Genomic DNA, 56,687 nt, shown 5'->3' with positions numbered 1-56,687 from the left:
CGATGGTGCGGCGCACAATGCAATCAACCATGTGCTCCAGGTATGAGGTGCGTGCTTACGGTTGTTCGGCTGCTGGTCACGAGAGGGATTGCCACCTCAGTCGCACATGTGCCGCACATCTTTGTTCCGGAACTGGCGTCCGCCGTGGGGCATACGCACAGCCGCTGACGGTCGTCCGACGCTGACGCGCTTGACGCCAGAGCCCCCGCAGCGGTCAGTCGCGGGGAACCTCGTCAGGAAATCGAATGTCGGGAAAACCTTCGTAACCGGACACTCCGGATATTGGCCGCGAGGGGCCGCTTCGGGTCAGAAGTTTGCGCTCGGCTGGTTCGGCTATGCGCCACGAGAAGTCAGTTCTGCGTGCTCACCGAGGGCCGAGCGGGGCAGCACGATCCATGCTCACCACGACCTTGCCGTTCGAGGCACCCGTCGCGACCGCGCGGTACGCCGCGTCGATCATGTCAAATTCGAAGACATGGGCGTCGAGACGAGGGGAAATCCGGCCGGCCTCGACGAACTGTGTCACCGCGCGCAAGATCTCACCGTGCTGCGCTCGGCCCTCCCCCGTGAGCAGCGGCAGAAGCGTGAAAACCCCCGAGTAGGTGCCGGCTTTGAAGGAAAGGGGCGCCAGGGCGTGTTTGCCCCAGCCCAGCGCGCTGACCACGTGGCCGAAGCGCCGGACCGCCTCGAAGGATGCGTCGAGCGTCGCGCCACCCACGGTGTCGTAAACCAGATCGAACCCTCTTCCGGCCGTGTGTCGTTCGACGTAGTCGGCAACGGTCTCGCTTCGGTAATCGATGAAGGTCGCGCCCAGCCGCGTGATCACGGACCGATTCACGCCGGATCCGGTCGCGAACACCTCCGCCCCGAACGCCCGCGCGATCTGCACGGCGGCCTGCCCGACCCCGCCGGCACCCCCGTGCACCAAGACAAGCTGACCGGAGCCGACACGGGCCCGATCGACGAGACCTTCCCAGGCCGTGATCGCGACGAGCGGCAGGGACGCGGCCTCGCGCATGCTCAGGTTCGCGGGCTTTGGGGCGAGAAGGTTCGCATCCGCCACCTGGTACTCGGCCAGCGAGCCCTGGTGGCCACCGACGCCGCCCGTCATGCCGTAGACCTCGTCCCCGACCCGCATGCCGGACACACCCGGCCCGACCGCCTCGACCGTCCCCGCCATGTCGAGGCCGAGGATGGCCGGCAGGGGATGACGCGCATGCGCGGCCGTCCCCGCGTGGATCTTGAGGTCCAGCGGGTTCACGCCACTGGCCGCGACACGCACCAGGACTTGGCCCGGGCCGGGCTCGGGCCGGCTGATCGTGGCGATGCGGAACGGCGCCCCGTGGCTCTCGACCACGGCTGCTCTCATGGTGGCGGGTGAGCTCATGGCGATCTCCTGTGATGAGTCGACGATCGAGCATTCACAGGCGAATGGGAACGAACGATACTGCACGCTGCTCAGACGCAATTGTATGGCTGATCGCGACCGTGATCGAGTGGAGCGACTTGCGGATCTTCCTCGCGATCGCCCGGGCCGGCACGCTCGGTGCGGGCGCCCGCGCGGTCGGGAGCACTCAGCCCACCATGGGCCGGCGCCTTCGCGCGCTCGAAGCCGCGATCGGTCATGCCTTGTTCCAGCGCACGGCGGACGGGTTCGTGCTGACCGACGAGGGCGAGGTTCTGCTCGCCCATGCCGAGCGCATGGAGGAGGAGGCGCTCGCCATCGAGCGGCAACTCGCCGGTCGGCCCGGGACGCTCGCGGGTTCGCTTCGCTTGTCATCGTCGGATTGGTTCGGCAGAACCTTGCTGGCACCGGCCCTGGCCACGTTCGGGCACCACCACCCGGACGTGGAGATCGAGTTGCTGACGGATGCGCGGCTCTACAGCCTCCCGCGGCGGGAAGCTGACCTCGTGTTCCGAATCACCCGGTTCGACGAGCCCGAGGTGATCTCGCGCCGCCTGCTGACGGTCCGCTACGGGGTCTACGGAGCACGCGGCACGACACTGCCGGTTGCGGGGGACGGCTCCGGCACGCGGACCATCACGATGGACGCGGCGTTCGCTGAGATGCCCGACGCGGTGTGGCTCCGGCGAATGCTGCCGAATGCGCGAGTCGCGTTCCGCAGCAACAACCGCGAGGTCCAGGCGCAGCTGTGCCGAGAAGGAGCGGGCGTCGCTGTCCTGCCGCGCCCGCTCGGTGACGCCACTCCCGGTCTCGTCGCGCTCGACTTGGGCGAGGCGCCGCCGTGCCGCGACACGTTCGTGGGCTACCACCGCGATCTGAGGCGGCTCGGGCGCCTGCGAGCGCTGCTCGATCACCTGCTCGACCGGCTGGCGGGCTGACCGCTCGTACGGCCAGGACATCGACGAGGCACCCGCGCATCCTCTCCGCAACGCGCCACGATCTTCCGGGTAGAGGCGATGCGGTCACGCAGCGCCGTGGGACGCACGTGATGTCGACACTCATCGGCGAGAGTGCATCGGGGATGGGCGCACCAAGAGGCGGGCGTGCGCACCGCGGCCGCGAGACCTCCTCGCACCCTGGAACCGCGCGCCCTGAGAGGGCCGCCTCCGGTGCAGGCACGGCGCTCGGTGCGGTTCACCGCCCTCTCGTCGCGCCTGATGCCGCTCCAGTCGGGAAGACCTCCCAGGCGAGACCGGAAGCGCGTGACGGCCCTTCAATCGCATGTGGTCGACGTCGCGATCTCCTCCAGCGCGCTCGACATCGCGCCAACGACCGCGTCCACGGAAGCGCCAAGCCCGTGGCGGCGGGCCAAGTACGCAGGTTCATTGTACGTGAGGAACGTCGTCCCGGTCTCGTCCTGCCAGACCAGAGCCTTGAGCGGAAGGTCTATCCCGATCGTCTGCACGGACTGCATCAGCGGCGTGCCTCCCTTGGCCGCGCCGAAGATCAACAGATCGGTGGGACGAAGAGCCATGCCAGCGCCGGTCGCGGCGGCCGCGTGGTCGATATGGGCGAAGACGATCATCCCCCTGGCCTTCACCGCTGCCTCAAGTCGGGCCATCGTCTCGGCCGGTCCGAAGGCACTCCTCAGCGTGACAAGTCCATCCTCGGCCATTGCGCGCGCTCCAGTCAGGAAGGATATGAAGGTCACCGCGACGGCAGTGCTCCGCATTGACATAGCCATCATCCCCCTCCCGGACAGCCGTCCCAAACCGCCTCGCGATCCCGGTTCGCCAATGATGCGACGGCGGAGTGTAGACGCAGGGCGCTCTGCTCCGTGCATCGCAGGTGCCGACCGATGCCTGACCGCTATTTCGGCGCTGCGATCCCGTTCAGGAAAAGAAGCACCTTGGTGAAAGGAAAGCGGAACGGAAGAGCGAGGTCGAAGCGCTGGCCGTCCGGCAGCACGGCGCCAATGGGCCCGGGGGAGTCAAGACACGTGAGATCGCCATCCGCGTACGCTAAGCCGCAGCCAGCATTCCCGAGGGTGCCACCCGCCGGAATTGCGACGCGGTCCCGATCGATCGCATCAAGCTCTGGACCAGGCGCGCGGTTGTAGGCGTTGAAACGCATCAGGTGCCAGAAGTGCCGATCGGGCCGTCCTTCAACCGCAAAGCACTTGGCGAAAATGGACTGACCATCGCGCGTCCACACGTCTTGTCCGGCACAGGACGGGTCGTCGTAGTCCGCCTGCCGGCATGCGCGAGGGCCGTTCGCTCCGCACCCGATGAATTCGACCAGATTGTTGTAGCTCGTGATCGGCGGCCCCGGGCTCCCGCGGAAGAGGGGACTTCTGGTTCTCACGCTGTTGTTGAAGAAGAAGAGGCGGTCCAGGACGGGTCCGTCCGGCAGATCGTCATACGTCCCCATCTTGATGACGGTACCCAGCATGTGCGTCGAGCAGCTCGCATCGTCACCTTCGGCCATGTCGGCACTCCAGCGCCCCCGTGCCCCCAGGATGGGCCGGAACTGCCTGCTGCCCACCCAACCATCGTTCGTGCATTTTGATCCAGGCGCATCATCAAGGGCGAAGACGTTTCCAAAGACAAAGACATCGTGGCCTGCAACCCCGTCCGTCGAGATCGGGGCGTAATTGTTTATGATGGTGTTGTGCTTGACGATCCAATACGTAGCTTGGCTCTCCGGCTCGACGGCATTGTCCCTGATGTTCTCGAACCTGTTGCCGGTGATCTCGAAACCGGCATTCGCGATTTCCCGGCAGTTCGGGTTCTCGAGGCACACCTCACTGAGCCTGACGCGAACGCCATTATAGGCGTCGGTCACCCGGTTGTCGGCGATTCGCACATTGCCCAGGATGTCCTTGGCGACGAAGAGTGCTCCGTTCAGCGGGCTCCAGAAGTAGTGGTGAACCACGGCCCAGGGTATGTCGGACCAGGCGCTGACCGGACAGGACCAATCGTTGCGGATGTCGCAGGCGCGTTTGGACGGACGATAGCTCGCCGGACTCTGCCGCCATACGTTCCCAGTGATCTCGAAAGTGTGTGCGGTCTCCGGGTGGCCTTTCCTTGCGATGGCAGCAAAGGCGTAGGACCCTCCATCAATCAGCGATCCATGTAGGCCGATATTCGATGAGGCATAGGCAGCGACGGCCGCGAGCCAGCATTCGCGGAACCCGAGGTCCCGGAGGTCGACGAAGGCGGCCTCCCAGAGGAGAACGCAGTCCAGCCGAAGGCGGATGTCAGGCATCGTTACTCCGGCCTCCGGCTCCAGCTCCCGAGACAGGTATTCGAGGAGGTCCTGCCGCTTCCCTGTCGGCCCGTCCGGCTTCGGACCATCCGGCGGTGGGCCGGAGCACAGGTCGACATCGTGCGGCTTGCAGAGAATCTCTCGGAGCGAGCGCTGCCCGACGATTGTTGTGAGCGCGCGGGGAGTGCCTCCTGACCTATCGACCTGACCTCGAATGGTAAGTCTGTTGGCTTCGGTGCCGCGCCACCGGATAGCCAAGCCTGTTTTTCCAAGATTGAGCGAGTATTGCGTCTCTTCGAGGCCGGAGCGGCGAAGGAGACGGATCTCGAGCGGCCGAGAACCTGCCGCTGCCCTTGCCGCGGCGACGGCGTCCTGTAGGGGAACACTGTCCGTAATAATCTCGCCCGCCCAGAGATATCCGGAGGTGGACTGATCTCCGTCAGGACGCGCGTAGAGGATCTCGGACCCAGCGGGGCCTAACATGAATACCAGCCAGAGCAGAACGGAGCTGAGAAGCCACATTGAGTGTCCCTCCGCGATTTCTCCTATTCCCACACCGACATCATGAACACGAGCACGGACCCCTAGGCGGTTGGGAGCGTCTGCCGTCCGCACCCGTGAGACGGCTTGAGGGCCTTCACGAGTGAAGATGGCGGCGACACTGTATCCGCCAGAGGCGAAGATGAAATACATCCGGACCAGCGCGGAAGCCGGCAGGGACGGTGATCAAGGACATCCGCCGCGCCACGCGCCGGCAGTTCTCGGCCGAGCAGAAGGTCCGCCTCGTGCTGGAGGGCCTGCGCGGTACACGGGGGGGTACTCCGGATTTGAGGCCGGGGTCGGAGCATCCTCAAGGGCAGCGTGACAGGGCCCGAGACCGGCGGCGTTGAGATGGATCAAGGTGCCCCCAGGCCGGCCCGGCAGGATGCTTCACTCGTCCAAGACTGTGGCACCTATTGATGCGGCAGCGCCTATCCAGACGAAGCGTGGGCCCTTCAAGAAGCGGGACGGAGGGCAACAAGAATGGTGTTTTTGCTAAAAATCGCTCTCTCAGTAGCTTCGTTTGCCGCGTCCGGAATGATGATAGATTTTTTCGCGCCGGGAGTGATGAAAGAACTTAGCTCAAACACCGTGTTTTTTTTATCTGTTCCCCTGCTTATCGCAATATGGCGCAGGAGCGGCCTTCTGTTAACGAAATTGGCGTCCGGTCTCGCGGGTATAATTATCGGGTTGATCTTCGTGGTGGCCCGGCGTGACATTCCGATAGCGCTTTATCGATCTGGCGTATCAAGATCGGTCGTAGTGGCTTCGGACGCGGCTTTGCAGCTTGGAGGCTACCTCGTTCCTGGTTTCGTCGCGTTGTTAGCTTTATCGGTCGCGCGCCGTCACGAGCCGCGCAAAAGTTTAAACTGAGACGCTGTTCAGCAAGCATTGCCTCCCTACCCCGCCTCGACGAGCACCGAGGCGGTCACACCATCGCCAATCGCCTCTCCCAAGCAACGGGCCTGGATCATGGTGCAACCGGTTGCCACGCTGCCGCCTCGCGCTACGGCCGACCTCGCCCGCATCCGGCAGGATGTTGAAGCCGCACGGGTCGCCGATCTGGCGCAGCAGTTTACGTTGCTGGTGCGCGCCTGCGGTCTTGGCAACGACCGGCCAGCGGATGCCGCCGGCGAACTCGACAGATGGTTGCTGGAAACGCGCAACTGCGGCGTCGCTGCGCTAGAGCATTTTCCGACGAAGTGGATGCCGGTTCGTCGCAGAACATGCGGCAAGATCAAAGATCGAGAGCGGCACCCGGTTGCAACGTGATCGGGTGCCGCTCTAGAGACCTTCGCGGCTGGTTTGGCGCAGGATGGGGCGGCCGTTCGAGCGGCGCTGATGGCGTCATGGAGTAACGCCCAGGCGGAAGGGCAGATCAGTCGGCTGAAGATGCTCAAGCGCACCATGTACGGTCGCGCCAGCTTCGCACTCCTCCGTCGCCGCACCCTCATCGCTGCTTGATCCACGCAAAGCGCGGAAGAACCACCGAAACGGTGGAGGATCAACTTCCGCTTCCTGCGTTGAAGCGGATGTTTGATGCGGCAGAGGCGAGGGTCCGCAAGGGGTCACTCGGAGCCCGTCATGGTTCAGACCACTCAAGCCTTTTCCATGGTGAAGCCGACCTTCAGCGTGACCTGGTAGTGCTGCACCTTACCGCCTTCGATCTGGCCACGGGTCTCCAGCACTTCAAACCATCGCAAGTTGCGCACCGTCTGGCTTGCGCGCTCGATGGCCTGCTGGATCGCGTCTTCAATCGATACCTTGGACGACCCCACGAGCTCGATGACCTTGTAGATGTGCTCAGACATCACGGCCTCCTCATCGCCATCGTTCAAAGATTGTGGAGGCGAAAGGGTTAGGATCAAGGGGTCAGTAGGGCTGGAGCACGACAAGGCCCAACTTGGCCATACGAGCGCATCAAATCAGCCGTCCTGCCATTGAACCTCGCGCTTTCATTGAATTGTGAGCAGTGAAGCTGAAGCCCAGGCAGGAAGGCTCCCGAGTGGGCGGTTTAGCCAACAACGTAGTTGCGCCATTTGCCGACATCCAGCGGGTGCGGCTTGAACCGCCGCTTCCGACCCGGCCGGACGCGCAACCATCCTGGACCGCGGCTCCCCGCGACGGGCCGCCAAGCCCTGCCGCGAGACCCCGCCGACCGGCGACGGCGACGTTCGGGGCCCGGCGAGGCGCCCCGGGGGGCGGCCGCTCAGGCCGCCCGGACGGTCGCGAGGAAGCCGGCGACCTCGGTCCGGAGATGCTCGGACTGGCGCGACAGCTCGGAGGCCGAGGCGAGAACCTGGGCGGCGGCGGCGCCCGTCTCCTCGGAGGCCTGGGCCACGCCCGCGATGGTGCGCGTCACCTCGGCCGTGCCGGTCGAGGCCTGGGCCACGTTGCGCACGATCTCCTGCGTGGCCGCACCCTGCTGCTCGACCGCCGCCGCGATGCTCGCCGAGACCGCGTTCACCTCCCGGATCCGGCCGGTGATCGACCCGATGGCGCCGACCGCCTGCCCGGTCACGCCCTGCACCTCGCCGATCTGACGCGCAATCTCCTCCGTCACCTTGGCGGTCTGCTCGGCCAGCGCCTTCACCTCGGCGGCGACCACCGCGAAGCCGCGGCCCGCCGCGCCGGCCCGCGCCGCCTCGATCGTCGCGTTGAGCGCCAGCAGGTTGGTCTGGCCGGCGATGCCCGAGATCAGGCCCACCATGTCGCCGATCCTGCCCGAGGTGGCTTGCAGCGCCTGGACGAGCGCGGTGGTCTTGTCCGCCTCCGCCACCGCGTGCTGCGCCAGGGTGGCCGAGCCGCTGACCCGGCGGCCGATCTCCTGCACGGAGGCGCCGAGCTCCTCGGCCGCGCTCGCCACCGTGCCGACGTTGGAGGCGGCCTCCTCCGCCGCGGCCGCCACCGTGCTGGACTGGCTCGCCGTCTCCGTCGCGGTGGCCGTCATCTGCTGAGCGGTCGCCTGCAGCTCGGTCGCCGAGGACGAGACCAGGCCCACGATGCCGCCCACCGCCCGCTCGAAGCGGTCGGCCAGCTCGATCATCGTGCGCCGGCGTTCGGCCGCCGCAGCCGCGTCGGCGCGCCGCTTGACCTCGGCCTCCTCGGCGGCCTTGCGGGCGACCATGGCCCTGATGCCCTCGACCGCCCTGCCGACCGCGCCGATCTCGTCGCCGCGGCCGGCCTCCGGGATCGCCGCGTTCACCTCACCCGCGGCGATCCGCTGCAGCACCGCGACGAGGCGGCCCAGCGGACGCGTGATGCCGAACACCGCCATCAGCATCGCCGCCACGATGCCGACCACCACGCCGAGCGCGCTGAACGCCATCAGGCTGTGGCGCGTGGCGTTGGTCTGCGCGGTGAGGTCGTTCGAGCCCCTCTCCATGTAATCGGCGATGTCCTGCCTCAGCTTGACGGCATCCCGCACCACGCCGGAGAAGGTCGGGTCGATGGCGCTGTGCACCATGCCCAGGGCATCCGCGTTCCGATTATGCGCGCCGAGGCGGCGCACCTCCTCGACGGCCGTCACGAACGTCTCGACGCGGGCAGCCTGCGCCTGGACGCGCTCGGCGAAGCTCGGCGCCTCCTCACGCAGATCCGCGAGGGCCTTCCGCAGCCGGGGCAGCACGGCGTCGAAGCCCCGGTCGGCGGCCTTGATCTGCGGCTCCTCGGTCTCCGCGATGAGGCGATAGACCCAGTAATTGAGTTCGAACAACTGTTGGTTGATAAGTCGCGCCGTCGCCGCCGCGCGCGCCTCGCGCACGATGAACAGGCTGTAGGCGTCATCGATCCGGGTCATGCGCGATTGCGCGTACCAGACGCAGCCACCGACGATCAGACCGATGAGCGCGATGACGCTGGAGAGCTTGGGCAGGATCTTGATGTCGGATAGGTGCGGCATAGGAAATCAATCCAAATCGTGTTTCCCATGCCCCCCTTATCCCAGGGGAATGCTTAACAAATACGTCAGGTTTTGTCTGAACATACAGTCGCGATGCGCGCGACGCCGACCATGGCGGCGCTCGGGACGAGGCCGGCGCGGCCGATCCAGCCAGAGCTGCGCGCGATCAGCCCGCGCCGCGGCCGCGCCGCGACACCCCGTCCGGCCGCCCTCGGGCCCTGCGACCGCGACGGGGCGGCCGTGCCGACCCGCTCGCCCGGGCCGGCGGAACGGTGCGGGTCGAGCGGCCGCGCGGGGGCGCGCCGCCGCGCCCCTCATTCCGGCAGCCGCGGGAGGGGCGTCCCATCCGGCGGCAGGCCGTAGCGGGCGGCGTTCAGCTCCATGGCCAGGAAGGTGTAGTAGCCGCTGATCGCCGCGAGATCGACCACGCCCGCCTTGCCGAAGCGGCTCTCCGCCCGCGCGAAGGTCGCGTCCGACACCCGCTTGTTCTGCTGGAGCTCGGTGGTGAAGTCGTAGACGATCGCCTCGTCGGCGCTCAGGCCCTCCGGGCGGCGCCCGTCGCGGATCGCCTCGATGATCTCCGGCGCGATGCCGACCTTCCGGGCGATCGGGGCGTGGACGTACCACTCGTAGTCCTGCGACCAGTGCCGCGCGTTGATCAGGATCACCAGTTCGGACAGCGTGGTCCCGATCTTCGGCTTGTAGCGCAGGTAGTCGCCCATCTGGCGCGCGAGCGTCATCACCTCGGGCGAGTGCATGAGCGGCTCGAAGGGACCGAAGACCTTGACCTTGCGGGCCGCCTCGAACTCCTCGGCGGCCTTCCTCTGCTCGGGCGTGTACTGGTCGGGCGGGATGGTCGGCAGGCGGTCCGCCGCGAAGGCCAGGGCCGGGGCGAGGGCGAGAGCGAGGGCGGGGAGACGGCGGATCATCGGCGAGGCTCCGGAACGGACGCGGCGAGGCCCGGCCCGGATGCGATGCCCCGCGGCGGGCCCCCGATCAGGGTGCGCCGCACGGGAACGCGTCGGGCCGTCCGGGCGACACTGCCCCGCGCGGCGCCGCGCCGATAGGGGGCGCCGCGCGACACCGCGCCGGCCCGCCGCGCGGGCCGGCGGCGCGGATCCCGCCCCTCCGCCCGGCCCTATCCGGGCCTGGGCGCGCGCGACCGCTCCCAGGCCTCCGCGACGGCCTGCGCGAGGGCCAGGGAGGTCGGGGCGCCGTCCGCCTCGCCCTTCTCGAAGTCGCCCGCCTGGCCCATCCGGTTGGTCACGTGCGCGAAGCAGAGCACGGCGCGGCGGCGCGCCGCGGCGAAGGCGTAGAGCGCGGCCGCCTCCATCTCGACCGCCAGGAGGCCCGCCGCCCGGGCCGCCGCGATGGCCTCGGCGGTCTCGCGGTAGGGCGCATCGGTCGTCCAGGTGGCGCCGCGCTCGATCGGCTCGCCCACCTCCGCCAGCCCCGCCCCGACCGACGCCACCAGGGCCGGGTCGGCCTGCGCGAAGTCGCCGGCCGGCAGGTAGTGGTAGCTCGTGCCCTCGTCGCGCAGCGCGCGCTCGATCAGGATGAAGTACGGCGGCGGCCGCAGCGCCGTGATCTGACCCGACGAGGTGATGCTGATGAGCAGGCGGCAGCCGGAGGCGAACATCTGCTCGGCCACCAGCACGGCGTAGGGCGCGCCCACCGCGCAGCCGACGATGCCGAACGCGCGACCGCCCTGCTCGAAGCGGTCCATCGCCGAGTGGTAGCAGGCCCAGCCCTCGACGGGCCGGGCCCTGCCGGCGGCGCGCAGGTGGCGGACGACGTCGCCGTCCGGGTCCAGGATGCAGACCTCCGGCACGGGCGCGTCGGGGATGCGCCGCTGCCGGCGCGCCTCGCGCAGCAGGCTCTGCGGCGTGAACGCGGACGCCGCCTCCGGGTGCTTGTCGCGCAGGATCGGCGGCAGGGGGCGAGGGGGCGGAGCACTCATGCGGCCACTCTCGGCGCGCGGCACGGTCGCGGCAACCGGGCCGGCGACGGGCGTGGCGAGGGGGCGTCGCGCGCCAGGCGGCGCGCGGGCGGGCGGCTCCCGCGCGGCCTAACCCACATGGCTCGGTTGTCGAAGCTGAGCCCGCTATTTACTGGCGCCCGCCGAGCACGCAGCGAAATGGGGCCGCAGGCCCGGGCGTGCAATCCAGGATGGTAGGATTCACGCCCATGGTCATCGCCCTCGTGGGGTCCGCCATCCTCGGCGGGACGATCACGCTCGCCTCGCTCGCGCCCGTCCTGGGATTGAAGGCCCTCCTGGTGGCGCCGTTCGGCGGCAGCCTCGCGGCCGGGCTGGTGGTCGCGGTCTCCTGCGCGAGAGCGGCGAAGCGCGTCGCCGCGCCGACCACCCTGAGCGAGGTCTGATCCGGGAACCGGTTGATCACAGCGGAGCCCGGATCCCGAGCCCGCGCGGCGCCTGAGCGCGGCGCCTGAGCGAAGCCCACATCCGCATGGGCGAAACGGGAGATGGCGAAGCCATCGACCGGATGTCGGATGACGCCTCCCGGCCGCCCTCGCCCGTTCGTCCCGCGGTGGGATCGGGGCCGCGCCTTGCGCGCCGCGGCGGCCCCGCGCGTCCACGGGCCGCGCCCTTTCGGCTTGCCTCAAGCCGCGCCGCGTGGCCCAGGGAGCGCTCACCGCGGTGAGCCGGGATGCCCCGTCCGGGGCCGCTCGCGCCGCCCATCGCAGCCCGCCGCGAGCGAGAGCCCCCGCCCCGACGCGATGTCAGCCGATCCCCCTCCCCTGTTCGTGCCCCGCCCGCACCAGCGCGAGGGGCGCGACGCGATCCTGGCCCACCGCGCCGCGGGCCGCCCGGGCTTCCTCCTCGGCGACATGACCGGCCTCGGCAAGACGCTGACCGCGTGGTCCGCCCTGGCCGCCATGCCCGAGCGCGAGATCCTGATCGTCTGCCCCAAGGGCGGCCTGCCGCAATGGCGCCGCACCATCGCGGGCAGCGGCCTGCCCGCCAAGAGCGTGACGCTGATCAACTACGAGCGCACCAAGTCGCTGTTCCTGCCGCCGCCGGACAGCACCCGGCGCTCGACCCGCGCCCGCAACAACGAACTCGCCCGCGAGGGGCGCCCCAAGCGGGCCTGGCCGCTGGTGGTGTTCGACGAGGCCCACCGGCTGCGCAACCCCTACGCCCAGCAGAGCATGGCCTGCCGCCAGCTCGCCGACCAGGCGGCGTTCGCGATCTACATGAGCGCCACGGCCGGGCAGGCGCCGCACGAGCTGTTCTATCTCGGGCGCCTGCTCGGGCGGGCGGCGGGCCGGGAGGTGGCGTCCCTGGCCGATTTCCGCGCCCTGATGCGCGCGCTCGGGATCGGGCGCGCCAGGGGGCGCTGGACGAACTGGAGCTGGACGCCGAACCCGCGCGACCGCGCCGTGATGGCCGACCTGCTCTACCGGGGCCGCGACGCGATCGGCCTGCGCCGCCGCCCGGCGGACATCGCGGGCTGGCCGGAGGCGCAGCGCGAACTCGCCCCGACTGCGCTCGGCCCGGAGGAGCGCCGCCTCTACGACGCGTCCTGGCGCGAGTTCCGGCGCGCGTTCGGGCTGCTCGGCGGCGCGACGCGGCGCCCGGCGGGCTGGGCGGCGGACCTGCGCTTCCGCCAGAAGGCGAGCCTGCTGCGGGTCGCGGGCACCGCCGCCTTCGCGGGCGACCTGCTGGAGGCCGGCGAGCAGGTCGCCCTCTCGGTCGCCTTCCTGGAGACGTCGGCCCTGCTCGCCGAGACCCTGCGCGGGCAGCGCTGGCGGGTCGGCGAGATCAACGGGGAGCGCCCGGCCGAGGCGAACGAGGCGACCCGGCTCGACTTCCAGCGCGGCCTGCTCGACGCTCTCGTGTTCACGGTCACGGAATCGATCTCGCTGCACCGGCACGAACTGCCCAGCGGCGAGCGCCCGCGCGCGCTCGTGGTGCACGACATGCGCCACAGCGCGATCCAGCTGCAGCAGATCGAGGGACGCTGCCACCGCGACGGCCAGCACGCGGTGATCTACTACGCCTACGCCGAGGACACGGTCGAGGAGCGGATCGCCGCGACGGCGGTCGCCCGCATGGCGGCGATGGACGGGATGGCCGGCGACGACACCGCCATGGCGGACGCGCTCGCGGCGGTCCTGGCGGAGGCGGCCGCGCGCGCGGAGCGCTGACCCCGGCCGGCTCCCCCGACGGCCGCGGCCGCCTCAGGGCCGCGGCGCCTCCGCCCCGAACAGGATGTCGTGCGTCATCGGGTCGTAGAACCGCATCAAGGACCGCACGAAGTGCCGGACGTCGACCTCCAGCGCCTCGGCCCAGGCCCGGTAGCGGTCCGGGGGGATGCGGCCCCGGCCGGTCTCCAGCTGGGAGATGAAGGTGTAGTACTCGGCACCGACCAGCGCCGCGAGCTGCCGCTGCGAGAGGCCGCGCGCCTCCCTCAGCTCCTTGAGGTAGCGGCCGCCTTCCCGGCGCAGTTCCTGGACCTCCTCGGAGTCCAGACGCTGATGGTGAGCATACACGGTGGATGCCTTCCTGCGGGCCTCACCTGCGAGCGCCCCGCCTGTACAGTGACATTCATATACCCCTGTCCGGCCGGCGGTGTCCAGGGCGATCCCGCCCGGGCGCCTTGACGGTCCTTGCGGCGGTCCGTCCGGCGGTCCTCCGGGCGGCGCCGCGCCGGCCCGGAGGGGTACCCGCGTCCCGCGCACTTGGAATAAATACAACTTGCCCTATCATCGCGTGATCGGGGCGCGACGCACGCCGTCGGCCAGCGACCTGGGGGGGGCGCCACGAGACCTGGACACGAGACCTGGACAAGAGACCCGGACGCGAGACCTGCACGCGAGACCCGGACCCGAAACAAACCCCCCGGCCGATCGTTGGCTCCCGAGTCCCGGGTCGGCTGCCGCGGACCGGGTCGGACCGACCGCGGCCGCTCCGCTGATGCCCATCGTTCCGCGCCTCGGCGCCTCCTTGGCGGGATTTCGGTATGACGAGTGACCGGGCGACGTCCGTCCTGCAGAGCGGCCTGCGCTCCCTGCGTCCGGTCCTGGCGACCGCGTTCGTCTTCAGTTTCTTCATCAACATCCTGCTGTTCGTCACACCCCTGTACATGCTGCAGATCTACGACAGGGTGTTGTCGAGCCGCAGCGAGGCGACGCTGGTCGGCGTCAGCCTGATCGCCGCCTTCGCGCTCGCGGTCTATTCGTGCCTCGAGATGCTCCGCGCGCGCATCCTGGTGCGCGGCGGGGTGATCTTCGATCAGGCGATCGCGACCCCGATCTACGACGCGGTGCATCGCAGCATCCTGCGCAGGCCCGGGAGCGGGCAGGACGCGGCCCTGCGCGACCTCGACGTCCTGCGCGAATTCCTCACCGGCAGCGGCCTCCTGGCGTTCTGCGACGCGCCCTGGACCCCGATCTTCCTGCTCGCCTGCTTCGCCCTGCATCCCTGGTTCGGATGGATGGCCCTGGCGGGCGGCTCGGCGATCCTGGCTCTGACGCTCGTCAACGAGGTCGCCACCCGCCGGCTGCTCGACGCGGCGAACCGGGCCTCGCACGCGGCCGCGCAGCAGGCCCGCGCCAGCGCCCGCAACGCCGAGGTGCTGCACGCCATGGGCATGGTCGCGGCCGTGCGCGAACTCTGGCGCGCGCCCCACCAGGACGTGCTGATGCTGCAGGCCCGCGCCAGCGACCGGGCCGGCCTCATCGTCGCCGCGACGAAGTACGTCCGCATGCTGCTGCAGACGATGGTGCTCGGCCTCGGCGCCTACCTCGCCATCCGCCGGGAGATCTCGGCCGGGTCGATGATCGCCGCCTCGATCATCATCGGCCGCGCCCTGGCCCCGATCGAGGCGATCGTCGCCCACTGGAAGGGCGTCACCGCGGCCCGGGCGAGCTACCGCCGGCTGGCGGACCTGGTCTCGGCGGCCGGGGCGGAGCCGCGGCGGATGAGCCTGCCGCGGCCCCGCGGCGAGGTCGAGATCGAGAACGCCTCGGTGGCGGCGCCCGGCGGGGCGGCGCCGATCCTGCGCGGCGTCAGCGTGCGGATCGAGGCCGGGAGCGTCGTCGGGATCGTCGGACCCAGCGCCTCGGGGAAATCGACGCTCGCCCGCGCCCTGACCGGGGTGTGGCCGCTTCTCGGCGGCACGGTGCGGATCGATGGCGCCGAGATCGGGCACTGGGACCCGCAGGCCCTCGGCCGCTACCTCGGCTACCTGCCCCAGGACGTCGAGCTCCTCGACGGCACCGTGGCCGAGACCATCGCGCGCTTCGCCGTCGAGGACGAGGGGGCGATCGTCGAGGTGGCGCGCAGGGCCGGCTGCCACGCGCTGATCCAGGCGCTCCCGGACGGCTACAACACCCGGATCGGCCCGGGAGGGCACGGGCTGTCGGGCGGGCAGCGCCAGCGCATCGCCCTCGCCCGGGCCATGTACGGCGCGCCCAGCCTCGTCGTGCTCGACGAGCCGAATGCGAGCCTCGATCAGGCCGGCGAGGCGGCCCTGATCCAGGCCGTGGCGGACCTCAAGCGCCACGGCGCCACGGTGATCCTGATCACCCACAAGCTCGGCATCCTGGCCGGTGCCGATCAGGTGCTGGTGATGAACGAGGGCCGCGTCCAGGCCTTCGGCGCGGCGGAGCCGATCCTGGCGCAGCTCACGGGCGGGCGGCCGCTTCCCGCCTCCGCGCCGGCGGCGATCGGGGACGGCGTCGTCGACCGCCGGTTGCAGGAGCGGCCCCGCGCCGCGACGGGCTGAGCGATGACCACCGGGACCGCCCGCTTCCTGCCCGTCCCCGGATCGCCCCGGCCCGTCGCCCCGCGCCCCGAGGCGGGGGCCGGGCCGGCGCGGCCGGCCGAGATGACGAATTGGCGGCTCTACGCCGTCGCGGGCTACGCCCTGATCGCGCTGACCTTCGGGGTCGTCGGCGGCTGGGCCGCGCGGGTCCGGCTGGACCGCGCGGTCATCAGCCCGGGCGTCGTCGTGGCGGAGACGAGCCGCAAGGTGGTCCAGCATTTCGAGGGCGGCATGGTCCTCGACGTGCTGGTGAAGGACGGCCAGAGCGTGCGGGAGGGCGACGTCCTCCTGCGCCTCGACCCGCTGCAGTCGCGGGCGAGCGCCGACTTGTTCCGCACCCAGCTCGACGCCGCCCTGATCCTCGAGGCCCGCCTGCGGGCCGAGCAGGACGCGGCGGCCGACCTCGACCTGCCGCCCGACATCGTCGCGCGGCGCGACGAGGCGCCGATCGCCCGGGCGATCGGCGACCAGCGCAACCAGCTCGCGGAGCGCCGCAAGTCGATGCGCGCCCAGCTCGACCTCATCGCGGCGCGCGTGCGGCAGCTGAGGGTCGAGATGGAGGGGCTGGCGGCCGAGAGGGCCTCGGTCGAGGCGCAGGTCCGCTACATCGACGAGGAGCTCGGCGGCCTGCGCAGCCTGCGCGACAAGAACCTCATCCCGCTCTCGCGGCTCCTGATGATGGAGCGGGAACGCACCCGGCTCCAGGGCGTGATCGGGCGCTCGGTGGCGGAGACGGCCAAGGCCGAGAACGCCATCGGCGAGGCCGGCATGCAGGTCACCCAGATCGAGCAGAGGCGCCAGGAATCCGTCACCGCCCAGCTCCTGGAGACCCGCCAGAAGATCTCCGAACTGCGCGAGAAGCTGCTCGTCGCCCAGGACGTGCTGCGGCGGCACGAGGTGCGCGCCCCGCACGGCGGCGTCATCCAGGGCCTCAAGGTCTACACGATCGGGCAGGTCGTCCGCCCCGGCGAGCCGCTGATGGAGATCGTCCCGACGCGCGACCGGCTGGTGATCAGCGTGCAGTTCTCGCCGCAGGATCTGGAGGCCGTCCATGCCGGGATGCGGGCCGAGGTCAAGCTGCCCACCTTCCAGACGCGCCGGACCCCGGCGATCTTCGGGACGCTCAGGACGGTGTCGCGCGACCGGCTGATCGACGAGGCGACCAAGCAGCCCTACTTCGCCGGGATCGTCGAGATCGACGAGCACGACGTGCCGGGCGACGTCAGGGACCGCCTCCTGGCCGGACTTCCCGCGGAGATCGTCCTCTCGGCCGGGGAGCGGACGGCCCTCGACTACATGGTCTCACCCCTCTTCGACGCGATGGGACGTGCCTTCCATGAGCGCTGAGCATCACTCGCCGAGACGGTCGCCGGTGCGGTGGCGGACCATGATGCGGGAACGAGAGAGTCGGCAGGATCGCGCGGGCCATGCTGCGTAGGTCCGGACGGGACGGGTGCGCGCGCCGGGGGCCTCGGGGATGCCCCGCTCCGGCCCCGCGCTTCTGTGCGGAGTGAGGGCGAAATGGGTGCTGTCATCTCCTTCTTCCGGCCCGCGCCGACGACGCGCGGGGATTGGTCCCAGCAGGAGCTGGCCGAGTTCTACCGGGTCGAGGCCGCCCTGGTCCGGGCCGGGATGCGGATCACCAGCGATCAGGGCCTGAGCGACGAGGCCGACCCGTGGTTCGTCTTCTGCCGGGCGGACGGCGACGTGATCATGCACTTCGCCCGCATCGACGGGCGCTACGTGGTCGGAAGCGCGGTGCTGGACCAGCCGATGCAGGGTCCCGACTTCCGCGCCCTGCTCAACCAGATCGCGGTCCGCTACCCGGCGCTGCTGCCCATCCCGCAGGGCCAGGGCGGCACGACGCTCGTGGTTCACCCGGCCGCCCTGCTGGCGGCCATCGTCGCGGCCGCGGCCTTCCTGCTGTCCGAGGACGACGCCGCCGCCTCCGAACTCGCCCCGGTCGAGCCGCTGCCCGGGCCGGCGGCCGCCGGCCGGCCGGGACCGGTCGCGCCGCCCCGCTCGGCGGAGGCGGGAGGCGCGGGCGAGGCCCAATCGCAGCACGACGATCACCGCCGGCACGTCGCCGCGATCGTGACCACCGCGATGCTGTTCGCCGTGGACGCCGCGCCCGACGAGGCCGGCCCGCGGCCGGAGACGGACCTCGCGCCGACGAGCGCCGCGAGCGCGGCGGACGGCGCCTCCTGGCACGGGGACGCGGCGCTGCCGGCGGTTCCCTCCTCGGGCAGCCCGCGCGCCACGGACGCCTCCGCGCCGGCCGCGCCCCCGCTCTCCCGCGGCGGCAATGCTCAGGACCTCGACGGGGCCGGGCGCGGCGGGGCGGCGCCGGCCGGCCCGGTCCATCCGGCCCGGCCCGATCCCGGCGAGGGACCCGACCTCTCGCGGACGCCGCTCACCGAGAAGGCGGCCGGCGCCCGGCCCAACGAGGCGGGGCAGCAGGCGGGCGCCCAGGCGGCCGGCTCTCCCGCCACGGCCGAATCCGCGTCCGGCGGCCACCCGTCCGGGACGGCGCCGGGCGCCGCGGACCACGCGAGCGAGACGGTGCAGGCCGACGCCTCGGCCGCCACCTCGGCTGCTCCTGGCGCCGATCCGGGCGCCAAGGCCGCTCACGCCGCGGCGCCCGTCCCGGCCGCGACCGAGGCCGCCCCGGAGGCGGGCCGGGGCGAAACCGGCGCCGCGAGGGCGCTCGCGCCGCCGTCGCGCCAGGAGGGCGCCGCCGAGGCCGGCCCGGCCGCGAGCCGCGCGGGGGCGGACCATGCCGCGCCGGGCGAGAGCGAGGGCCGGGGCGCCGCACACGGCGCGGGCGAGGGCGGCGCCACCGGCAGCCGGGCCTCGGAGGCGTCCGGCCCGAAGGCGGATGACGCGCCGGGCGACGGGGCGGGCCACGGCGCCGCCGAGCGCGCCGGCGCCCACGCCGGCCCCGTCCGCGAGGCGGCGAGCGACGCCGCCCGCGGCCCGGGCCGGGGCGATGATGCGCAGGCCGAGCGCGCGGAGGTCCGGCCCGACCGGTCCGGCCCGGATGCGGCCGGCACCGACCGGGCTCCCGGGGCCGACGCGCCGCACGGCGCGCGCGCCGACGCCCCGGCCGCGCAGGATTCGGATCACGGGAGCGGTCACGCGGCCCGGGTGCCGGTCACGGCGGGAGAAGGACTCGGGGCCGGCCCCGCCTCGGCGGCCGGTGCGATCGCGGGCACGGCCATCGACCCGGACCACCCGGGGACGCCGCGCGGGCCGGGCGCGGCGGCCGCGTCCCCGGAGATCGGCGCGGCCCGGGCCGAGCCCTCGGGACACGGCGACGGCGCGGTGGCCGCGGTGCCGGGAGGCAGCAGCGACGCTTCCCGCATCGTCCCGGCGGTTCCGACGGCGGCAGGTTACGCGCCGACGGACGATGCCGCCTCCGGGCAGGATCGGGATGGGATCCGCCCCGATCACGCGGGCCCGGCCGGTCCCGGCACCGCTCCGGTCACCGCGCCGGCCGTGCCGCCCGCGGCGAGCGGCGAGATCTGGGCGGCGGGCGCGAGCGACGCGGCCGGCCCCGCTGTCCCGGCCGCCGAGCCGACCGAGAGCGCCGGCCAGGGCGGCGGGCTTCCGGGCGGTCACCCCGCGGCGCCGGATGCGCCCCCGGTCCCGGCGGGAACCGGGCCCGCGGGCGCCGAGGCGCATCCCGCGCCGGGGGCGACCGTCGCTCCCGGCCATCCGGGCCCGCAGGCGCGCGATCCGGGGGCCGCCCCGGGCGGGGCGGGCGCCGAGGCCGGGTCGACGGCGGCGAGCCATTCGGGCGCGGAGAATGCCGTCTCGGATCGTGGCCACGCCGAGGGCGCACCGGAGCAGGTCATCGATCCGCTCGGCCACGGCCGGGCCGCTCCCGGGACCGGCGCGGAGACCCCGTCGGCCCCGAGCGCCGCGAGACCCGACGCCGCGACGCCGCTGGCGGGCCACGAAGCGGCCGGCAGCGCCGCGTCGGATCGGAGCCCGGTCGACGGCGCCGCGGGAGGAGAGGCCCCCGCCGCGGACCGCCACGCCGCGCACGCCCCCGGGGCCGATGCGGCCTCGCCCCCCGCCGGTGCGGCGCAGGCCGCGCCGGATCCCGGGCATCCCGCCGTCGCGCCCGAACCCGCGGGCTCGCCCCCGCCGCCGGCTGCCGGCGCGGCGAGCCCGGCGGTGGGGTCCGCGGCCGCGCAGGCGGGGCATGCCCCGGCGCCGAGCGCGCCCTCCGGCCCCGTGCAGGCCGAGATCGGGGCGGATGGCACCCTCGTCTTCGCTCCGGGCAATCCGCACCCGGTCCCGGCGGCGCCGGCCGGGCCGGCCCACGACGGGGCCGCGCACGCGGAGGTCGGGCTCGTGGGCATCGCTCATCACGACGCGGTGCCGGTCCACCCGAATTTCCACTGACGCGGCCGCGGGAGCCCGGGGCCGGCCGCGACGGGTTGACCCTCCGGGCCCCGGGGTTGTACAGTGAAATTGTAACTTTCCTTCGCTGTATGCTCCCGGCGGGCGGGGTCGTCCGCCGGGGAGGCGGCGCGGGGACGGGCGCGGGCGCCGAGGGGCGGCCATGGTTGCAGGCGGATCCCCGCGCGTTCGGGGCTCTGCCCCGCCCGGGAGGCCCGCGCGGCGTTCGTCCGGCCGTGTTCCGAGACCGCGGGCAAGACCGTGAATGAACTCTCGAAGGCGGGTGTCGCAGCGTGTTGCACAGAACATCGAGACTGGTCCGAACCACGGCGAGCGCGCGGCACGCGCCGACGCCCGTCCTCGCGTGCGCGCCGCTCTCGCATCGGGAGCCGGCGGCCCGGGAGCCCGCGGCGGCCGATCGCCGGCCGCAGCTCGCGCCCTTCCTGCGCGACCATCTCGGCCGGCAGCTGCGAACCGCCTACGCGGCCTTCGTCAGCGCGCCGCACCCCTCGGAGGTGCGCGAGGCGATCGCGCGCCTGGAGGCGGCCCTGGCGGGGCAGCCGGCCGTCGTCTCCCGCTTCCGCGACGATCTGCTGGCGGCGCTGCCGGCCTTGCGCGGCTTCGCCCTGTCGCTGACGGCCAACGTGATCCAGGCCGACGACCTTGTGCAGGAGACGATGCTGCGCGCCTGGCAGAACCAGCACCGCTTCGAGGTCGGGACGAACCTCAAGGCGTGGCTGTTCACGATCCTGCGCAACCAGTTCTACACGAACGGCCGGCGGCGGCGCCGCGAGGTCGAGGATGCGGACGGCGCCGCCGCCGCGCAGCTGGTCTCCCTCCCGGCCCAGGAGGACGGTGTCGAGCTGCGCGAGGTCTGGGCGGAGCTCGGCAGGCTGCCGGCCGCGCAGCGCGAGGCCCTGCTGCTGGTCGCCATGCACGGCATGACCTACGAGGCCGCCGCGGAGCTGATGAACTGCCAGGTCGGGACGGCGAAGAGCCGGGTCAATCGCGCGCGCGCCGCCCTCGCGCAGGCGCTGGGCTACGAGGCGGGACGGCCCGGTCGCGCGGCCGGGCCGTGAGGCGCGCCGCGCCGGGCCGCGCCTCCCCTCGCCGCCTCCCGAAATCCGCCGAGCACGGAAGCATCGTCATCGCGTCCTCGTCCGACACCACCGACAAGCGGCGGCTCGGCCGCCTGCGGACCCGTGCGCGCCGCATCGGGATCAGCGTCGCGAAGCTGCGGGGCGCCAAGCCCGATGCGTTCGTGCTCTCCTACACGCACCTGGACCTGCCGCTGGGCGGGTGCGACCCGCGCGGCATGTCGCTCGACCGGGCCGAGCAGATGATCCGCGTGGCGGAGCAGGGCCGGGGGACCCGGTCGGCGCGCCGGCGGCCTGCGCAGCGCGACGCGGGCTCCGTCCGGCGGGGCTGATGGAACGGTCCGCCCGGCACCGGCATTTCCGGGACCGCACGCGCTCACCCCGTCCGCCGGCCCCTTCGCAGCCGGCGTGGCCTTCCGTGCGCCCCAGGAGAACCTGCCCCGCCTCACAGTGCAGGAGGGACTATTGCTCAGGGCATGCGTGTCCGACAGCTCATTCCCGCCGAACCTGGGCCAGGCAAGCCAGATTAAATAGATCATTCCTCAACTTAAGTCGCGGTTAAACGAGATACCGCGGGCGAGATGCCGGAACCTGTGCGCTGAAACGGGCGTTTATGGCGCAGTTCTGAACTGAGGAGCATGACGCATGCGCACCGTCTTCGTCGCGACCCTGGCGGCCACTGTCCTGGCGGGCCTCTCCGGCTCGGCCATGGCCGAGGAGACCACCGTGATCCATCGCGACCGGGCCCCGGGCGTCGCCGTCGAGCACCGCGAGGGCGTGGTCGAGCACCGCGAGGTCACCACCGGCAGCGTCGATTGCGGCTCCAAGACCGTCCACAAGGAGGACGGTATGGGCAACTCCAAGACCGTCCACAAGGAAGGCTGCTGATCGCGCCGCGCTGAACTGCCGGATTTGTCGAGAGGACGCATCATGACCAGCAAACTGCTTCTGGCCGCCGTCGCGGCGGCCACCCTCGGGCTGCCGCTGGCGGCCCAGGCTCAGGGAACCCTGCGCGGGGCGCAGGAGGGTGCCGAGGCGGGCGCGGCCGCGGCCGGCCCGGTGGGCGGCATCGTCGGCGGGGCGGTGGGGGCCGCGACCGGCACGGTCGGCGGCATCCTCGGCGTGGACGACCGTCCGCGCTTCCGCTCCTACGTGCGCGAGCGGCACCTGCCCTCGTACCGGTACAGGGAGGACGTCCGCGTCGGGGCCGTGCTGCCCTCCTCGGGCGTGACCTACTACGACGTGCCGGCCGAGTACCATGTGCGGCCCGGCTACCGCTACACGGTCGTCAACGACCAGCCGGTCCTGGTGGACCCGCACACCCACCGGATCGTCGAGGTGATCGAGTAGGGACCATCCTGGGCGAGCCCGGCAGGGCTCGCCTGCGTGAGCCCGGCAGGGTTCCCGCGCGGGCTTCCGTCAGGCGCCCGCGCGGGCGGCCGACGCCGTCGCCGCCGACGCGCAGACCCGGGGGAGCCAGGCCCCGCCCGTCCCGGCCGGCGCCCTCGGGGCGCATGCGGGTTCCTCCGCGTTGGGGGCCGGCCGCAGCGGCGGCCCGGGACGGCGCTCGCCGAGAATCTCGCCGTAGAGACGCAGCAGGTCGTCGCCCTGATCGGCCGCCGTGCGGACGGCCCGGCCCTCAGGAGGCGGAACCTGGAAGCGCGCCGGGTCCTGATCGATCTCCGCCAGGATCGCCCGCAGGTCGCGGGGTGACGCCACGTCGATGACGAATCCGTCGACGCCCGGCACGATGTCCTTGCCCACCGCGCCCCGGTCGCTCGCCACCACCCAGAGTCCGAAGGCCTGCGCCTCGCGCGCCACGAGGCCGAAGCTCTCCGGCCAGAGCGAGGGCACCAGCAGGACGTCGAGTTCGCCGTAGAGCGCCGCGATCTCCTCCTGCGGCACCGGACCCACGATCCGGACCGGCGTCGTGCCCCACACGTCGTGCCGCACGTGGTCCCGCTCCTGGGCGAGATCGACCAGGGTGAGGCTCAGGTTGCGGAACGCCTTGGTGCGCAGGACCGCCTCGATCAGCCACGCGCCCTTGTGCGCCTCGCGGCCCCCCACGTGGCCGAGGCGCACGCGCGGCCCCTTCCCCGCCGCGCGCCGCCGGACCGTGCCGGGCGACAGGCCGTTCGGCACGCTGATCGTCCGCGCGAAGCCCGCGTCCCGGTAGATCTGCGCGAAGCTCTCCGACACGGCCAGGATCCGGTCGGCCCCCTGGAGGAGGCGGGCGAGGCGGCGGCGCCGCACGATCCGCGCCGCCGCGTCGCGGGGCCCCTCCGCCGAGGCCTGCAAGGTGTCCGCGCGCGTCCGCACCACCCTCCCGTCGCGGTCGAGCAGGAACTGGTGGTCCGAGATCCACCAGCCGTCATGCACGGTCACGAGGTGCGGCAGGCCGCGCGCCTGGACCGCCTCGACGGCCGAGGCGGTCAGCCGCTGCACGCAGTGGAAGTGGACGAGGTCCGGCTGCAACCGGTCGAGGGCGGCCGCGAAGACGCTCCCGACCGTCGGATTGAACGGCCGCCCATCCATGTCGGCCTCGATCGGCGTCGAGATGCGGACGACCGGCATGCCCCGGTAGGCGTCGATGCGCATCCGGCCCTCCGGCGCGACGCCCTCGTCGCTCGCCACGACCGCGAAGTCGAAGCGGTCGCCCGCGCGATCCAGGAAGTGGTCGAGATTGTCGCGCACCACCCGGGTGGCGCCGCCGATCGTCTGGGGCGGGAAGAACACGTTGGAGACGAGGATGAGCGGCTTCCTCACCGCGGCCGGAACCGGGGCGGAGGGGCGGGGCGGGGGCAGGATGTCCGCGAGCGCCCGCGCCGACGCGTCGAGCGCGTAGAGCTGCCGCGCCTTCTCCCGCGCCGCGAGCCCGATCCGGCGGCGGAGCCCCGGATCCCCGACCAGGCGCTCCAGCGCGCGCGTCCACTCCTCCGGGGTGGAGGCGAGGAGCGCGTCCTCCCCGTCGACGAGGATCTCCCGGTAGGTGCGCGTGCCGCTCACCACGGACGGGATGCCGCAGGTCGCGGCCTCCAGCCACTTGATCTCGCTCTTGGCGTCCGCCACCCGGCCCGGTTGCAGGACCGCGACGTTTATGTCGACGCCCGAGAGGATCTCCCAGTAATCGCCCACCTCGGCCGTGAAGCCCATCGTCTGGATCTGGTGCGCGCAGGCTCTCAGCGCCGGGCCGAGCTTCAGGTGGCCGGCGATCAGGAGGCGGACCTGCGGGTGGCGTTGCAGGATCGCGAGCAGGGCCGGTCCGATCAGGTCGTTGAAGTCGCGGTTGTGCGCCTTGGTGCCGGAGCCGTAGAAGATCGTCACGGTGTCGCCGGGCTCCGCGAGCGGCGGGTCCGGCTGATCGAGGAAGTGGTCGTTGCGCGCGTCCAGGCCGTTGCGCATCAGGTGGCAGCGCTGCTGGCGCAGGATCGGGGCCATCGCCTCCGCCAGGGCGGGCGTCGCGGCGAGGCCCTCGTCGCACTGGGACATGGCGAACCGGAACAGCGGCACGCCGGCCTGCAGCTCGGCGTAGTCCTCCCGGGTGATCTGCCCCTCGAAGCTCTCGAAGGGATCCGGATAGCTCGCCGCGTCGAAGATCAGGTCGTCCACGTCGTAGAAGGTGCGCAGGCCGAGGGCCCGCGCGGTGAGGATCGCGTGGAGGATGTCGGGAAAGGCGGCCACCCGGTAGAAGATCGCGGCACTCGCCCCGGGCAGGGCCTGGCGGAAGGCCTCGGTCTCGTTCTGCCCGAAGACCCGGACGGTCCAGCCCCCGCGCTCCAGCTGCTGCCGGCGCTGCTCGACGCGGTAATGGACGCATTGCGGCAGGTCGAGATTGGCCAGCATGACGATCGCGCCGCCGGGGACCGGGGGGAGCGGGGCCGGGAGCGGCAGCACGAGGGGCAGGTCGAGGGCGAGCTGGTTCAGGGCGTCGTCGAGGATCGCGTCGCCCTGCGCCCGCAGGCCCTGGCGGTAGGCCGCGCGGGCGACCTCGCGATGGGCGGTGAAGCTCTGGTCGAGGAGTTTCCTGGCGGTGTCGCGCCAGCGCGCGTCGCGGCTCCACCGGGGCGAGGAGGCGCGGATCTGGGCAAGGGCCGCCGGCAGGTCGCCGGCGGCGAGTCCCTCGGCGGCGTGGATGTGGCTCCACAGGCTGCTGGCGGGCTCCCTCGCGGCGGCGACGTAGTCGCCCGTGGCGGCCGCGTCCTGGCCGAGCGCGCGGGCCGCCTCGGCGCGGCCGTGCAGGCGGGCGGAGCTCGGACCGCCGCGGGCGATGGCCTCGTCGTAGGCGCGAAGCGCGACGCTGCCCTGGTGGCGCAGGAGTGCGCGAAAGCCGACCTGGGCCAGGAAGGACGGCGCGTCGGGCCCGCGGATCACGTCGAGGCACCCTCCCGGGAGCCCGTGGTCGAGCCAGTGGGCGAGAAGCTGGGTGCGGGTCAGGTCGGCCAGGCCGGCCTGGGTCGCGCGGTAGGCCTCGGCATCGAAGCACGACGGGAACGCGCCCTGGCCGATCAGGGCGGCGGTGCAGGCGCGCTCGTTCGGGGCGAAGCCCAGCTCGACCCCCTCGCGCAGCCAGTGACGGTAGAGGTCGGCATCGCCGAGGCTGGCCGCCACCGGATGGTTCGCCCGGTAGAAGGCCGGGTCGAACGCGTCCTCGATGTTGAGGGGGGCGAGCCGGTCGACGCCCTGCTCGGCGAAGAGCAGCATGCCCTGGATGCGGGTCGCCGGAGCGGCCCCGATCCAGTCCGCGTTCAGGAAGGTGAACTGCGCGAGATCGAAGCGCTGCTGCCAGCGCCCGGGCATCAGGTCGTGCCGGCGCAGATGCGCCGCGACGAGCGCGTCGTCGACCTCGGCGCAGACCAGGGAGGGCCAGGCGGCCTCGTCGCCGCGCTCGGATTCCCGCCGGAACCGGCGCCGCTCCACGCGCCCGAACTGGACGTAATGCGCCGCGTATTCCCAATCCTCCTGGAGCAGGGCCGCGAGGTCCTGGTTCAGGTCGCGGTAGATCGTCGGGTCGAAGCCCTCAGGCAGGTCCCCGTGCTTGGTGAAAAGATGGGCGAGATAGGCGGTCCGGGTCGGGAAGCGCCGCTCCTTGCGCCCGTGCACGAGGTAGTGCGACAGCAGCGCCTTGGCGTCCCGGAGATGGCGCAGGTCCGGATAGAGCCGGCTGTAGAAGTCCGGATCGAATTCCACGCTCTGCCCGAGCCAACGGGATCCTCCGGCCTTCCTGGCGAGCAGGCCCAGGAGACGGGCGCAGAAGTCGGACATCCGTTCGAGGCTGAGCGCGTCGCGACGGTACAGAGCGTTCGTCATGGCCAGTACGACTCCGGAAGGCACTCAGCGGGCGGCGTGGGCGAAGACCGCGTCGGGGCGCCGGCGCTCGGCCTCGACGGCCGGCCGCGGGTCGTGCGCGTCCAGTTCCACGTGCCGGTCGGTGACGTGCGCCGCCGACTCGCGCACGGTCGCGGCGATGACGCCGGCGCGGTCGACGCCGGTCATGAAGGTGAGTTCGTCGTCCTGCTCCGCCGTGAGACCTGTCATCTCGTGCCCCCGTCCGGACCCCTGCGGGATCTGCCGTTGCGTCACCCTGCGTGTCCAACGAGAGGCGAAAATTCGCAGCGACATGCGGACGCGGCGTGCCGGGCTCCGGGCTCCGCGCCGCGCGCCGGCAATGCGCCGAAAAAAATGCGCGGCATCGGGATGTGAGACTCGGCGCCTCGTCCCACAGACTTGACGAGCGGCAGAAGCGAGGTGCGCGACGATGCCCGGGGGTGAGCGACGACGCGGCGCGAGGCGAATGGCGGCGCCTCCCGGCCGCCGGGGCCGATCGCCGGTGCGGGACGGAGCGGGCGGCTCCAGCACCTCCGGCCTGAGCGAATCGCGGGCGCGCGAACCCCCGGCCCCTCGGGCGTGACGGCCCGGCATCCCGGCCGTGGCACGCCAGGTCCATCACACCATCCCCTTCCTCAACCAGGGTTGTCGCTATGTCTTCCGATCCGAGCCCGGCACAATACTTCTCGCACTGCTATTTCATCTACAAGACCGCGACATCCGATCAATTCACCGTCGGGCGGTACGGAGGAATTACCAAGAACTTCGTCGTCAGGGACACGCCGGATGCCGGCAAGACGGACGACACCACGCAGATCGGCGATGTGCAGAACGACGTCTTCACGGCCGGCGTCGTCGACGGCAGCTCGGCGCCGAGAACCTATTTCGGACAGACCAGCCAGCAGGGCCTGATCGGAACCGCCAAGGGCAAGAAGGGGACGATCTACTTCCTCTACACGAACAACACCTACGACCCCGGCGCCACCGTCCAGGTCGACCACGCCGCCTACCCGCTCTGCTTCGTGACCGGGACGAGGATCCGGACGGCGCGGGGCGACGTCCCGGTGGAGATGTTGGCGGTCGGCGACCGGGCCGTGACCGCCTCGGGGGCGCTGCGCCCCGTCATCTGGATCGGGAAGCGCACCCTCGACGGCCCCGCCCTCTCCCGCGATCAGGCGCCGGTGCGGGTGCGGGCGGGGGCGTTCGGGGCGGGTCTGCCCGCGCGCGACCTCCTGCTCTCGCCCGGCCACCCGGTGCTGGTCGGCGCCGGGGCGGACGGCGAGGGCGGCGTGCTGGTTCCGGTGATGTGCCTGATCAACGGCACCAGCATCGCGCGCGAGCCGGCGGCGCGCGTCACCTACTGGCACGTGGAACTGGACGCGCACGACCTGCTGCTGGCCGAGGGGCTGGCCGCGGAGAGCTACCTCGACCTCGGCAGCCGGCCCTGGTTCGAGGAGGGCTCCGCCAGCGCCCTGCACGATCCGGACCTGGTGCCGGCGGGCGTGCCGGGCCGCTGCCGGCCGGTGGCGACGCGGGGGCCGGCCGTCGAGGCCGAGCGGCGGCGCCTCGACGCGGTCTTCGCCGCCCGCCTCGCCGCCCAGTGCGCCTGGCCGGAGGCCGACGCGGTCGCCCGTCCCGCGGCCTGACGGGAGATCCCATGCGTCCCGGCCTCCTGTCCTTCGACGCCTTCCTGACGCAGCGGGCCGCCGACAGGCGGCTCGCCCGGCTCACCCACGACGTCCCGCTGCCCGAGGCGCGCGGCCTCGAATTCGGCCCCGCGGCCAATCCGATCCCGCTGCCCGCGGGTCTGCGCGTGTCCTACGTCGACCACGCCCTCGACGCCCATGCGGGGCTCCCGGGCCGTGCGCCGATCGACCACGCCTGGGCGGGCTCGGGATCCCTGGCGGAGGTGATCGGGGACGGGGGGTTCGATTTCGCGATCGCCGCGCAGGTGGCGCAGTACGTGCCGAACCTGCTCGGCTGGTTCCGCGGCATCCACGGCGTGCTGCGGCCGGGGGGCGTCCTCAACCTGTCGCTGCCCGACCGGCGCTTCATGTTCGACGCCGGCCGGGCGGACAGCACCCTGGCGGAACTCGTGGAGGCGGACCTCCTCGCCTATACGAGGCCGAGCCCGCGGCAGGTCTTCGCGCATACCTACGAGGCGCGCGCCGCCGAGCCCGCCCGGATCTGGGCGGGCGAGGATCCGGCGCGGGCGCCCCGGCTCTGCGGCGAGGCGGCGCTCGCCCTCGCGCAGGCCAGGGCGGCCGAGGCCCTCGCCGCCGACGCCTACCTGCCGTGCCATTGCTGGGTGTTCGCCCCGCTCTCCTTCCTCGACGCCGTCGAGGGGGCGACGCGGCTCGGCCTGTTCCCGTTCGTGCTGAACCGCCTGGCGATGACCGAGCCGGACGGGTTCGAGTTCTTCGTCTCGATGCGCCGCGACCGGGAAGAGGCGCCGGAGGCGCTGCGCGCCCTGCAGCACGGCGCGATCGACCATCTCCGCCAGATCCTGGAGCGCCAGCGGCGGACGGCGGCGCTCCTGTCCGGCTCCTGATCCCGCCCCGCGCGTCCCGAGAGGCCGAGCCATGAACGCGATGATCCAGGTGCTGTGCGAGTGCGGGAGCGGCCTGACCCCCGGCCGCTGCTGCGCGCTCGAACCCGCGGCCGGGGCGGAGGATCCGCTCGATCCCGGCCTCCGGGAGGAGGCGGACGGGGCCGCCGAGGCGCTCCGGAGCGGCGACCGCGCCGAGGCGGAGCGGGCGAGCCTCGCCGTGCTGGAGCGGGCGCCGCGCCTGCCGGTCGCCCTCGCGACGCTCGGGGAGATCCGGTTCGACGAGGGCAGGAGCCGCGCCGCGACGGCCCTGATGGAGCGGCTCACGGCCGTCGAGCCCTTCTCGGTCTGGCCGATCAACAAGCTGGGGCTGCTGGCGCTGCAGCGCGGCGATGCCGACGCCGCCGAGCGGCACGCCCGCCAGGCGGTCCGCCTCGCGCCCGAGGACCCGCAGGCCCACAACCTGATGGGCATGGCGATGACCGAGGCGCAGCGCCCGGTGATCGGCGAATACCATTGCCGCCGGGCCCTGGACCTGGCCGGCCGGCGGATCCCGCTGGTTCTCGCCAACCTCGCCACCTGCCTCAAGAGCCAGGGCCGCATCCGGGAGGCGCGCGACCTCTACCGCGAGGCGGCCGAGCTTCGGCCCGACAACCGGCAGACCCTGCTGGCCTGGGCGCGCCTGGAGGAGGCCGACCGACGGTTCGACGCCGCCCTCGACCTGCTCGACGCGTTCGAGCGCCTCGGGCCGCCGACCCCCGGCAGCACGCTGGCGCGGGCGATGGTGCTCGGGCGGCAGAACCGGCGCGAGGAGGCGCTGGCGCTGCTCGACGGTGCCGCGCGGACGCGCCCGCTGACGGCGCTCGAACGCCTGGAGCGGGGGCGCCTGCTCGACCGGCTCGGGCGCCACGACGAGGCCTGGGCCGATTTCGAGGCCGGCAAGCGCAGGATGCGCGAGGTCTCCGGGCAGCGCTACCTCGCCGAGGAGGCGGGCGACGAGGCTGCGCGGCTGAAGGCGTTCTTCACGCGCACGCGCCTCGCCCAGCTGCCGCGGGCGGGCGTGCGGGACGACATGCCCCAGCCCCTCTTCATCCTGGGCTTTCCGCGCTCCGGGACGACGCTCGTGGAGCAGACGCTCACCAAGAGCCCGCTGGTGTCGGGCGGCGACGAACTCCCGCTGATCCACGAGATCGCCTGGGCGATGCCGCGCCTCCTCAACAGCCCCTTCGACTATCCGGGCGCCCTGGCGGAATTGTGGATGGCCGATCAGCGCGACGGGCTCGACCGCCTGCGCGACCATTACCTGCAGCGGGCGCGCCAGCTCGGCGCGGTGCGCGAGGGCGCGCGGTTCTTCACCAACAAGATGCCCCTGAACGAGGTCCATCTCGGCCTGATCGCCCTGCTGTTCCCGCGCGCCCCCCTCTTGCACCTGGTCCGGCACCCGCTCGACATCATGGTCTCGGCGATGTCGAACCTGTTCACGCACGGCGCGTTCTGCGGCGCGGAACTCGAAAGCGCGGCCCGGCACCTCGTGCTCTCGGCGGACCTCGTCGCGCATTACCGGGCCGAGATGGACCTGCATTACCTGCCGGTCCGCTACGAGGACATGGTGGACGACCAGGAGGGGACGCTGCGGCGGGTCCTCGACTTCGTCGGGGTTCCGTTCGAGGCCGACATGCTGCGTCAGGAGACCAATCCGCGCTACGCCCGCACCGCGAGCTACGCGCAGGTGACCGAGCCCCTCTATGACCGGTCGCGGTACCGCTACCGGCACTACCTGCGCCAGCTGCAGCCCGTCCTGCCGATCCTCCGGCCCCTGATCGAGCGGCTCGGCTACACGGTCGAGGACGCGGCCCGCTGAGCCGGAATGCCGGGCGGGGGGAGGAGGCCGCGCCGGGTCCGGCGGGGCCCCCGCGCGGCGGTGCGCACGGGCGACCGGGCGGCGCGAAGAAAATTCGCGGCGCGGTGTCGGTTTTCGCGTCTCGCCACACAGACCTTGCGAGGCACCCGTTGATCGACCGAGCGAGGATCGAGCGCGATGACGAGATCGAGAGCCATGGATTCGTCTTCCTCATTGCGGCGCGCGGCGAGGATGTGGGCGCCCGCCATCCTGGTGGCGGCGCTCTGCGGTGCCGGTCCGGTCTTTGGGCAGGACCGGGAACCGGCCCCGTCCGCCGTTGCGGCCCAGCCCGCCGTTGCGGCCCAGCCCGCCCCGGCACCCGCGGCTCCGGAGCCTTCGGCGCCGCGGGCCGTCCCGGAGGCGGTCGCCGCGGCCGTCCCGGAGGTCCCCGCGACCGCGCCGGCGGCGCCCGAGAAGAAGCACCACGACCTCTCCCCCCTGGGCATGTTCCGCAACGCCGACCCGGTCGTGCAGGGGGTGATGGCGCTCCTGGCCGCGGCCTCGGTGGTGACCTGGGCCGTGCTCCTCGTGCGGGGCATCGCCCTCGCCCTCGCCAAGCGTCGCCTGCGCGGCGCCCTCGACATCCTGCGCGACTCCACCAGCCTGGACCAGGCGGCCGAGCGGGTGCGCCGCGGCACCGCCGCCTGGCTCCTGGTCGAGGCCGAGGAGGAGGTCAGCCTCTCGCACGGCCTGCCCGGCGAGGGCATCCGGGAGCGGGTCGTGCTCGCCCTCGAGCGCAGCGAGGCGGCGGCCGCCAAGCGCATGGCGGTCGGCATCGGGCTGCTGGCGACGATCGGCTCGGTCGGCCCCTTCGTCGGCCTGTTCGGCACGGTCTGGGGCATCATGCGCAGCTTCATCGGGATCGCGAATTCCAACACCACGAACCTCGCGGTGGTCGCCCCCGGCATCGCGGAGGCGCTGCTCGCCACCGGGATCGGCCTGGTCGCGGCGATCCCCGCCGTGGTCTTCTACAACGCGCTGACGCGCTCGATCGCCGGCTACCGGGCGCTGACCGCCGATGCCGCCTCGCTCATCCTGCGCCACGTCTCGCGCGACCTCGACCGGCGCGCGGCGGCCGGCTTCGGGGCCAAGCCCGCCATGCGCGTCGCGGCGGAGTAGCGCCGTGGCTGTCCGTCTCGGGTCCCATGACGGCGGCGAGCCCGCCGAGAACGCCGACATCAACATCACGCCGTTCATCGACGTGATCCTCGTCCTGCTCATCATCTTCATGGTGGCGGCCCCGCTCTCGACCGTGGACGTCAAGGTCGACCTCCCGACCTCCGCCGCCCCCCAGCAGCCGCGCCCGGACAAGCCGGTCTTCGTGACCCTGAAGGCCGACCTGACGGTGACCCTCGGCGAGGAGGCCGTGGCCCGGCCGGCGCTCGGCGGCGCCCTCGACGCCGCGACGAAGGCCAACAAGGAGGAGCGCATCTTCCTGCGCGCCGACAAGGGCGTGTCCTACGGCGACGTCATGCAGGTGATGAACCTGCTGCGGGCCGCCGGCTACCTCAAGGTCGGCCTCGTCGGGCTCGAGGACACGGCCGGGGGGCGGCCATGATGCACCTGCCGCCGGATGCCTTCGCGCACGCGGCGCAGGCCCCGCGGCTGCGCCGGGCGGACCTGCGCGAGACCCCGCGTCTCGTCCGGTTCCTCACCTGGGCGACGGCGATCTCCGCCACGCTCGCGCTCCATGTCGGGGCCTACCTGCTGGCCACGGCGCGGGACGCGCCGCCGCCTCCCCCCGCGCAGGCCCCGGCGGCCGTGATGATCAACCTCGCGCCGATCGCCGTCACGGCGCGCTCGGAGGTCGACAACGCGGCCGAGGGGCCTCCGGCCGACGCTCAGAGCGCCTCGGAACCGCCTGCGCCCGAGATGGAACCGCCCCCGCCTCCCCCGGCGCCCGAGCCGATCCTCTCCGTTCCCCCGCCCCCGCCGGAGGTGAAGCCGCAGGCCGTGCTCCCCGAGAAGCCGCCCGAGCCGGTCAAGGCCGAGACGCCGCCCGAGCCGGCCAAGCCCCGGAAGCCGCCCGAGAAGGAGCGGCCGCGCAAGCCCGTCGAGAAGCCGAAACCGGTGGTCCGCAAGGAGAAGCCGGCCGAGACGAGGGAGAAGCCGCGGGCGGCCTCGCGGGCCGGCGGCGGCCCGCGCTCGGACCGGCACACCGCCGAGGTCACGGCGGCGCCCAGCGCCGGCAGCGCGGCCGGCGAGGCGTCGCGGGCGAGCTGGCAGGCCGAGGTGCGGGCGAAGATCGTGCGCGCCAAGCGCTTCCCGGCCGAGGCGCGCGGCCAGACCGGCGTCGCCGTCGTCAGCGTCACTTTCGGACCGGGCGGAAGCGCCTCGGGCGTCCGGCTGGTGGCGTCCTCGGGCAGTGCGGCGCTCGACGCGGAGGCCGTCGCGGTGATGTACCGGGCCGCGCCCTATCCGCCGCCGCCGGGGGGCCGGACCACCACGCTCACCGTGCCGCTCAACTTCCGACGGTGAGCGGGCCGGCTGCGCGCCCGCGGCGCCGCGCGCCGGGGCGGGGATCCACCAGAGAGGGGAGAAGCATGAGACGGAGCATCCTGACGGGCCTGGCGGCGCTCCTGGCGCTGTCGGGCGCCGCGCCGGCCCAGGACGGGCGCGCGCCGGGCGCCGCGGCGAGGACGGCGGCGAGCGGTTCCGCCCGGCTGGGGCTCGGCGGTGCGGCGGCGGCGCAGCGCGACGCGCTCCTGCAATCCGCGCCGGCCGACCCGTCCCAGAGGCCGCCGCGGCCCGCGACCGCGCTCGGGCCGGACATCGTCGCGCCCCTCTTCGCCCCGATTGGGCTGATCGTGTCCCCGGTCACGGAGGGCCTGCACCTCTTCGACGAGGCGGTGGCGCCGCTCGGCGAGGTGCTGAGGCCCGTCACGGGTCCGTCGAATCCCGCGCCCGCCGAGGCGCCCGCCCCGGGCGCGCAGGCGCCCGCCGTGAGCCCGCGCAAGTAAGGCCCGGCGCTCGCCCCGCCTGATCCGGGACCCGCGTGATCAAAGCGGGTCCCGGATCACGAGCCCGCGCGGCGCCTGAGCGCGGCGCCTCAGCGAAGCCGACATCCGCATGGCCGAAATGGGAGATGGCGACGCCATCGACCGGATGTCCGATGACGGCGCGCCGCGGCGGTGCGCTCCCGTTCCCTCCCGCATCGCAGAGACCATGACCATGAACCAGACGGAACTTCTCGTCGGCGATTCGGCGCCGGAGATTCGGGTGACGACCTTCCTGAAGGGCGAGCCGATCACCGCCTTCGCACCCGGCACCGTGCACGTCGTCGAGTTCTGGGCCACCTGGTGCGGTCCGTGCCGGGCGAGCATCCCCCATCTCACCGCCGTCCAGGCGCGCCACCCGGAGGTCGCGGTGCTCGGCGTCGCCGTGGCCTGGACCGAGATCGACCAGGTGGCGTCCTTCGTGCGCGAGCAGGGCGACGGGATCGGCTATCGCATCGCCGTGGATCTGCCCCCCGACGCCGAGGCCCGCCGCGGCTGGATGCGCGCGCGCTGGTGCGACGCCTCCTACCAGCCGGGCATCCCGGCGGCCTTCATCGTCGATCGGGACGGCCGGGTCGCCTGGATCGGGCATCCCCTCGAGATCGACGGGCCGCTCGCCGCCGTGCTGGACGGCAGCTGGGACCTCCCGGCCCGGGCCGCGGAGCACCGGGACTGGCTGCGCCGCGGCAAGGTGCGCGAGCGCCGGGCCCTGGAGGCGGCGGTCTCCGCCCACCTCGCCGCGAAGGATCGGGAGAGCGCCCTCGCGTCCTACGACGCGACCTTCGCGGCCCAGCCCGACCTGGAGCGGAGCCACGGCGTGGGCAAGCTCAAGCTCCTGCTGGCGTCGGGGCATGGCGCCGCGCTCGCTTACGCGCGGCGCCTCGTCGGTGAGGTCTGCGCCGACGACGTCAACAGGCTGTTCGAGATCGGGATGGGCGTGGCGGCGCGGCCGGGCCCGGCCGCGGCGGCCGTCGCCATCGAGGCCCTCGAGGCGGCCGAGCGCAACCTCGGCGAAGCGTCCTCGCCGTCGATCCGGGCGCGGCTGTCGCGCGCCCTCGCCGAGGCGCTGCTGACGGCGGGCCGCCCCGGCGAGGCCGCGGCGCGCGCCCGCCTCGCCGGCGCGGCGGCCCGCGAGGCCGGGGCGGCGGAAGCCGACCTCGCGGCGATCGACGCGCTGGTGTCGCGCTGCGGGGAGATGCCGGCGGAGGTCTGCGCCGACGGGCAGTGCGCGCTGCCGGCGCGGGCCTGAGCGTCCTTCGCCGAAGCGGTCACCGGTTCGGCGGAGACGATGGGGCACAATCAACGACCGAGGGCAGCGTCCGACGGCAACGGGATCGGGCGCTGCTCTCGCACCGCGCGGCCCGGTGCCCGGGCCGAGGGCAGCCGGAACTCAGCGAAGGGGAGACCGCATTGCGCGCGAGCGAAGGAGTAGGGGGCGAGAGGGGCTGGGTCGCGCGGGCCGTGGAGGCGATCGAGGCGGATTTCAACCGCTCCGCCGACACGCATCTCCTGCGCGTGCCGCTGCCGGCCCTCCCGGGCATCAGCCTCTACGTCAAGGACGAATCGACCCACCCGACCGGGAGCCTGAAGCACCGCCTCGCCCGCTCGCTGTTCCTCTACGGCCTGTGCAGCGGCTGGATCGGCCCCGGCACCACGATCGTGGAGGCGTCGAGCGGCTCGACCGCGGTGAGCGAGGCCTATTTCGCGCAACTGATCGGGTTGCCCTTCGTGGCCGTGATCCCGCGCGGCACCTCGGCCGAGAAGGTCGCGCAGATCGCCCGCTACGGCGGGAGCTGCCGCTTCGTCGAGACCCCGGCCGCCGTCTACGCCGAGGCGGAGCGGCTCGCGGCCGAGCTCGGCGGTCACTACATGGACCAGTTCACCTTCGCCGAGCGGGCCACCGACTGGCGGGGCAACAACAACATCGCCGAGGCGGTGTTCGCCCAGATGGCGCGGGAGCCGCAGCCGGTGCCGGCCTGGATCGTCGTCGGGGCCGGCACCGGCGGCACCTCGGCGACGATCGGGCGCTTCATCCGCTACCGGCAGTTCCCGACCCGGATCTGCCTCGCCGATCCCGAGGCCTCGGTGTTCCACCGCCACGTCGCGGATCGGGCCGTGCGGCGGGCGGAGGGCCCGCCCTCCGTGATCGAAGGCATCGGCCGCGGGCGCTGCGAGCCGTCCTTCCTGCCCGACCTGATCGACCGGGCCGAGGCGGTGCCCGACGCCGCCAGCCTCGCCGCCGCGCAGGTGCTCTCGGAGCGGATCGGCCGCTCCTGCGGCGGCTCGACCGGCACCAACCTCTGGGCGGCCGCCCGGATCATCGCCGGCATGGCGCGGGCCGGGGAGACGGGCTCGGTGGTGACGCTGCTCTGCGATTCGGGCGAGCGCTACCGCAGCACCCATCTCGACCCGGCCTGGCGCGCCGCGCGCGGCCTCTCGCTCGAAAGCCATCGGGCGGCCATCGAGGCCTTCTTCGCCCGCGGCGTCGCGCCCGACGCGGCGCTGGCGGCCTGAGCCGGTTCCCTCTCCGGCCCGCGCGCGGCCGCCCGCGCGATCCTGCGGCCGCCGCGCCACATCACGAACAATCGGCCCGTCGCCGTAGGCATTCTTCCCCAGAGTTAGACAGGGGAATGAAAGCTGATTTCGGGGGCCTTCATGGTGAGAATGCGGGGCGGATCGGCCCATCTCGCGGGTGCGGCGGCGGTTCTGGCTCTGATCATGGCCGCCGCGCCGGCGCGGGCCGGGCTGGATACGCCGATCGAGGTCGATCTGCCGGCGGGCGCTCTCGCCACGACGCTGCTCGCGATCTCGCGACAGGGTCAGGTGGTGATCACCTTCGCGCCCGAACTCGTCTCGGGGCGGCGGGCCGGCCTGCTCCGGGGCCAGGTCACGGTCCGCGAGGCGCTGCAGCGCGCCCTCGCCGGCACCGGCCTGCGCCTCGCCCAAGCCGCGGACGGGAGCGTCAGCCTGGTGCGCGACGTCTCCAGCACCTCCGCCACCGCGCCGGCCGGCGACCTCGCGACGATCGACGTGACCGACGAGGGCGGGGCGTCGCGCTTCGGCGATGCCGGGTTCCAGGCGGGCGACGCGGGCACCGCGGCGAGGCTCCCCGGCGCCACGGCCCGGGAGATCCCCCTCGCGATCTCCACCGTGACGCAGGACGTGATCCGCTCGCAGGTGATCACCAGCGCGACCGATGCGGTGCAGAACGTCGCCGGCGTCACGATCGGGACCGGCGACTCGAACCTGCCGACCTTCACGATCCGCGGCTTCAAGACGACCGGCACCTCGGTGAACGGCCAGCGCGCCACCGGCTTCGGCAATGACGGCTTCGGCCACAGGCTGTGTGAAAACTCGGACGCACCTCCGAATTTTAGAACAATCTTCTGCGCAGCCACCGTTCAGGTGCCATGAGCGGCAGCAGAGATGCCGTCAGGATGCCTATACTGGCGCTCCCCAGGGTGGGCGAGGGAAAATCCTTCTACAGCCCCTGCGTTTTCACACAGGCTCGCCAGATTCCGATCGCGGATATCGAGCGCGTGGAGGTGCTGAAGGGGCCCAGCGCGATCCTGTCGGGCGTGAGCACGCTCGGAGGCGGGACCGTCAACCTGACGACGAAGCAGCCGACCAGCACGGTGATCCGCGACCTGACCGCCCGCTACGGCTCCTTCGGCGACAAGATGCTCGCCGTCGATCTCGGCGGACCGCTGGCCGGGACCGAGGGCCTGACCTACCGCTTCAACCTCGCGGGGACGCTCACGGACGAGAACTACGCGGGGTACCGCAATGCGAGCGAGTACCTCGTCTCCCCGGTCGTGAAGTGGGAGGGAGAGGGCACCAGCCTCCTGGCCGGCCTGCGCTTCTTCGATCAGACCCGTCTGCCCGTCCAGTACACCTTCGCTGCGCGAAACCCGAGCGATTTCAACCCGCTGCATCCGCTCCTGCGGATCCCGCGCGGGGTGATGCAGGTCAACCCGAACCTGCATTACCACGACACGACCACGACGCTCTACTCCGAGCAATCTCACGATTTCGGAGACATACTGGGCCTGAACGTCGTTCTGAACAACAAGGTGCGCTACGAGATCTCGTACGACGACATCAACGGCTATTCCTGGCTCGGGACGACGAGGCGCGGCGCACCGGCCGGAAGCTGGCAGGCCCGGCAGACGATGCTTCGGTACGACTACGCGCGGTTGATCGACCAGGCGGACCTGACGCTCACCTACGATGCCGGCTTTGCCCGGCAAGTGTCGAAATTCGGCATCGACTACACGTCCTTCGCCATGAACGCGAGCACGAACTACAGCTCGCCCTTCAGCATCAATCCGCTGACCGGGCTGCCGACCCAGCCGCTCTACCGGGTTCCGAACGGTCCGGCCACCAACTACGACGGCACCCGCGGCACCGGTATCGGCTATTACTACACCGAGAAGTTCGACACGCTCGACAACCGCCTCCACATCTTCGGGCAGGTGAGGTACGACGATCTCGATTCGATCGCCCGCAGCGGCATCGGGCGCATCAAGCCGTCCGTCGATTACCCGACGGACGGCCTGTCGTGGACGGCCGGAGCCGCCTTCGACGTGACGCCGTACTTCACGGCCTACGGGAACCGCTCGGTCGGCATCGTTCCGCAGAACAGCATCAACAGCCTGACCGGGAAGCCGACCCCGCCGATGGGAGTGGACCAGTTCGAGTTCGGCGGCCGCTTCTACCTGTTCGACAAGAAGCTCACGGTCACGGCGGATTACTTCGACCTCGCCGCGACCAACGTCGCGGTCTGCGACGCCATCCGCGGCTGCAACTTCGTCGAACTCGTGGGCGGCCAGAACAGCAAGGGCTTCGAGTTCGAGATGCAGGGCGAGGTGCTGCCCGGCCTGAACCTGATCGGGGCCTTCTCGTCGATCAAGGCGAAGAACGTGAGCACGCAGGTCGCCAGCGCGATGAATGCGATCCCGCAATACACGGCCAGTCTCTGGGTCGCCTACACCGTCCAGGACGGCCCCTTGCGGGGGCTCACGGTCGGGCTCGGCGCGCGCGGCACTTCCGACAGCCTGACGTCCGCCTCCCTCAACGACCCCACGAAGCTGAAGATTCCCGGCTACGTCGTCGCCGATGCGATGATCGGATACACCATGGATCGCTTCTCCGTACAGTTGAAGGTCAACAACATCTTCAACAAATACGCATATATGCCGAGTTATGCGACAAGCTACGTCGGTATCGTGCAGGGAAGGGCATTCCTGCTGCAGGCGAAATACTCGTTCGATTGAGGAGTCGAGGGCGGTGCGGGGCCCGGTCTCACGAATGCGCTTTCCCTTCTGCCTCAGAGCCGGGCCCGGGACGGACCGGCGCGACGACCGGATCGACGGCCAGCTGCTGCGGCGGATCGTGCGGCTGACCGTTCCGTACTGGCGCCGCCGCCGCGCCTGGCCGGCCTGGCTTGGCCTGGGGCTGCTCCTGGCGCACGGCGTCGTGTTCTCGGTCCTGGCCGTGCGCGCGGCCGGCGCGCTGAAGGCGCTCACCGACGCGCTCGTCGCGAGGAACTCGCGGCCTTCGAGGCGGCGCTCGCCGCGCTCCTGCTCCTCAGCGCCGGCAAGGTCCTGCTTCCCCAGATCCGCTTCGTCGTCGACGGCCTCGTCGAGGCGGATTGGCGCCGCTGGCTGACGGGCCACATCGTCGGCCAGTACCTCGCCCGGCGCACCTATTACGAGATCGGCCTGCGCGGCGACCTCGACGCGCCCGACCAGCGCATCGCCGAGAGCATCGCCCCCTTCATCGAACTCGTGATCCAGATCGCCCAGTGGGTGGTCGGGGTGGCCTCCCGGCTGGCCGCGGCCTTCGTCGTGCTGGTCGCCCTGGACGAGCGCTTCCTCCTGGCGGTGCCGCTGCTCGGGTTCGCGCAGCTGGCCGCCGCGTACGGGGTGGCCCCGCTCCTCATCCGCCGGCACGTGGCCTGGCAGACCGCCGAGGGAGCCCTGCGCGGCGACCTGATGCGGATCCGCGACTGCGCCGAGGAGATCGCCTTCTACGGGGGCGAGGCCGCCGAGGGGCGCACCGTCCTGGCGCGGACGGGCGAGGCGGCCGCGCGGCACTTCCGCCAGGAGCGCGCGGGGGCCCTGGTCTCCCTCGGCGTGGACGGTGCCTTCACGCTCGCCTGGACCCTGCTGCCCTACCTCCTCCTCGGCGAGCGCGTGGCGGCGGGCGCGATGAGCTACGGCGCCCTCGCGCAGGCCGCCGCCGTCACCGTGATGATGCGGGACGTCGTCCAGACCCTGGCGCTGATCCTGTCGAGCCTGGGCACCCTGGCGACCCGGGTGGTGCGGCTCGCGCCGCTCCAGGAGCGGTTCGACGCCCTGGGCCGCGAGCCCGACGACCGCCCGCGCATCGCCGCGGCCCGGTACGGGGACGCGCTGAGGATCGAGGCGCTGTCGCTCTCGACGCCGGACGGGGCCCGGCAGCTCGTGCGCGACCTCGACGTCGCGCTGCAAGCCGGCGACAGCCTCGTGGTCGTGGGCGAGACCGGGATCGGCAAGAGTTCGCTGCTGCGCGCCGTGGCGGGGCTTTGGACCCGCGGCGGGGGCCGCGTCGTGCTGCCGGCATCGGGCGCGATCCTGTTCCTGCCCCAGCGGCCCTACCTCACCCGGGAGACCCTGCGCGCGCAACTGCTCTATCCGGGCTCGGCCGATCCGGGCGACGCGGCGCTGCTGGCGATCCTGGACGCGGTGCGCCTGCCCCAGCTCGGGGCGCTCGGCCTCGCCGCGGTGCGGGACTGGCCGCAAGTCCTCTCCGGCGGCGAGCAGCAGCGCCTCGCCTTCGCGCGCGTCCTGGTCGCGCGGCCCGTGCTGGTCTTCCTCGACGAGGCGACGAGCGCCCGCGACGCGCCGACCGAGCGCCACCTCTACGACCTCCTCGGCCGGAGCGGCGCCACCTACGTGATCGTCGCCCACCGCCCCGCCCTCGTCGCGCACCACGCGCGGGTGCTCACCCTGCTGGCCGGGGGCCGCTGGACGCTCGAAACCGTGGCGCCGCGCATGATCCTCGCGGACCGCGCCGGGGCGGCGACATGAGCGCCGGAATCGAGGAGGCCGCCTCCCTGCGCAGGTCGGATTTCCGGATCGACCTGCGCCTCGCCCGGCGCCTCGCGCGCCTCTTCGTCCCGTTCTGGACCCGCGCGGCGGCGTGGCCCTACTGGATCGGCATGGCCTTGATCCTCGCGGAGACGGCCCTGACGACCGCCCTCGCCCTCCGATCCTCCTTCGCCCTGAAGGACATGACCAACGGGCTCGTCAACCGCGACGGCGCGCTGTTCCGGGACGGCTTCCTCGCCTACGCGCTCCTCTTCGCCGTCGCGCACGCGCTGCCCGGCCTCGCCGGGATCCTCGGCGCCTGGATCACCCGGGCGTGGCGGATCTGGCTGACGACGCGGGTCCTCGGCCGCTACCTCGGCGGGCGCGTCTACTACGACATCGCCCGGGGCGGGGCGCTCGACAATCCCGACCAGCGCATCCAGGACAGCCTGTCGACGGTCGTCGCCCAGTTCCTCCGCCTGCCCGCGGTCGTGCTGGGGGCGCTCGGCGGCGTGGCGGCGGGAAGCGCCGTGCTGGGAGGGATCGACGGGTCGCTGGCGGCGGCCGTGGCGGCGCTGAGCCTCGCGCAGGCCGTCGCCACCTATCTCGGCTACGTGCCCCTGGTGCGCCTGCGCTACCTCGCGGCCGCGGCCGCCGGCGACCTGCGCCACGGGCTCGCGCGGATCGGCGCCCACGCGGAGGCGATCGCCTTCCACGGCGGGGAGGCGGCCGAACGGGTCCGGATCGCCGCCGCCGTGGACGCGGCGGTGCGCCGCGACCTCGCCGTCACGCTGTTCCGGCGCCTCGTCACCGACGTGCCGCCGCTCGCCTTCGGCCTGGTCTGGCTGGTCCTCCCCTACCTGATCCTCGCCCCGCGGCTGTTTGCCGGGGAGATCGACGTCGGCACCCTGACCCAGGGCATGGCGGTCGCGACCTCGGTCGCCGGCGCCACCGGCGCCCTGCTCGGCGTGCTGGCCCCGCTGTCCGGCGTCGCCCCCCACGCCGTCCGCGTCGCCCAGCTCGTCGAGCACGCCGACGCGCTCGCCGCCCGGGCGGAAGGCCCGGAGGGGCGGATCGCGCGGGAGCACGACCCCGACCGCGTCGCGTTCGACGACCTCCGCCTGGAGACGCCGGGCGGCGAGCGGCGCCTCGTGCAGCACCTGACGCTGACGCTCGGTCCCGGCGAGTCGCTGCTGATCGCCGGCGAGACCGGCATCGGCAAGAGTTCGCTCCTGCGCGCCATGGCGGGTCTGTGGACGCGCGGCGGCGGCCGCGTCACCCTGCCGAGCGCCGAGGAATGCCTCTTCCTTCCGCAGCGTCCCTACGTGACGGCGGCGGATCTGCGCGCGCAGCTCCTCTACCCGCGCGGGCGCGACGTGCCGGACGCGGACCTGCTCGCCGCCCTCGCCGCCGTCCGGCTGCCCGACCTCGCGGCGGATCACGGCGGCCTTGGCGCCGAGAAGGATTGGGGGCGGATCCTCTCGCTCGGGGAGCAGCAGCGGCTGGCCTTCGCCCGGATCCTGATCACCCGGCCGCGGCTCGTGCTCCTCGACGAGGCGACGAGCGCCGTCGACCTCGCGACGGAGGAGCACCTCTACCGCCTGCTCGCCGCGACGGGGGTGCGATTCGTCAGCGTCGGCCACCGCGCCGGCCTCGCGGCGCATCACGGCCGGGTGCTCACCCTCCTGGCCGGCGGCGGCTGGACCTTGTCCACGCCCGGACCGTGCTGACCGCCATGCGCTCTTACGCCGCAGCGCCGAGCGCATCCCCGGACGGGGTCGGAAGCCGCCTTCCGAAAAGGCATTTCCATCCCCGGGCGGAGCCCGCCAGGGAAGCAGATTGCCCAAACGGCAGCCCAATGCACGCAAGGCGGGTTGGGCTCCGTCAGATTCATTCGAAAGTTTACATTCCCGAGAGGAAGGAGAACTATAGACTCTATTGGCATGCCTGCTGCATGTTAGTCGCCACCAGAAGCACTGCAATCGGGTGGGTCGCATCAACTCCACAATGGGGCGGACCACCTCGTATTGACAGAGATGAAGCGCGGGGCATCGGGATGGCGGGCGTTGTGAGCGGGCAGAATACCCGTTTGGTCGAAGTATTGTTCAGGGAGCATTCGCCCTGGCTGACCTCCTGGCTATCGCGGCAATCCTGGACGGTGCAGGCACCGGAGGACATCGTCTCCGACGTCTTCGTGTCCCTGATGGCGCTGCCGAACGTGGCGAGCGTGCGCGAGCCGCGCGCCATGATGACCACGATCGCCAAGCGCATCATCTTCGAGGCGCGGCGGCGCAAGCGGCTTCAGATCGCCTACGAGGACGCGCTCGCCGCCATGCCCGAGGCGCTGGACGTCTCGCCCGAGGAGAGGCTCATCCTCGTGCAGGCCTTGCAGAAGATCGACGCAGTGCTGGCGAAATTGTCGCCGCGGGCGCGCACGGCGTTCCTTCTGAGCCAGATCGATGGTATGTCGAACCGTGAGATCGCCAAGGAACTCAACGTCTCGATGAGTGCGGTCAGCAAGTACATGACGCAGGGTTTCTCGGCTGTCTACAGCGCCAGGATGGAAAGTTGAGGCGATGAATCCTGCTCGCTCACGACAACCGGACGACGACGAGAATGGGATAGACGAGAGCGGCCGGGCCGCGATCAAATGGATGGTCGCCATGACCTCCGGTGGCTTGAGCGAGCGCCAGCGGCGGGATTTCGAGGTCTGGTACGGCGCCAGCCCGGCCAATGCCGAGGCCTGGGGACGCATGGCCGGGAATCTGCAACCCTTCGGGATCGTCGCGCGCTCCGGGCTGCCGCGGGGCACGGTGGCGCGGATGGGGGCGCCGCCGCGGCGCGACCGTCGGAACGTCGTGGCGGGGCTGACGGCCCTCGCCGCCGGCGGCGCGGTCGCCCTGGAACGCTTCGTGCCCCTGGAAGACCTGCTCACCGACCGCTTCACCCGGACGGCGGCCCACGCGCGCTTCCGTCTCGGGCAGGATGCCGAGGTCGTGATGGCGCCCCGCTCGGCGCTCAACCTGGGAGCCGCTGCCGAGACGCGGGCGCTGAGCTTCCTGCGGGGCAAGATCCTGCTCGACATCCAGCCGCGCGACGCGCGGCCCTTCGTGGTGGAGGCCGGCCCGTTCCGGATCGAGGCGCTCGCCGGCGCCTTCGTGATCGAGCGGGCCGCCGGGGCGTTCCGCTTCGCGAGCCTGCGCGGCGACGGCACGCTGTGGGGCGAGGACCACCGGAGATTCTCCGTCGCGTCGGGCGAGCGCATCACCGTCGCCGAGGGCGAGGTGCGCCGGAGCGCGGTCGACGCCGATGCGGCCTCGTCCTGGACGTCCGGCTTCGCGGTCCTGCGCGAGGAGACCGTCGCGGCCATCGTCGACGAGATCCGGCCCTACTTCGCCGGGATCATCCGGCTTCACCCGGACGCGGCGTTGCGGCGCGCGACGGGCGTGTTCAACCTGTTCGAGCCGGTCGCCTCGCTGGGCAATCTCGCCCGCGCGGTGAACCTGACCCTGACCCGCACCGCCGGCTTCTGGATCGCGCTCGAGCCGCGCCGCGCCTGAGGCCGGCGAGACTTGGCCGCGGGGATGCGCCGCCGGCCGCGGAGCGGCCTCGAATCACTTGGTGTGCGGGTCGGCGTCCGAGGTCGCGGCGCGGGCGGCATTCTGCTCCGCGAGGCGACGGTCCAGTTCGCGCAGGACGCGGCACCGGGCGACGGCTTCGACTGAGCGCTTCATGACAGCCTCCTCCTCTCGTCTGCCTCCCGTAGCACCTTGCAGCCCCTTCGCGTGTGTCACGCAACACCGGGCCGCCCGCGGGGTTCCAAGCCGCGGGTTCCAAGCCGCGGGGTTCCAAGCGCACCGACGCGGCCCCGGCGAGGGGCGACCCGCCCGACCCGCGAAGCGGCTCGCAGAGGCCGAAGCGACATGCGCGAGCCGCCGGACGTCGAAGAACGCGACGGCGAATTACTGGGTGTGCTGCTTCAAATAGGCAATCACGTCATCGACCTTCTTGTCGTCCGGGTAGCCGGCGAAGATCATCTTCGTTCCAGGGACTTTCGCCTTGGGGTTCTTCAGCCATTCGTGCAGATTGGCCTCATCCCAGGTAATGCCTGAGCCTTTCAAAGCCGCCGAGTAACTGTATCCCTCGACGGATGCCGACTTGCGCCCGACGACGCTGGTCAGGTTGGGGCCGACACCGTTTTTTCCGAATGCGTGGCAGGCTTTGCATGTTGCGAATGCCTTCTCGCCGGCAGCCGGGTCGCCGCTCCCCTGCGCGTGTCCCGATGTGCACAGCGCCGCGAGCACGGCTGCACTTGCCAATACAATTCGCATGGCGTTCCTCCTGCTTCAGGCCCCGGTCCAGAAGCTGTGGCGGCCGCGGCCCAGGTCCAGGCGTGGCGGCGGGATGCGACGATTTGGCCAGGGATTAATTTTGGGCGTCCGGTTTCGGAGGGCCTCCCCGAGGATGACGGGGCCGGCCGTCCTCCGGCGGCGCCCCGCCCGGTTCCTCCCGCCCACGCCGCGCTCCGCACCGGCGCTCGGCGCCTGACCGCGTCGCGCGCGGGATCCGGCCCCGCGCCGGGCCGTTATCGGCCCGCCCGCGCAGGGTGCGGTCCGATCCCGCGCGGGGCGGCGCTCACCGTGCGGCCAGGGGAAGCGCCAGGGGAAGCGAGGGAATCCGAGGTGACGGAGGACGAACTCGTCCGGATCTACCCGCGATTGTGGCACATGGCGGAGGACGGGGCCTGGCCCTCGATCCGGGCGCAGGGCCTCCTCAGCACATCCGCGCTGCTCGACCGCTACGGCCTGTCGGGGCCTGCGCGCGACGCGCTCGAGGCCCGCCGTCGCCCGCAGGGGACGAGGATCGCGCGCGCGGGCCTGCCCGACGCGGTCGTGCGCGACCAGAAGCCGATGTCGGATGCGGCCCTGCGGCGCTGCCTGGACGACGGCCTCGGTCCCGCGGACTGGTACCGCATCCTCAACGACAAGGCGTTCTTCTGGCTCTCACGCAGGCGTCTGCGCCACCTGCTCGATGCGAGGGCCTATCGGGGACGGCCGCAGACGGTCCTGACGCTCTGCACGCGCAGCCTCGTCGCGGCCCACCGGGACCGGATCCTGCTCAGCCCCATCAACAGCGGCGCGGCCTTCATGAGGCCCGTGCGGCGCGGGCGGGGCACGTTCATGCGGATCGCCGCCTACCCCTACGCCGAGCGGCGGGCGACCCGCTCCCGGGACGACGCGCTGGTCGAACTGACCGTCGCCGGAGGGGTTCCGGACGTCGCGGACCACGTGCTGGCCGTCCACCGCCTCGCGGACGGCGCGGCCGCCGAGATCTGGCGCTCGCCGCGCGCGGCGCCCGACGACGGGCCGTGACGGGGCGGCCGGCGCCGCGCGCCCTCCCCCCCGGCAGGCCCCGCGCCCGTCCGCTTCCGGCGAGGCGCTCAGGATGCGCGGGGGCGCGTCGCGCCGCTCCGGCGGCCCGCATCGGGGCTGCGGTCACGGGGCGGGCCTCGCCCTCCGTCCGCCCGTGCCGCCGCCACACGAACCGGCACAGCACCGCGACCGGTGCGCCGATCCAGGATGTCCCCACGAAGGACCACGTGAAATCCAGGGACTCGATGACGCAGCCGGACATCCCGGCCAGCCGAACGTGTCGGCGAGGGAGAGGGCGCCCGCCCCGGCCGCGAAGGGTCCGAGGCGCCAGCCGATCTCGGCCCAGGACGACATCAGAGGACGACATCAGAGGACGACATCAGAGGACGACATCAGGGAGTGCCGCGCGGCGGGCGCGACGGTGATGCGCCACCCGCCGATGACGACGTCCTGCCGGGCCCCGCGAAGCCGGGCGCCAGGGGGAAGACCGCCGTCCAGGCCAGGCCATGCGCCGGGTCGCCGAACGCGACGCCGGCGAGCGTGAGCATGACGCCGCTCTGCGAGGCGATGATCCGGCCGCGCCGCCGCCCCGGCCAGCGGCCGAGCAGCGGCGCGTCGCACTGATCGAGGAAGGGCGCCCAGACGAACTTGACCTTGTCGGCCAGGGTCGGCTCGCTCATCAGCCCGGGCGTGCCGAGGGGAACCTCGCCTCGGACAGCCACGCCGGCTGAGCAGAATTGCATGGCGCAATTCTGCTTAGACTCTTGTTTTCGCATCATTTCTGCCGCCAAACCGGTGACCGCTTCGGCGAATGATGCTGAGGTCCCGTAGACCAGCAGGAAGGGGATGCCGGAGCCGAAGCCGAGGCCCGGCATGGCCGCGACGCCGCGGTCCGTGAGCAGGTGGCGACGAGAGGGGCGCGTCCGGGCGCCGCCCGATCCGGAACCGCCGTGCATTCTGGTGCCGAGCCTCGCCCTGCCTCCGCCTGCGCGGGCGGTGCCGGCTCCAGCCGGCGGGGCCCGGACCTGCGCCGCGCCCTCCCCCGGGCCGTCCGCGGGTCAGCGGCAGGTGCGGTCGAGCGTGAAGCCGCGCGGACCGCTGAACCCGGCGAAGCGGCAGCCGCCGAAGCTGCCCTCGAAGCCGTAATCGTTCTTCCCGGCCTTCCAGGTCGCGCCGCGGCCGCCGTTCCAGCTGGCGGTCCGGTAGCCGGCGGGGCGGCCCTCCGGCGCCGCGCGCTCCGCCCGCCGCGGCGGCGCGATTTGGGCGGGCTCCGGCCGGACGGCCGGCGCCTCGGTCGCGGCGGGGGCCTGCACGGCCGAGGCCGGGCTGATCCGCGCCACGCGCTCGGGTTGGGGCGCGCCGGCCGGAGCCGCGACGTAGCCGCCCTGGCTCGGCGCGTCGGACCGGGGCAGGTCGATGACGCGCGGCGCGGGCCTGCCGCTCTCCGGCTGCGGGTCCGCATCCGTCTGCGTCACGGGGGAGAAGGTCCTCACCTCGGCGTGGCGGATCGCGGGACGCACCGGCTTCTCCGCGGCGGGCGCGGCCTGGCTTCCGGGCGACGGGGGAAACTCGGTGGACGGCTGCGTGGACAGGCCGGCATGGGCGACGGTGGCCAGCCCGAGGGTCAGGGCCGCGGCGGCTGCAAGCTTGATCATCGTGAACTCCTCGATCCGCGACGGGCGCCTCGCCCTCCAGGTCGGGGGTGTCGTCGCATGCGCGGCAGCGGAGCGGCGTGCTCGGACGCACCCGCCGCGGAGGCGCGCGGCCCCTCGGGACGCCGCGGCGGCGGGCGGCCGGGTCGGGCGCGGGCGGGCCGGCCCGCCTCGGACCCGCGGCGCCCCTTGCCCGGGGCCGGTCGGCCCTCGCGGGCAAGGGTCACGAGGTCGCCCGCCCCGCCAGCCACAGGACCAGCGCGGCGACGAGGCCGGTCACCGCCGCCTGGACGATGATCCGGGTCTCCGCGTCCCATCCGAGATCCGGCCCGAGCCACCGGTTGAGGACGATGCCGGCGAGCGCGCCGAGTCCGCCCGCGGCGGCCCCGACCAGGGGTCTGCGGTGCAGCGGGCGAGGGTCCTGCGGCCGAGGCCGGGCGGGCGGCGCGCCTCCCGAAGGGGCGGGCCGCCGGCCGGCGCGGACCGGCTCGTCCGCGACGCTCCGGGCGGAGTGGCCGCCCAGCGGAAGCGCGCCGCCGCGGCGCGGGGCCTCGTCGTGCGGTGCGGTCTCGGTCCGATCCGCGCCGCCGGCGCGGGTCTCGGGGGCCCGCCGGATCGCCATCATCGTCGTCCTCGAAAGGCTGATGCGGGAGCCCGCGCCGCGCGCGAGCCCGCCGGACCGAATGATGCCGTCATGGCACGGGTCGGCGGTGCTCGGACGCACCGGGAGCGGCCGCCCGGCCGGGCGGCGCCGGCCGCATCCTCCCCCGCGCGGCTCGTCCTTTTGTCACAACCTGCGCGGCGCGTTCGGACGTGACGGTCACCGCCACGGTGGGGTACTCCCTCTTAGTAAATTCGACCGTGGGGAGCGCCGCACGTGCGCCGGGGTCTCGTCCTACTCGCCCTCGCCGCGCTCCTGCCGCTGATCCTGCTCGCGGGCGGCCTGTCGTTCCTCCTCCTGCGTCAGCAGCAGACGCTGATGCGCACCGGCGCGGTCCACCACGTCGCGCAGATGCTCGGGGCCGTGGAGCGGGAGCTGCTCACGCAGGTCGAACTCCTCAAGGTTCTCGCGCAATCCCCGCTGCTCGACGGCGACCGGCCCGATCTCGCCGCGTTCCACGCCCTCGCCGAGCGCTTCAAGGCGCAGCTGCCGCTCTGGCACCGGGTCATCCTGGCCGATACCGGGGGGCAGATGGTGGTCCGCACCGGCGCGGCGTTCGGGACGCCCCTGCGGGCGGTCGTGGACGAGACGAGCTACCGGCGGGTGCTCGAGACCGGCGAGCCCACCATCGGCGACGTCGCCGGGCCGGGTCAGCCGGGCAGCGGGCCGCCCCGCGCCAGCTTCCGGGTTCCCGTGCTGCGGGAGGGCAGGATCCGCTTCGTGCTCACGGGCGTCGTGTCCGTCGAGCGGCTCGCGGCCCTGCTCGCCGGCCCCGGCCTCGATCCCGCCTGGCGCCCCTACCTCGTCGACGGCGCCAACCGAATCGCCGCGAGCGCGCGCGTGCCGGAGCTGGTGGGGGCCCTGGCGATGCAGCCCACCATCGAGGCGCGCCGGACGCGCTCGGCCGGGCTCTACGAGGGGACCGCCCCCGACGGCGAAGCGCTGGTCACGGCCTTCCGCAAGTCGGAGCGGACCGGCTGGTCCGTCCACCTCGCCATTCCGCTCGCGCTCTACGCCGCGCCGCAGCGGCACGCCGCCTGGATCCTCGGCACGGCGGCCGCGGCCGCCCTCCTGCTGAGCGGCCTCTTCATCCTGCTCCTGCGCCGAGAGCTGCGGGCGCAGCGCCAGGAGGCGCTCCTCCACGCGCGGGCCCTGCGCATGGAGGCGCTCGGGCGCATGACGGGCGGGGTCGCGCACGATTTCAACAACCTGCTCATGGTCATCCTGGGCAACCTGGAGATGCTCGGCCGCCGCCTCCCGGAGCCCCGCCTGGAGCGCTACGTGACGGCGATCCGCAAGGCGGCCGAGCGCGGCACGCACCTCACCCGCGAATTGCTCGCCTTCTCGCGCGGCCAGGGCACCCGGACCGAGGTCGTCGACCTCAACGAGCGGCTGGGCGCCACCCTCACGATGATCCGCCAATCGGTCAGCGGGCCCATCGCGGTCGAGACCGACCTCGCGCCCGGACGGCACGCGGTGAGGCTCGATCCGCTGCAATTCGACCTGGCGCTGCTCAACGTCGCGGCCAATGCGCGCGACGCCATGCCGGACGGGGGACGCCTGGAGATCACGACCCGGCGCGTCCCGCTGCCGGACCGCTCCGGGCGCGACGGGGTGGCGCTCGCGATCAGGGACACGGGCAGCGGCATCACCGAGGAGGCCCTGCCGCACGTGTTCGAGCCGTTCTTCACCACCAAGGAGGTCGGCAAGGGCACGGGGCTCGGCCTCTCCCAGGTCTACGGCTTCGCCAAGTCCTGCGGCGGGCTCGCCGATGTGGAGAGCCGGGCCGGCCAGGGAACCACCATCACCCTGCACCTGCCCCTGGCGCGGGAGCCCGTGTCCGAGGCGACGCCGACGCTCGCGACGCCGGCGGCGCGGCTCGTCGGCTCCCCGGACCGGGTCGTCCTGGTCGACGACAACGACGAGGTGCGCGGGGTGACGGCCGCCTTCCTCGAGGAGGCGGGTTTCCGCGTCGCTCAGGCGAGCGGGGCGCAGGCGGGCCTGGACCTGCTGGAGCAGGGCGGCGCCGACATCCTGGTGAGCGACCTCGTGATGCCGGGCGGGATGGACGGGCTCGCCCTCGCCAACGAGGTGCGCCGGCGCTGGCCGGCGCTGCCGGTCATCCTGGTCTCCGGCTACAGCGCCTCGGCGGCGGCCGCGACGGAGCAGGGCTACACGCTCTACATGAAGCCGTTCGACATGGCCGAGCTCGCCCGGGGCATCCGGGCCCGGATCGGCCGGGGCGAGGCGCCGCCCGCGGCGGCCGCGCCGCGCTGATCCCCGCCGGCGCCGCGCCGGCGGCGCGGGCCGTCGGGCCTCACCCGGCCGTGACCGACCCGCGGGGCGCGACACGTCAGAAACAAACTACGTATTAACTACGTAGGCGCTGACTCGCGCGTATGCCGAAGCCCCCCGGACTGCCCGCATCCACCTTGGCCCAACAGCTTCTGAGGAGCGTCCTGCACCCGAGCACGCCGCTCGCGCAGCCCACCCTGGTGGAGGTGTGGAAGCGCAGGACCCTGTCCTCGGCGGCCGGAGACGTCGCGGCTCAGCGACTCCTGGACCTGCGCGACAAGGGCAAGCTGTGATCCGGGATCCGGTTGATCACAGCGCAGCCCGGATCCCGCGCCCGCGCGGCGCCTGAGCGAAGCCCCAATCCGCCATCCCGAAGGGATCGAGCGGATCATGAGCCCGCGCGGCGCCTGAGCGAAGCCCCAATCCGCCATCCCGAAGGGATCGAGCGGATTGGGTGTGAGACCCGCGCCGATCGGAAGGTGATCCTCTCCCCGGAGCGGATCGGCGCCCGCCTCAGCCGGCGGGCGCCGGGCGCGGCTGCGCGCCCTCCTCGGTGACGATGACGTCCATGGGCACGTCGTGCGGCTGAGGGTGGATCGTGTCGAGGCGGGCGAGCGCGAAGCCGACGCCGATCACCCGGGGCCTGACCGGCATGGCCGCGATCGTGCGGTCGTAGAAGCCGCCCCCGTAGCCGAGGCGGTAGCCGGCCGGATCGTAGCCGACGAGCGGCGCGATCAGCACGTCGGGATGCACCGCCTCGCCCTCGGCCGGGATCGGGATGTCCCAGACGCCGCGGGTCATCGCGATCCCGGGCCGCCACTCCCGGAACTGCAGCGGCTGCGCCTTCTCGACGACGACCGGCAGCGCGAGGCGGGTGCCCCTCTCCCGCAGCGCCGTCAGGACGGGCCGGGCATCGAACTCGCCCCGGAAGGGCCAGTAGAAGCCGATCAGCCCGCCGGGCGCCCCGGCGAGCGCGGCCTCGAGCCCGCGGCCGATGCGCGCGCTCCACGTCTCCCGCTCCTGGGCCGAGATCTGCATGCGCCGCGCGATCAGGGCGGCCCGGGTCTCCTTCCGCCACCGCCTCACCGTCGGCCAGTCCGGCGCGCCGCCTTCGGCGGACGCTCCCGGGTCGCCGGCCGCCCCGAGGCCGAGGGAGGCCGGGTCGAGTTCGTGCATGAAGCAGGGCGGCGAACTGTACTCGCCGAACGCGCTCGCCTCGCGGTGTTCCGGCTCGGAAGCCTTCTCGGACGGCTTGGATGAACCTCCGGCCATGGTGTCCCCCATGATCGCGCCAGGGCGGCGGCGCGGGCCGCCTCCGATACCGACGGTCATCTCTCGTGACCGTCGGTTCCCTTCTCGCACCTTCGCCACGCCATGAGCTCGTGTCGAAGGTGCGAGATGGTCCAACGCGTGATGGCCCGAAGCGGTCCCCGGTTCGGCGGCGCCGCGGCCGGGAGACCCCGCGCGGAGGCGCCCGCGCCGGTCAGCGCCCGAGGCTTGCGGAGAGGCGGGACACGGCCTCGCGGGCCAGCCCCGGGCTGATCGCGAAGCAGAGACGGATGAATCCCTCGCCCTCCGGGCCGAAGGCGGTGCCCGGCGCGACCCCGACCTTCGCCTCGCGCAGGAGCCGGAAGGCGAGGTCGAGGCTGGACTCGCCGCCCGCCACGTGGGCCATCAGGTAGAACGCGCCTTCGGGCATCGCCACCGTGACGCCGGGCAGGCGCGACAGGCCGGAGACCAGGATCTCCCGGCTCTCGGCGCAGCGATTGACCATCGTGCGGATGAAGCCGTCGCCCTCGTCGAGCGCCGCCACGGCGGCGTGCTGGATGAAGGTCGGGATCGAGGTCGTGTTGTACTGGCCGAGCTTGGCGAAGGTGGGGCCGAGGCCGCGCGGGTGGACCAGCCAGCCCGCCCGCCAGCCCGTCATGGCCCAGTTCTTGGAGAAGGTGTTGGTGACGATCAGCCGGTCGTCCTCCGTGCAGATCTGCAGGAAGGACGGCGCGATCGCGTTGCCGTAGGTGAAGTGCGCGTAGACCTCGTCCGAGAGGATCCAGAGGCCGCGGGCCCGGGCGAGGTCGCGCAGGGCCTTCATCTCCGCCAGCGGCATCGTCCAGCCGGTCGGGTTCGAGGGCGAGTTCACCACCAGCACCCGGGTGCGCGGGGTCAGGGCCGCCTCGATCGCGGCGAGCGGCAGCGCGAAGCGGCCGTCGGCCAGGACCCGGTAGGGCACCGTGACCGGCACCCCGCCGGCGATGCGCACGGCCTCCGCCAGGTTCGGCCAGGCGGGGGACGGGACGATGATCTCGTCGCCGGGTTCGAGGAGCGCCTGCGCCGCCTGCATGATCGCGTTCATGCCGCCCGCCGTGACGGCGAAGCGGTCGGGTGGGACGTCCACGCCCCAGTGCCGGGCGTGATAGGCGGCGAGCGCCTCGCGCAGGCGCGGCAGGCCGAGCGACGTGGCGTAGCGCGTGTGCCCGGCCTGCATGGCCCGGTGCGCCGCCTCCACGATGAAGGGCGGCGTCGGCAGGTCGCCCTCCCCGATCCACAGCTTCACCACCTCGGGATCGTCCCGGCCGCGGTCGGCCACGAGCCCGATCTGGCTCGTGCCGATCCCGCGCATGCGCGGGGAGAGGTCGCCGGTGAGGTCGGCCGGGGGCGTGGGGGGCACCGCGTGATGCATCGTGGGGTCGAAGCTCGGTCGGGATGGGACGGGCCGGGCGCGAGGTTCGTTCGGGTTGAACCGGGTCCTGCGCGCGCGCCGCTTTTGCCGCGTTTTCCGACGCGCCGCCATCCGCCGCGTCGCGGCGCGCGCGGCGCGCCCGCGCTCACGCCGGCGAGAGCACGTGGATCGCCCGCGAGGCGACGAGGTCCCTCGTGCGCGCCCCGAAGGCCAGCATGTGCGGCGCGGCCGCGTGGGCCCGCAGCGCGTCGAGGCTGGCCCATTTCTCGATCACCACGAAAGTGTCCGCGCCGAGCGGCGCCTGGGAGGGGCCGGCGCCCTCGGCATCGATCGCGGCCCCGTACTCGATGCAGCCGTCCTCGGCGTGGACGGCGGGCAGGTTCGCCCGGAAGGCCTCCAGCACCTCGTCCCGCTTGCCGGGCTTGGCCGTGATGATGGCGAGGACGTGGATCACGGTGAACTCCCCCGGTCGGAGCGGCCGCCTCCCCGGGCCGGAGGGCCGCGGCGGCCCGCTCGATCCCGCGCGTTGTGGCACGCGCGGCGGCGCCGGAACACCCCCGCGCCTCCCCGGGGCCCGGCTCAGATCCCGCCCGCGAGGTAGCCGCCGTCCACGGTCAGCACCCGGCGAGGCTCGGCGCGGCGCCGGGCTCGGTCACGTCGGCCGCGGAGGCGCGCGCCGCGGGGCTGAGCGCCCGGAGTTGGTCCAGCGCCGCGTCGAGCGTCTCCGGGCGGCGCGCCGCGATGGCGATGCGGGCGCCGGCCCGGGCGAAGCCGTGGGCGGCGGCCTCGCCGATGCCGCTGGAGCCGCCGATCACCAGGGCGGTCATTCCGGTCAGGGACGGGGCGGTCGAGCCGATGGGGAGCATGGCCAAGCCTTCACTGCGCAACCGGCGAAGCCGGCGCGGGGCAACGCGGCCGGGACGGTCGCGGACGCGGCGGGATCGCGGCCCGTCCGGCACCGCCCGCCCGGGCGGGGCGAGCCGCCGACATCATGGCGGCTGATCGGCGAGATCAGTTTTCTCTATTTGCTGAAGAGTTTCTCCGCACGCACGATCGGGTCCGACGCGAGCGCATCCGACGCAAGTCTCCACGCGCGACCGCCCCTAGAAGAACCGGGAGGAACCATGATCACGTCTCGCGCCCCGCGCCGCGCCGCGGCCGGCTGACGGACCGGGCCGCCATGCAGCCGAACTGGATCGTGCTGTCGCTCACGCTGGCCTACATGGCCGCGATGGGCGTGATCAGCCTCGTCGCGCGCCGCCACGCCAGGAGCGCCGGCAGCTTCACCTCGGGGGGCGCGCGCTACCCCGCGGTGCTGATCGGCTTCCTGCTGATGTCCGAGTTCATCGGCACCGCGGCGAGCGTCGGCACCACCCAGACGGCCGTGAAGGTCGGCCTCTCGGCGGCCTGGAACATCGCGGCGCTCGGCATCGGCTTCATGCTCTACGCGTTCTTCCTCGCGGACCGGTTCAAGACGCTCGGCGAGAACACGATCTCGGGCGCCCTGGCGCGGGCCTACGGCCGGCCGACCAAGCTCGCCACCTCGGTGATCATGATCTTCGCCCTGCAGATCGTGGCGATCTCGACCTATGCGGGGGGCGGCACCGTCCTGTCGGGGCTGCTGCGGGTCGACCGCAGCACCGCGATCGTCCTCACCGGGGTGGTGGCGACGCTCTACGTCGGCGTCGGCGGCATGCACTCGGTGATCTACACCAACGTCCTGCACGCCCTCGTCAAGTACATCGGCATCCTGGTCGCCGCCGTCTTCGCGCTCTCGCAGGTCGGCGGCCTCGGCACCCTGCAGGCGCAGGTCCCGGCCCGGATGTTCGCGGCCGACACGGTCGGGTGGGCGCAGATCTTCGCGTGGCTCGTGGCGGGGATCGGGGCGGTCTTCTCCACGCAGTACGTGATCCAGGCGATCAACACGGTGGAGGACGGGCGCACGGCCCGGGCGGCGAGCTTCTGGTGCGCGGTCCTCCTCGTGCCCTTCGGCCTCCTCGCCGCCCTCGTCGGGGTCTGCGGCGGGGTGCTGATGCCGGCCCTGCCGCCGATCCAGGTGCTGCCCGCCCTGATCGGCCGGATGGACGACCTCCTCGCCGCGATCGTGGTCGCGGGGCTCGCCGGCTCGCTGTTCGGCACGATCTCGGCCCTCAGCATCGGGGCGGCGACGCTCCTCTACAAGGACTTCTACCTGCCCCTGCGCGGCGAGGAGGGGCGCGGCGCGCTCGCCTTCGTGCGCGTCGCCACGGTCGTCGTCGGCCTCGTCCCGATCCCGCTGGCGATCTACGCGCCGGACATCCTGAAGGTCACCTTCCTGGCCAAGTCCCTGCGCACCACGCTGGCGGTCCTGGTGCTGTTCGCCTTCTACGCGCCCCAGTTCGCCCGGCCGCGCGCCGCCGTCGTCAGCATCCTGTCCTCCCTCGTGCTCACGATCGGCTGGTTCCTGGCGGGCGATCCCTTCGGAATCGACAACGCCTACGTGGCCCTCGTCATCCCGCTCGTCGTGATGGGGGCCGACCGCCTGCTGGCCCGGCCGAGCCCCGGCGCGCCGGCCCCGTTGCCGGTATCCGGGCCGGCCGCGACGCTGCCGCGAAAGTAGAGGCCGCGAATGAGCCCGTCCGCGGCTGGCAGCGGCCGTGGCCGGGTGCTAGATTCCGACGATGTCTGAGGCTCTCGAGATCGCGTACGGAGATTTCGGCCGCGTCGCCCTGCTCGACATGGATCGCGGGCTGGTCCGGCACGCCCATCCGCATTGTCACGTGCTGCTCAAGGTG

General features: G+C 72.8%; 49 protein-coding genes and 2 pseudogenes (1 of these 51 running past the window's edge). 33 read left to right on the top strand and 18 right to left on the bottom strand.

All coding sequences use genetic code 11. The features are described 5' to 3' along the window. Positions 1-364: 364 nt before the first annotated feature. On the bottom strand, positions 365-1,387 hold the full coding sequence (locus MET2598_RS0121715; RefSeq protein ID WP_012331198.1) for a zinc-dependent alcohol dehydrogenase family protein: 1,023 nt from the start codon (positions 1,385-1,387) through the stop codon (positions 365-367). Positions 1,388-1,488: 101 nt separating this feature from the next. Between MET2598_RS0121715 and MET2598_RS0121710 the strand changes: the two genes are divergently transcribed. Continuing rightward, positions 1,489-2,343, top strand: a complete 855-nt coding sequence (locus MET2598_RS0121710; protein ID WP_012331199.1) for a LysR family transcriptional regulator — start codon at positions 1,489-1,491, stop codon at positions 2,341-2,343. Between the two features lie 335 nt (positions 2,344-2,678). Here MET2598_RS0121710 and MET2598_RS0121705 read toward each other — a convergent pair whose 3' ends face one another. Further along, entirely contained in the window at positions 2,679-3,152 is a 474-nt protein-coding gene (locus MET2598_RS0121705; RefSeq protein WP_018262330.1) for a DUF302 domain-containing protein, read from the bottom strand. A 122-nt stretch (positions 3,153-3,274) separates the two neighbouring features. Continuing rightward, complete coding sequence (locus tag MET2598_RS37085) at positions 3,275-5,194, bottom strand: hypothetical protein (RefSeq protein ID WP_036270484.1); 1,920 nt, start codon at positions 5,192-5,194, stop codon at positions 3,275-3,277. A gap of 501 nt (positions 5,195-5,695) precedes the next feature. Between MET2598_RS37085 and MET2598_RS41430 the strand changes: the two genes are divergently transcribed. From MET2598_RS41430 to MET2598_RS43850, 3 genes and pseudogenes are all read left to right on the top strand, one after another. Next, on the top strand, positions 5,696-6,085 hold the full coding sequence (locus MET2598_RS41430; protein WP_157182234.1) for a hypothetical protein: 390 nt from the start codon (positions 5,696-5,698) through the stop codon (positions 6,083-6,085). 30 nt (positions 6,086-6,115) lie between these two features. After that, a pseudogene (locus MET2598_RS43855) lies at positions 6,116-6,388 on the top strand (ISL3 family transposase); the annotation flags it as partial. 102 nt (positions 6,389-6,490) lie between these two features. Continuing rightward, positions 6,491-6,676 (top strand): annotated as a pseudogene (locus tag MET2598_RS43850) (ISL3 family transposase); the annotation flags it as partial. A gap of 134 nt (positions 6,677-6,810) precedes the next feature. Here MET2598_RS43850 and MET2598_RS0121690 read toward each other — a convergent pair. The 4 genes from MET2598_RS0121690 to MET2598_RS0121675 all read right to left on the bottom strand — a co-directional run bounded on the left by MET2598_RS0121690 (position 6,811) and on the right by MET2598_RS0121675 (position 11,073). Next, a complete protein-coding gene (locus tag MET2598_RS0121690; protein ID WP_012331202.1) occupies positions 6,811-7,023 on the bottom strand; it encodes a dodecin in 213 nt (70 codons plus the stop codon). Between the two features lie 398 nt (positions 7,024-7,421). After that, on the bottom strand, positions 7,422-9,113 hold the full coding sequence (locus MET2598_RS0121685) for a methyl-accepting chemotaxis protein (RefSeq protein WP_018262327.1): 1,692 nt from the start codon (positions 9,111-9,113) through the stop codon (positions 7,422-7,424). Positions 9,114-9,427: 314 nt separating this feature from the next. Then, complete coding sequence (locus MET2598_RS0121680) at positions 9,428-10,042, bottom strand: carboxymuconolactone decarboxylase family protein (RefSeq protein WP_018262326.1); 615 nt, start codon at positions 10,040-10,042, stop codon at positions 9,428-9,430. 209 nt (positions 10,043-10,251) lie between these two features. Continuing rightward, positions 10,252-11,073, bottom strand: a complete 822-nt coding sequence (locus MET2598_RS0121675; RefSeq protein ID WP_018262325.1) for a nucleoside phosphorylase — start codon at positions 11,071-11,073, stop codon at positions 10,252-10,254. Positions 11,074-11,300: 227 nt separating this feature from the next. Between MET2598_RS0121675 and MET2598_RS0121670 the strand changes: the two genes are divergently transcribed. Beyond that, positions 11,301-11,495, top strand: a complete 195-nt coding sequence (locus MET2598_RS0121670; protein ID WP_012331208.1) for a hypothetical protein — start codon at positions 11,301-11,303, stop codon at positions 11,493-11,495. A 357-nt stretch (positions 11,496-11,852) separates the two neighbouring features. Next, a complete protein-coding gene (locus MET2598_RS0121665) occupies positions 11,853-13,283 on the top strand; it encodes a DEAD/DEAH box helicase family protein (protein ID WP_018262324.1) in 1,431 nt (476 codons plus the stop codon). A 33-nt stretch (positions 13,284-13,316) separates the two neighbouring features. Here the strand turns inward: MET2598_RS0121665 and MET2598_RS0121660 are convergent, their stop codons facing one another. After that, on the bottom strand, positions 13,317-13,628 hold the full coding sequence (locus MET2598_RS0121660; protein ID WP_012331210.1) for a helix-turn-helix domain-containing protein: 312 nt from the start codon (positions 13,626-13,628) through the stop codon (positions 13,317-13,319). Between the two features lie 470 nt (positions 13,629-14,098). Between MET2598_RS0121660 and MET2598_RS0121655 the strand changes: the two genes are divergently transcribed. The 7 genes from MET2598_RS0121655 (at position 14,099) to MET2598_RS0121625 (ending at position 22,761) form a co-directional block, all read left to right on the top strand. Then, positions 14,099-15,865, top strand: a complete 1,767-nt coding sequence (locus tag MET2598_RS0121655; protein ID WP_012331211.1) for a type I secretion system permease/ATPase — start codon at positions 14,099-14,101, stop codon at positions 15,863-15,865. A gap of 3 nt (positions 15,866-15,868) precedes the next feature. Beyond that, on the top strand, positions 15,869-17,251 hold the full coding sequence (locus MET2598_RS0121650) for an HlyD family type I secretion periplasmic adaptor subunit (protein WP_018262323.1): 1,383 nt from the start codon (positions 15,869-15,871) through the stop codon (positions 17,249-17,251). A 174-nt stretch (positions 17,252-17,425) separates the two neighbouring features. Beyond that, the gene (locus tag MET2598_RS0121645; protein ID WP_026190864.1) at positions 17,426-20,317 is read left to right on the top strand and encodes a hypothetical protein; all 2,892 of its coding nucleotides are present in this window, start codon (positions 17,426-17,428) and stop codon (positions 20,315-20,317) included. Positions 20,318-20,610: 293 nt separating this feature from the next. Further along, positions 20,611-21,393, top strand: a complete 783-nt coding sequence (locus tag MET2598_RS0121640) for a sigma-70 family RNA polymerase sigma factor (protein ID WP_012331214.1) — start codon at positions 20,611-20,613, stop codon at positions 21,391-21,393. Next, a complete protein-coding gene (locus MET2598_RS0121635; protein ID WP_012331215.1) occupies positions 21,390-21,743 on the top strand; it encodes a hypothetical protein in 354 nt (117 codons plus the stop codon). The genes MET2598_RS0121640 and MET2598_RS0121635 overlap by 4 nt, the downstream gene beginning before the upstream one ends. A gap of 313 nt (positions 21,744-22,056) precedes the next feature. After that, on the top strand, positions 22,057-22,299 hold the full coding sequence (locus tag MET2598_RS0121630; RefSeq protein ID WP_012331216.1) for a hypothetical protein: 243 nt from the start codon (positions 22,057-22,059) through the stop codon (positions 22,297-22,299). A gap of 42 nt (positions 22,300-22,341) precedes the next feature. Then, on the top strand, positions 22,342-22,761 hold the full coding sequence (locus MET2598_RS0121625; protein ID WP_012331217.1) for a DUF1236 domain-containing protein: 420 nt from the start codon (positions 22,342-22,344) through the stop codon (positions 22,759-22,761). Between the two features lie 69 nt (positions 22,762-22,830). On the opposite strand, the gene MET2598_RS0121620 is transcribed toward MET2598_RS0121625, so the two are convergent. Next, a complete protein-coding gene (locus tag MET2598_RS0121620) occupies positions 22,831-26,718 on the bottom strand; it encodes a glycosyltransferase (RefSeq protein ID WP_018262322.1) in 3,888 nt (1,295 codons plus the stop codon). 24 nt (positions 26,719-26,742) lie between these two features. Then, positions 26,743-26,946: a hypothetical protein gene (locus MET2598_RS0121615; RefSeq protein WP_018262321.1), complete on the bottom strand. Its 204-nt coding sequence runs from the start codon at positions 26,944-26,946 to the stop codon at positions 26,743-26,745. A gap of 443 nt (positions 26,947-27,389) precedes the next feature. Here MET2598_RS0121615 and MET2598_RS0121610 point away from each other — a divergent pair, with 443 nt between their 5' ends. From MET2598_RS0121610 to MET2598_RS0121535, 15 genes are all read left to right on the top strand, one after another. Then, entirely contained in the window at positions 27,390-28,382 is a 993-nt protein-coding gene (locus MET2598_RS0121610; RefSeq protein WP_018262320.1) for a Hint domain-containing protein, read from the top strand. Positions 28,383-28,393: 11 nt separating this feature from the next. Next, positions 28,394-29,287 carry a class I SAM-dependent methyltransferase gene (locus MET2598_RS0121605; RefSeq protein ID WP_018262319.1) on the top strand — a complete coding sequence of 298 codons (894 nt, stop codon included), beginning with the start codon at positions 28,394-28,396 and terminating at the stop codon, positions 29,285-29,287. Between the two features lie 31 nt (positions 29,288-29,318). Further along, on the top strand, positions 29,319-31,145 hold the full coding sequence (locus MET2598_RS0121600; RefSeq protein ID WP_018262318.1) for a tetratricopeptide repeat-containing sulfotransferase family protein: 1,827 nt from the start codon (positions 29,319-29,321) through the stop codon (positions 31,143-31,145). A 195-nt stretch (positions 31,146-31,340) separates the two neighbouring features. After that, positions 31,341-32,303: a tonB-system energizer ExbB gene (exbB, locus tag MET2598_RS0121595; protein WP_236728778.1), complete on the top strand. Its 963-nt coding sequence runs from the start codon at positions 31,341-31,343 to the stop codon at positions 32,301-32,303. A 4-nt stretch (positions 32,304-32,307) separates the two neighbouring features. After that, positions 32,308-32,742 (top strand): TonB system transport protein ExbD, encoded by a 435-nt coding sequence (gene exbD, locus MET2598_RS0121590; RefSeq protein WP_018262316.1) that lies wholly within the window; start codon positions 32,308-32,310, stop codon positions 32,740-32,742. Then, positions 32,739-33,662, top strand: coding sequence for a TonB family protein (locus MET2598_RS0121585; protein ID WP_018262315.1), 924 nt, complete (start codon positions 32,739-32,741; stop codon positions 33,660-33,662). Before exbD ends, MET2598_RS0121585 begins: the two co-directional genes overlap by 4 nt. A gap of 65 nt (positions 33,663-33,727) precedes the next feature. Beyond that, on the top strand, positions 33,728-34,144 hold the full coding sequence (locus MET2598_RS0121580) for a hypothetical protein (protein WP_018262314.1): 417 nt from the start codon (positions 33,728-33,730) through the stop codon (positions 34,142-34,144). 205 nt (positions 34,145-34,349) lie between these two features. After that, positions 34,350-35,429, top strand: coding sequence for a TlpA family protein disulfide reductase (locus tag MET2598_RS0121575; protein ID WP_330218352.1), 1,080 nt, complete (start codon positions 34,350-34,352; stop codon positions 35,427-35,429). Positions 35,430-35,590: 161 nt separating this feature from the next. Next, positions 35,591-36,694, top strand: coding sequence for a PLP-dependent cysteine synthase family protein (locus MET2598_RS0121570; RefSeq protein WP_036270481.1), 1,104 nt, complete (start codon positions 35,591-35,593; stop codon positions 36,692-36,694). A gap of 141 nt (positions 36,695-36,835) precedes the next feature. Next, positions 36,836-37,594 (top strand): STN domain-containing protein, encoded by a 759-nt coding sequence (locus tag MET2598_RS0121565; protein ID WP_084673902.1) that lies wholly within the window; start codon positions 36,836-36,838, stop codon positions 37,592-37,594. 125 nt (positions 37,595-37,719) lie between these two features. Beyond that, entirely contained in the window at positions 37,720-39,456 is a 1,737-nt protein-coding gene (locus tag MET2598_RS0121560) for a TonB-dependent siderophore receptor (RefSeq protein ID WP_018262310.1), read from the top strand. Between the two features lie 48 nt (positions 39,457-39,504). Beyond that, the gene (locus MET2598_RS0121550) at positions 39,505-41,253 is read left to right on the top strand and encodes an ABC transporter ATP-binding protein/permease (RefSeq protein WP_330218365.1); all 1,749 of its coding nucleotides are present in this window, start codon (positions 39,505-39,507) and stop codon (positions 41,251-41,253) included. Then, a complete protein-coding gene (locus MET2598_RS37075; RefSeq protein WP_018262307.1) occupies positions 41,250-42,983 on the top strand; it encodes an ABC transporter ATP-binding protein/permease in 1,734 nt (577 codons plus the stop codon). Before MET2598_RS0121550 ends, MET2598_RS37075 begins: the two co-directional genes overlap by 4 nt. Positions 42,984-43,309: 326 nt before the next feature. Continuing rightward, on the top strand, positions 43,310-43,825 hold the full coding sequence (locus tag MET2598_RS0121540) for a sigma-70 family RNA polymerase sigma factor (RefSeq protein ID WP_018262306.1): 516 nt from the start codon (positions 43,310-43,312) through the stop codon (positions 43,823-43,825). Between the two features lie 4 nt (positions 43,826-43,829). Further along, on the top strand, positions 43,830-44,813 hold the full coding sequence (locus MET2598_RS0121535) for a FecR family protein (protein ID WP_036270478.1): 984 nt from the start codon (positions 43,830-43,832) through the stop codon (positions 44,811-44,813). A 402-nt stretch (positions 44,814-45,215) separates the two neighbouring features. Here MET2598_RS0121535 and MET2598_RS0121525 read toward each other — a convergent pair whose 3' ends face one another. Continuing rightward, complete coding sequence (locus MET2598_RS0121525; protein ID WP_026190862.1) at positions 45,216-45,584, bottom strand: c-type cytochrome; 369 nt, start codon at positions 45,582-45,584, stop codon at positions 45,216-45,218. A 351-nt stretch (positions 45,585-45,935) separates the two neighbouring features. Here MET2598_RS0121525 and MET2598_RS0121520 point away from each other — a divergent pair, with 351 nt between their 5' ends. Further along, a complete protein-coding gene (locus MET2598_RS0121520) occupies positions 45,936-46,625 on the top strand; it encodes a DUF7002 family protein (RefSeq protein ID WP_012331224.1) in 690 nt (229 codons plus the stop codon). A gap of 392 nt (positions 46,626-47,017) precedes the next feature. Here the strand turns inward: MET2598_RS0121520 and MET2598_RS41425 are convergent, their stop codons facing one another. The 3 genes from MET2598_RS41425 to MET2598_RS0121505 all read right to left on the bottom strand — a co-directional run bounded on the left by MET2598_RS41425 (position 47,018) and on the right by MET2598_RS0121505 (position 48,902). After that, positions 47,018-47,500, bottom strand: a complete 483-nt coding sequence (locus tag MET2598_RS41425) for a hypothetical protein (protein WP_157182233.1) — start codon at positions 47,498-47,500, stop codon at positions 47,018-47,020. A gap of 183 nt (positions 47,501-47,683) precedes the next feature. Then, entirely contained in the window at positions 47,684-48,280 is a 597-nt protein-coding gene (locus tag MET2598_RS0121510) for a hypothetical protein (RefSeq protein WP_026190860.1), read from the bottom strand. 220 nt (positions 48,281-48,500) lie between these two features. Continuing rightward, on the bottom strand, positions 48,501-48,902 hold the full coding sequence (locus MET2598_RS0121505) for a hypothetical protein (RefSeq protein ID WP_018262301.1): 402 nt from the start codon (positions 48,900-48,902) through the stop codon (positions 48,501-48,503). Positions 48,903-49,154: 252 nt separating this feature from the next. Between MET2598_RS0121505 and MET2598_RS0121500 the strand changes: the two genes are divergently transcribed. Continuing rightward, a complete protein-coding gene (locus MET2598_RS0121500; RefSeq protein WP_012331227.1) occupies positions 49,155-51,215 on the top strand; it encodes an ATP-binding protein in 2,061 nt (686 codons plus the stop codon). A gap of 155 nt (positions 51,216-51,370) precedes the next feature. Next, positions 51,371-51,526, top strand: coding sequence for a hypothetical protein (locus tag MET2598_RS42275; RefSeq protein ID WP_020493667.1), 156 nt, complete (start codon positions 51,371-51,373; stop codon positions 51,524-51,526). Positions 51,527-51,746: 220 nt separating this feature from the next. Here MET2598_RS42275 and MET2598_RS0121490 read toward each other — a convergent pair whose 3' ends face one another. The 4 genes from MET2598_RS0121490 to MET2598_RS0121475 form a co-directional block, all read right to left on the bottom strand. Further along, positions 51,747-52,505, bottom strand: a complete 759-nt coding sequence (locus MET2598_RS0121490) for a 5-formyltetrahydrofolate cyclo-ligase (protein ID WP_026190859.1) — start codon at positions 52,503-52,505, stop codon at positions 51,747-51,749. A 211-nt stretch (positions 52,506-52,716) separates the two neighbouring features. Then, positions 52,717-53,913: a pyridoxal phosphate-dependent aminotransferase gene (locus tag MET2598_RS0121485; RefSeq protein ID WP_012331230.1), complete on the bottom strand. Its 1,197-nt coding sequence runs from the start codon at positions 53,911-53,913 to the stop codon at positions 52,717-52,719. A gap of 145 nt (positions 53,914-54,058) precedes the next feature. Then, positions 54,059-54,367, bottom strand: coding sequence for a putative quinol monooxygenase (locus MET2598_RS0121480; protein WP_012331231.1), 309 nt, complete (start codon positions 54,365-54,367; stop codon positions 54,059-54,061). Positions 54,368-54,527: 160 nt separating this feature from the next. Then, complete coding sequence (locus tag MET2598_RS0121475) at positions 54,528-54,779, bottom strand: SDR family NAD(P)-dependent oxidoreductase (RefSeq protein WP_018262299.1); 252 nt, start codon at positions 54,777-54,779, stop codon at positions 54,528-54,530. Between the two features lie 314 nt (positions 54,780-55,093). Here MET2598_RS0121475 and MET2598_RS0121470 point away from each other — a divergent pair, with 314 nt between their 5' ends. Together MET2598_RS0121470 and MET2598_RS0121465 are read left to right on the top strand one after the other, a co-directional pair. Next, a complete protein-coding gene (locus MET2598_RS0121470) occupies positions 55,094-56,512 on the top strand; it encodes a sodium:solute symporter family protein (RefSeq protein WP_012331233.1) in 1,419 nt (472 codons plus the stop codon). Between the two features lie 61 nt (positions 56,513-56,573). Next, positions 56,574-56,687: the beginning of an AraC family transcriptional regulator gene (locus tag MET2598_RS0121465; protein WP_012331234.1), read on the top strand. 744 nt of this gene lie beyond the right edge of the window; only the first 114 of its 858 coding nucleotides appear in the window; its start codon is at positions 56,574-56,576; the stop codon falls past the right edge of the window.

The sequence above is a fragment of the Methylobacterium sp. WSM2598 genome, assembly GCF_000379105.1.
In the GTDB taxonomy this organism is placed as follows: Bacteria; Pseudomonadota; Alphaproteobacteria; order Rhizobiales; family Beijerinckiaceae; genus Methylobacterium.
Note: the sequence above shows the minus strand (reverse complement) of the source record. Positions and strands in the feature narration are given on the sequence as shown.

Bases quoted from the DNA above. Each gene is read 5' to 3' on its own strand.
- MET2598_RS0121685 (WP_018262327.1), bottom strand. From the start codon at position 9,113: ATGCCGCACCTATCCGACATCAAGATCCTGCCCAAGCTCTCCAGCGTC.
- MET2598_RS0121705 (WP_018262330.1), bottom strand. From the start codon at position 3,152: ATGATGGCTATGTCAATGCGGAGCACTGCCGTCGCGGTGACCTTCATA.
- MET2598_RS0121535 (WP_036270478.1), top strand. From the start codon at position 43,830: ATGAATCCTGCTCGCTCACGACAACCGGACGACGACGAGAATGGGATA.
- MET2598_RS0121665 (WP_018262324.1), top strand. From the start codon at position 11,853: ATGTCAGCCGATCCCCCTCCCCTGTTCGTGCCCCGCCCGCACCAGCGC.
- MET2598_RS0121490 (WP_026190859.1), bottom strand. From the start codon at position 52,505: ATGGCCGGAGGTTCATCCAAGCCGTCCGAGAAGGCTTCCGAGCCGGAA.
- MET2598_RS0121675 (WP_018262325.1), bottom strand. From the start codon at position 11,073: ATGAGTGCTCCGCCCCCTCGCCCCCTGCCGCCGATCCTGCGCGACAAG.
- MET2598_RS0121510 (WP_026190860.1), bottom strand. From the start codon at position 48,280: ATGATCAAGCTTGCAGCCGCCGCGGCCCTGACCCTCGGGCTGGCCACC.
- MET2598_RS0121655 (WP_012331211.1), top strand. From the start codon at position 14,099: ATGACGAGTGACCGGGCGACGTCCGTCCTGCAGAGCGGCCTGCGCTCC.
- MET2598_RS0121650 (WP_018262323.1), top strand. From the start codon at position 15,869: ATGACCACCGGGACCGCCCGCTTCCTGCCCGTCCCCGGATCGCCCCGG.
- MET2598_RS37075 (WP_018262307.1), top strand. From the start codon at position 41,250: ATGAGCGCCGGAATCGAGGAGGCCGCCTCCCTGCGCAGGTCGGATTTC.
- MET2598_RS0121630 (WP_012331216.1), top strand. From the start codon at position 22,057: ATGCGCACCGTCTTCGTCGCGACCCTGGCGGCCACTGTCCTGGCGGGC.
- MET2598_RS0121485 (WP_012331230.1), bottom strand. From the start codon at position 53,913: ATGCATCACGCGGTGCCCCCCACGCCCCCGGCCGACCTCACCGGCGAC.
- MET2598_RS0121615 (WP_018262321.1), bottom strand. From the start codon at position 26,946: ATGACAGGTCTCACGGCGGAGCAGGACGACGAACTCACCTTCATGACC.
- MET2598_RS0121625 (WP_012331217.1), top strand. From the start codon at position 22,342: ATGACCAGCAAACTGCTTCTGGCCGCCGTCGCGGCGGCCACCCTCGGG.
- MET2598_RS0121670 (WP_012331208.1), top strand. From the start codon at position 11,301: ATGGTCATCGCCCTCGTGGGGTCCGCCATCCTCGGCGGGACGATCACG.
- MET2598_RS0121575 (WP_330218352.1), top strand. From the start codon at position 34,350: ATGACCATGAACCAGACGGAACTTCTCGTCGGCGATTCGGCGCCGGAG.
- MET2598_RS0121715 (WP_012331198.1), bottom strand. From the start codon at position 1,387: ATGAGCTCACCCGCCACCATGAGAGCAGCCGTGGTCGAGAGCCACGGG.
- MET2598_RS0121505 (WP_018262301.1), bottom strand. From the start codon at position 48,902: ATGATGGCGATCCGGCGGGCCCCCGAGACCCGCGCCGGCGGCGCGGAT.
- MET2598_RS0121580 (WP_018262314.1), top strand. From the start codon at position 33,728: ATGAGACGGAGCATCCTGACGGGCCTGGCGGCGCTCCTGGCGCTGTCG.
- MET2598_RS0121470 (WP_012331233.1), top strand. From the start codon at position 55,094: ATGCAGCCGAACTGGATCGTGCTGTCGCTCACGCTGGCCTACATGGCC.
- MET2598_RS37085 (WP_036270484.1), bottom strand. From the start codon at position 5,194: ATGTGGCTTCTCAGCTCCGTTCTGCTCTGGCTGGTATTCATGTTAGGC.
- MET2598_RS0121565 (WP_084673902.1), top strand. From the start codon at position 36,836: ATGGTGAGAATGCGGGGCGGATCGGCCCATCTCGCGGGTGCGGCGGCG.
- MET2598_RS0121600 (WP_018262318.1), top strand. From the start codon at position 29,319: ATGAACGCGATGATCCAGGTGCTGTGCGAGTGCGGGAGCGGCCTGACC.
- MET2598_RS0121680 (WP_018262326.1), bottom strand. From the start codon at position 10,042: ATGATCCGCCGTCTCCCCGCCCTCGCTCTCGCCCTCGCCCCGGCCCTG.
- MET2598_RS0121645 (WP_026190864.1), top strand. From the start codon at position 17,426: ATGGGTGCTGTCATCTCCTTCTTCCGGCCCGCGCCGACGACGCGCGGG.
- MET2598_RS0121690 (WP_012331202.1), bottom strand. From the start codon at position 7,023: ATGTCTGAGCACATCTACAAGGTCATCGAGCTCGTGGGGTCGTCCAAG.
- exbB (WP_236728778.1), top strand. From the start codon at position 31,341: ATGGATTCGTCTTCCTCATTGCGGCGCGCGGCGAGGATGTGGGCGCCC.
- MET2598_RS41425 (WP_157182233.1), bottom strand. From the start codon at position 47,500: ATGCCGGGCCTCGGCTTCGGCTCCGGCATCCCCTTCCTGCTGGTCTAC.
- MET2598_RS0121610 (WP_018262320.1), top strand. From the start codon at position 27,390: ATGTCTTCCGATCCGAGCCCGGCACAATACTTCTCGCACTGCTATTTC.
- MET2598_RS41430 (WP_157182234.1), top strand. From the start codon at position 5,696: ATGGTGTTTTTGCTAAAAATCGCTCTCTCAGTAGCTTCGTTTGCCGCG.
- MET2598_RS0121525 (WP_026190862.1), bottom strand. From the start codon at position 45,584: ATGCGAATTGTATTGGCAAGTGCAGCCGTGCTCGCGGCGCTGTGCACA.
- MET2598_RS0121475 (WP_018262299.1), bottom strand. From the start codon at position 54,779: ATGCTCCCCATCGGCTCGACCGCCCCGTCCCTGACCGGAATGACCGCC.
- MET2598_RS0121540 (WP_018262306.1), top strand. From the start codon at position 43,310: ATGGCGGGCGTTGTGAGCGGGCAGAATACCCGTTTGGTCGAAGTATTG.
- MET2598_RS0121620 (WP_018262322.1), bottom strand. From the start codon at position 26,718: ATGACGAACGCTCTGTACCGTCGCGACGCGCTCAGCCTCGAACGGATG.
- MET2598_RS0121585 (WP_018262315.1), top strand. From the start codon at position 32,739: ATGATGCACCTGCCGCCGGATGCCTTCGCGCACGCGGCGCAGGCCCCG.
- MET2598_RS0121605 (WP_018262319.1), top strand. From the start codon at position 28,394: ATGCGTCCCGGCCTCCTGTCCTTCGACGCCTTCCTGACGCAGCGGGCC.